General features: G+C 74.3%; 56 protein-coding genes and 1 pseudogene (1 of these 57 cut by a window edge). 25 read left to right on the forward strand and 32 right to left on the reverse strand.

Annotated features, from left to right (window positions below):
• Positions 1-90: 90 nt before the first annotated feature.
• Positions 91-804 carry a peptidyl-tRNA hydrolase gene (locus tag ACFVU3_RS07225; RefSeq protein ID WP_390064453.1) on the reverse strand — a complete coding sequence of 238 codons (714 nt, stop codon included), beginning with the start codon at positions 802-804 and terminating at the stop codon, positions 91-93.
• Between the two features lie 85 nt (positions 805-889).
• Between ACFVU3_RS07225 and ACFVU3_RS07230 the strand changes: the two genes are divergently transcribed.
• From ACFVU3_RS07230 to ACFVU3_RS07245, 4 genes are all read left to right on the forward strand, one after another.
• Complete coding sequence (locus tag ACFVU3_RS07230) at positions 890-1789, forward strand: ATP-binding cassette domain-containing protein (RefSeq protein ID WP_390064455.1); 900 nt, start codon at positions 890-892, stop codon at positions 1787-1789.
• Positions 1786-2433, forward strand: coding sequence for an ABC transporter (locus ACFVU3_RS07235; protein WP_390064457.1), 648 nt, complete (start codon positions 1786-1788; stop codon positions 2431-2433). The genes ACFVU3_RS07230 and ACFVU3_RS07235 overlap by 4 nt, the downstream gene beginning before the upstream one ends.
• 40 nt (positions 2434-2473) lie before the next feature.
• The gene (locus ACFVU3_RS07240; protein ID WP_390064458.1) at positions 2474-2662 is read left to right on the forward strand and encodes a hypothetical protein; all 189 of its coding nucleotides are present in this window, start codon (positions 2474-2476) and stop codon (positions 2660-2662) included.
• 76 nt (positions 2663-2738) lie between these two features.
• Positions 2739-3440: a bleomycin resistance protein gene (locus ACFVU3_RS07245; RefSeq protein WP_390064460.1), complete on the forward strand. Its 702-nt coding sequence runs from the start codon at positions 2739-2741 to the stop codon at positions 3438-3440.
• A gap of 49 nt (positions 3441-3489) precedes the next feature.
• On the opposite strand, the gene ACFVU3_RS07250 is transcribed toward ACFVU3_RS07245, so the two are convergent.
• The 5 genes from ACFVU3_RS07250 to zapE all read right to left on the reverse strand — a co-directional run bounded on the left by ACFVU3_RS07250 (position 3490) and on the right by zapE (position 8509).
• On the reverse strand, positions 3490-4374 hold the full coding sequence (locus tag ACFVU3_RS07250; protein WP_390064462.1) for a polysaccharide deacetylase family protein: 885 nt from the start codon (positions 4372-4374) through the stop codon (positions 3490-3492).
• 78 nt (positions 4375-4452) lie between these two features.
• Entirely contained in the window at positions 4453-5349 is an 897-nt protein-coding gene (locus tag ACFVU3_RS07255) for a PPK2 family polyphosphate kinase (protein ID WP_390064464.1), read from the reverse strand.
• An 87-nt stretch (positions 5350-5436) separates the two neighbouring features.
• Positions 5437-6798 (reverse strand): alkaline phosphatase PhoX, encoded by a 1362-nt coding sequence (locus ACFVU3_RS07260; RefSeq protein ID WP_390064466.1) that lies wholly within the window; start codon positions 6796-6798, stop codon positions 5437-5439.
• A 165-nt stretch (positions 6799-6963) separates the two neighbouring features.
• Positions 6964-7389 carry an OsmC family protein gene (locus ACFVU3_RS07265; RefSeq protein WP_376600629.1) on the reverse strand — a complete coding sequence of 142 codons (426 nt, stop codon included), beginning with the start codon at positions 7387-7389 and terminating at the stop codon, positions 6964-6966.
• 34 nt (positions 7390-7423) lie between these two features.
• On the reverse strand, positions 7424-8509 hold the full coding sequence (gene zapE, locus ACFVU3_RS07270) for a cell division protein ZapE (protein ID WP_390064468.1): 1086 nt from the start codon (positions 8507-8509) through the stop codon (positions 7424-7426).
• A gap of 36 nt (positions 8510-8545) precedes the next feature.
• Here zapE and ACFVU3_RS07275 point away from each other — a divergent pair, with 36 nt between their 5' ends.
• The 4 genes from ACFVU3_RS07275 to msrB all read left to right on the forward strand — a co-directional run bounded on the left by ACFVU3_RS07275 (position 8546) and on the right by msrB (position 11846).
• Positions 8546-9331, forward strand: a complete 786-nt coding sequence (locus ACFVU3_RS07275) for a pyrimidine reductase family protein (RefSeq protein WP_390064470.1) — start codon at positions 8546-8548, stop codon at positions 9329-9331.
• Positions 9332-9437: 106 nt separating this feature from the next.
• Entirely contained in the window at positions 9438-9908 is a 471-nt protein-coding gene (locus ACFVU3_RS07280) for an indole-3-glycerol phosphate synthase (protein ID WP_390064471.1), read from the forward strand.
• Between the two features lie 117 nt (positions 9909-10025).
• The gene (gene murC / locus ACFVU3_RS07285) at positions 10026-11423 is read left to right on the forward strand and encodes a UDP-N-acetylmuramate--L-alanine ligase (protein ID WP_390064473.1); all 1398 of its coding nucleotides are present in this window, start codon (positions 10026-10028) and stop codon (positions 11421-11423) included.
• 15 nt (positions 11424-11438) lie between these two features.
• The gene (msrB, locus tag ACFVU3_RS07290) at positions 11439-11846 is read left to right on the forward strand and encodes a peptide-methionine (R)-S-oxide reductase MsrB (protein WP_390064474.1); all 408 of its coding nucleotides are present in this window, start codon (positions 11439-11441) and stop codon (positions 11844-11846) included.
• 68 nt (positions 11847-11914) lie between these two features.
• On the opposite strand, the gene ACFVU3_RS07295 is transcribed toward msrB, so the two are convergent.
• The gene (locus ACFVU3_RS07295; RefSeq protein WP_390064476.1) at positions 11915-12454 is read right to left on the reverse strand and encodes a GNAT family N-acetyltransferase; all 540 of its coding nucleotides are present in this window, start codon (positions 12452-12454) and stop codon (positions 11915-11917) included.
• A 114-nt stretch (positions 12455-12568) separates the two neighbouring features.
• Between ACFVU3_RS07295 and ACFVU3_RS07300 the strand changes: the two genes are divergently transcribed.
• Complete coding sequence (locus ACFVU3_RS07300; protein WP_390064477.1) at positions 12569-13222, forward strand: DsbA family protein; 654 nt, start codon at positions 12569-12571, stop codon at positions 13220-13222.
• A gap of 118 nt (positions 13223-13340) precedes the next feature.
• On the opposite strand, the gene ACFVU3_RS07305 is transcribed toward ACFVU3_RS07300, so the two are convergent.
• The 3 genes and pseudogenes from ACFVU3_RS07305 to ACFVU3_RS07315 all read right to left on the reverse strand — a co-directional run bounded on the left by ACFVU3_RS07305 (position 13341) and on the right by ACFVU3_RS07315 (position 15278).
• Positions 13341-14126, reverse strand: a complete 786-nt coding sequence (locus ACFVU3_RS07305; protein ID WP_390064478.1) for an SDR family NAD(P)-dependent oxidoreductase — start codon at positions 14124-14126, stop codon at positions 13341-13343.
• A gap of 83 nt (positions 14127-14209) precedes the next feature.
• The gene (locus ACFVU3_RS07310) at positions 14210-14449 is read right to left on the reverse strand and encodes a DUF397 domain-containing protein (RefSeq protein ID WP_390064479.1); all 240 of its coding nucleotides are present in this window, start codon (positions 14447-14449) and stop codon (positions 14210-14212) included.
• Positions 14446-15278 (reverse strand): annotated as a pseudogene (locus ACFVU3_RS07315) (helix-turn-helix domain-containing protein). The gene ACFVU3_RS07310 and the pseudogene ACFVU3_RS07315 overlap by 4 nt, the downstream one beginning before the upstream one ends.
• Positions 15279-15427: 149 nt before the next feature.
• Between ACFVU3_RS07315 and ACFVU3_RS07320 the strand changes: the two are divergent.
• Positions 15428-15865: an ATP-binding protein gene (locus ACFVU3_RS07320; protein ID WP_390064480.1), complete on the forward strand. Its 438-nt coding sequence runs from the start codon at positions 15428-15430 to the stop codon at positions 15863-15865.
• 24 nt (positions 15866-15889) lie between these two features.
• Here the strand turns inward: ACFVU3_RS07320 and fusA are convergent, their stop codons facing one another.
• On the reverse strand, positions 15890-17893 hold the full coding sequence (fusA, locus tag ACFVU3_RS07325) for an elongation factor G (RefSeq protein ID WP_390064482.1): 2004 nt from the start codon (positions 17891-17893) through the stop codon (positions 15890-15892).
• Positions 17894-18384: 491 nt separating this feature from the next.
• Here fusA and ACFVU3_RS07330 point away from each other — a divergent pair, with 491 nt between their 5' ends.
• Positions 18385-19047, forward strand: coding sequence for a DUF6232 family protein (locus ACFVU3_RS07330; RefSeq protein ID WP_390064483.1), 663 nt, complete (start codon positions 18385-18387; stop codon positions 19045-19047).
• Here the strand turns inward: ACFVU3_RS07330 and ACFVU3_RS07335 are convergent.
• Complete coding sequence (locus tag ACFVU3_RS07335) at positions 19034-19456, reverse strand: VOC family protein (protein WP_390064484.1); 423 nt, start codon at positions 19454-19456, stop codon at positions 19034-19036. The two genes, ACFVU3_RS07330 and ACFVU3_RS07335, sit on opposite strands and share 14 nt — an antisense overlap.
• A 214-nt stretch (positions 19457-19670) precedes the next feature.
• On the opposite strand from ACFVU3_RS07335, the gene ACFVU3_RS07340 reads away from it, so the two are divergent.
• The 5 genes from ACFVU3_RS07340 (at position 19671) to ACFVU3_RS07360 (ending at position 24475) form a co-directional block, all read left to right on the forward strand.
• On the forward strand, positions 19671-20306 hold the full coding sequence (locus ACFVU3_RS07340; RefSeq protein WP_390064486.1) for a nucleoside/nucleotide kinase family protein: 636 nt from the start codon (positions 19671-19673) through the stop codon (positions 20304-20306).
• A 65-nt stretch (positions 20307-20371) separates the two neighbouring features.
• Positions 20372-21463 (forward strand): hypothetical protein, encoded by a 1092-nt coding sequence (locus ACFVU3_RS07345; RefSeq protein WP_390064487.1) that lies wholly within the window; start codon positions 20372-20374, stop codon positions 21461-21463.
• A 175-nt stretch (positions 21464-21638) separates the two neighbouring features.
• Positions 21639-22175, forward strand: a complete 537-nt coding sequence (locus tag ACFVU3_RS07350) for a tetratricopeptide repeat protein (RefSeq protein ID WP_390064488.1) — start codon at positions 21639-21641, stop codon at positions 22173-22175.
• Positions 22176-22279: 104 nt separating this feature from the next.
• On the forward strand, positions 22280-23239 hold the full coding sequence (locus tag ACFVU3_RS07355; protein ID WP_390064490.1) for a hypothetical protein: 960 nt from the start codon (positions 22280-22282) through the stop codon (positions 23237-23239).
• A gap of 84 nt (positions 23240-23323) precedes the next feature.
• Positions 23324-24475, forward strand: a complete 1152-nt coding sequence (locus ACFVU3_RS07360) for an aminopeptidase P family protein (protein ID WP_390064491.1) — start codon at positions 23324-23326, stop codon at positions 24473-24475.
• A 20-nt stretch (positions 24476-24495) separates the two neighbouring features.
• On the opposite strand, the gene ACFVU3_RS07365 is transcribed toward ACFVU3_RS07360, so the two are convergent.
• The 3 genes from ACFVU3_RS07365 to ACFVU3_RS07375 form a co-directional block, all read right to left on the reverse strand.
• A complete protein-coding gene (locus ACFVU3_RS07365; protein ID WP_390064492.1) occupies positions 24496-25740 on the reverse strand; it encodes a serine hydrolase domain-containing protein in 1245 nt (414 codons plus the stop codon).
• 112 nt (positions 25741-25852) lie between these two features.
• Positions 25853-27604 (reverse strand): malto-oligosyltrehalose trehalohydrolase, encoded by a 1752-nt coding sequence (gene treZ / locus ACFVU3_RS07370; RefSeq protein WP_390064494.1) that lies wholly within the window; start codon positions 27602-27604, stop codon positions 25853-25855.
• Between the two features lie 80 nt (positions 27605-27684).
• Complete coding sequence (locus ACFVU3_RS07375; RefSeq protein WP_390064495.1) at positions 27685-28653, reverse strand: GNAT family N-acetyltransferase; 969 nt, start codon at positions 28651-28653, stop codon at positions 27685-27687.
• A gap of 151 nt (positions 28654-28804) precedes the next feature.
• Here ACFVU3_RS07375 and ACFVU3_RS07380 point away from each other — a divergent pair, with 151 nt between their 5' ends.
• The 3 genes from ACFVU3_RS07380 (at position 28805) to ACFVU3_RS07390 (ending at position 31268) form a co-directional block, all read left to right on the forward strand.
• Positions 28805-29353 carry an FHA domain-containing protein gene (locus ACFVU3_RS07380; protein ID WP_390064496.1) on the forward strand — a complete coding sequence of 183 codons (549 nt, stop codon included), beginning with the start codon at positions 28805-28807 and terminating at the stop codon, positions 29351-29353.
• A gap of 256 nt (positions 29354-29609) precedes the next feature.
• Positions 29610-30683, forward strand: a complete 1074-nt coding sequence (locus tag ACFVU3_RS07385; protein WP_390064497.1) for a cytochrome P450 — start codon at positions 29610-29612, stop codon at positions 30681-30683.
• An 87-nt stretch (positions 30684-30770) separates the two neighbouring features.
• The gene (locus tag ACFVU3_RS07390; protein ID WP_390064499.1) at positions 30771-31268 is read left to right on the forward strand and encodes a hypothetical protein; all 498 of its coding nucleotides are present in this window, start codon (positions 30771-30773) and stop codon (positions 31266-31268) included.
• A gap of 55 nt (positions 31269-31323) precedes the next feature.
• On the opposite strand, the gene ACFVU3_RS07395 is transcribed toward ACFVU3_RS07390, so the two are convergent.
• Complete coding sequence (locus tag ACFVU3_RS07395) at positions 31324-31542, reverse strand: hypothetical protein (RefSeq protein WP_390064501.1); 219 nt, start codon at positions 31540-31542, stop codon at positions 31324-31326.
• Between the two features lie 41 nt (positions 31543-31583).
• On the reverse strand, positions 31584-34088 hold the full coding sequence (gene treY, locus ACFVU3_RS07400; protein WP_390064502.1) for a malto-oligosyltrehalose synthase: 2505 nt from the start codon (positions 34086-34088) through the stop codon (positions 31584-31586).
• Between the two features lie 90 nt (positions 34089-34178).
• Between treY and ACFVU3_RS07405 the strand changes: the two genes are divergently transcribed.
• Positions 34179-35423 (forward strand): MFS transporter, encoded by a 1245-nt coding sequence (locus ACFVU3_RS07405; RefSeq protein ID WP_390064901.1) that lies wholly within the window; start codon positions 34179-34181, stop codon positions 35421-35423.
• Here the strand turns inward: ACFVU3_RS07405 and glgX are convergent.
• Positions 35377-37497 (reverse strand): glycogen debranching protein GlgX, encoded by a 2121-nt coding sequence (gene glgX, locus ACFVU3_RS07410; protein ID WP_390064503.1) that lies wholly within the window; start codon positions 37495-37497, stop codon positions 35377-35379. The genes ACFVU3_RS07405 and glgX overlap by 47 nt on opposite strands.
• Before the next feature lie 188 nt (positions 37498-37685).
• Here glgX and ACFVU3_RS07415 point away from each other — a divergent pair, with 188 nt between their 5' ends.
• The 4 genes from ACFVU3_RS07415 (at position 37686) to ACFVU3_RS07430 (ending at position 42106) form a co-directional block, all read left to right on the forward strand.
• Positions 37686-38507, forward strand: a complete 822-nt coding sequence (locus tag ACFVU3_RS07415) for a Tat pathway signal sequence domain protein (protein ID WP_390064504.1) — start codon at positions 37686-37688, stop codon at positions 38505-38507.
• A 69-nt stretch (positions 38508-38576) separates the two neighbouring features.
• Positions 38577-39911, forward strand: a complete 1335-nt coding sequence (locus ACFVU3_RS07420) for a copper amine oxidase (RefSeq protein ID WP_390064505.1) — start codon at positions 38577-38579, stop codon at positions 39909-39911.
• A 108-nt stretch (positions 39912-40019) separates the two neighbouring features.
• On the forward strand, positions 40020-41306 hold the full coding sequence (locus ACFVU3_RS07425) for an SAV2148 family HEPN domain-containing protein (RefSeq protein ID WP_390064507.1): 1287 nt from the start codon (positions 40020-40022) through the stop codon (positions 41304-41306).
• 74 nt (positions 41307-41380) lie between these two features.
• The gene (locus tag ACFVU3_RS07430; RefSeq protein WP_390064508.1) at positions 41381-42106 is read left to right on the forward strand and encodes a 3'-5' exonuclease; all 726 of its coding nucleotides are present in this window, start codon (positions 41381-41383) and stop codon (positions 42104-42106) included.
• Positions 42107-42118: 12 nt separating this feature from the next.
• Here ACFVU3_RS07430 and ACFVU3_RS07435 read toward each other — a convergent pair whose 3' ends face one another.
• Together ACFVU3_RS07435 and ACFVU3_RS07440 are read right to left on the reverse strand one after the other, a co-directional pair.
• Positions 42119-42949 carry an alpha/beta fold hydrolase gene (locus ACFVU3_RS07435; RefSeq protein WP_390064510.1) on the reverse strand — a complete coding sequence of 277 codons (831 nt, stop codon included), beginning with the start codon at positions 42947-42949 and terminating at the stop codon, positions 42119-42121.
• Positions 42950-43003: 54 nt separating this feature from the next.
• Entirely contained in the window at positions 43004-43861 is an 858-nt protein-coding gene (locus tag ACFVU3_RS07440) for an aminoglycoside phosphotransferase family protein (protein WP_390064512.1), read from the reverse strand.
• 196 nt (positions 43862-44057) lie between these two features.
• Here ACFVU3_RS07440 and ACFVU3_RS07445 point away from each other — a divergent pair, with 196 nt between their 5' ends.
• Positions 44058-44606 carry a DUF1697 domain-containing protein gene (locus ACFVU3_RS07445; RefSeq protein ID WP_390064514.1) on the forward strand — a complete coding sequence of 183 codons (549 nt, stop codon included), beginning with the start codon at positions 44058-44060 and terminating at the stop codon, positions 44604-44606.
• Between the two features lie 27 nt (positions 44607-44633).
• On the opposite strand, the gene ACFVU3_RS07450 is transcribed toward ACFVU3_RS07445, so the two are convergent.
• The 12 genes from ACFVU3_RS07450 to ACFVU3_RS07505 form a co-directional block, all read right to left on the reverse strand.
• Positions 44634-45380 (reverse strand): sirohydrochlorin chelatase, encoded by a 747-nt coding sequence (locus ACFVU3_RS07450; protein WP_390064515.1) that lies wholly within the window; start codon positions 45378-45380, stop codon positions 44634-44636.
• A 10-nt stretch (positions 45381-45390) separates the two neighbouring features.
• Entirely contained in the window at positions 45391-46278 is an 888-nt protein-coding gene (locus tag ACFVU3_RS07455; RefSeq protein WP_390064517.1) for an ABC transporter permease, read from the reverse strand.
• The gene (locus ACFVU3_RS07460) at positions 46265-47059 is read right to left on the reverse strand and encodes an ABC transporter ATP-binding protein (protein WP_390064518.1); all 795 of its coding nucleotides are present in this window, start codon (positions 47057-47059) and stop codon (positions 46265-46267) included. The genes ACFVU3_RS07455 and ACFVU3_RS07460 overlap by 14 nt, the downstream gene beginning before the upstream one ends.
• 34 nt (positions 47060-47093) lie before the next feature.
• Positions 47094-48215 (reverse strand): aliphatic sulfonate ABC transporter substrate-binding protein, encoded by a 1122-nt coding sequence (locus ACFVU3_RS07465; RefSeq protein ID WP_390064519.1) that lies wholly within the window; start codon positions 48213-48215, stop codon positions 47094-47096.
• Between the two features lie 206 nt (positions 48216-48421).
• The gene (locus ACFVU3_RS07470; RefSeq protein ID WP_390064520.1) at positions 48422-49765 is read right to left on the reverse strand and encodes a sulfate adenylyltransferase subunit 1; all 1344 of its coding nucleotides are present in this window, start codon (positions 49763-49765) and stop codon (positions 48422-48424) included.
• 2 nt (positions 49766-49767) lie between these two features.
• Positions 49768-50700: a sulfate adenylyltransferase subunit CysD gene (gene cysD, locus ACFVU3_RS07475; RefSeq protein ID WP_390064522.1), complete on the reverse strand. Its 933-nt coding sequence runs from the start codon at positions 50698-50700 to the stop codon at positions 49768-49770.
• 272 nt (positions 50701-50972) lie between these two features.
• Positions 50973-51539 carry an adenylyl-sulfate kinase gene (gene cysC, locus ACFVU3_RS07480; RefSeq protein WP_390064523.1) on the reverse strand — a complete coding sequence of 189 codons (567 nt, stop codon included), beginning with the start codon at positions 51537-51539 and terminating at the stop codon, positions 50973-50975.
• Positions 51539-52255: a phosphoadenylyl-sulfate reductase gene (locus ACFVU3_RS07485; RefSeq protein WP_390064524.1), complete on the reverse strand. Its 717-nt coding sequence runs from the start codon at positions 52253-52255 to the stop codon at positions 51539-51541. Before ACFVU3_RS07485 ends, cysC begins: the two co-directional genes overlap by 1 nt.
• Complete coding sequence (locus ACFVU3_RS07490) at positions 52252-52431, reverse strand: hypothetical protein (RefSeq protein WP_390064526.1); 180 nt, start codon at positions 52429-52431, stop codon at positions 52252-52254. Before ACFVU3_RS07490 ends, ACFVU3_RS07485 begins: the two co-directional genes overlap by 4 nt.
• Entirely contained in the window at positions 52428-54125 is a 1698-nt protein-coding gene (locus ACFVU3_RS07495) for a nitrite/sulfite reductase (protein WP_390064527.1), read from the reverse strand. Before ACFVU3_RS07495 ends, ACFVU3_RS07490 begins: the two co-directional genes overlap by 4 nt.
• Positions 54126-54250: 125 nt before the next feature.
• On the reverse strand, positions 54251-54334 hold the full coding sequence (locus ACFVU3_RS07500) for a putative leader peptide (protein ID WP_311136957.1): 84 nt from the start codon (positions 54332-54334) through the stop codon (positions 54251-54253).
• 145 nt (positions 54335-54479) lie between these two features.
• Positions 54480-54642 carry the final stretch of a GNAT family N-acetyltransferase gene (locus ACFVU3_RS07505; protein ID WP_390064529.1) on the reverse strand. The gene runs 407 nt beyond the window's last position, so only the last 163 of its 570 coding nucleotides appear in the window; the start codon falls outside the window, past its right edge; it ends in the stop codon at positions 54480-54482.

Raw genomic sequence — 54642 nt, forward strand, 5'->3', positions numbered from 1 at the left:
TGATGACCCCGGCGATGCCGGTCGAACCCCTGAAGGAGGAGGTTCAGAGCTTCATTTGAGGTTCCCGGCCGCCGGGTGCCGTCCCGCCCGTCAGGCGGGGCTCCCCAGCGCCCCCGGCACCTCCAGCACGCCGGGGAACGCCGACACCACCGTCGCGCTGCCCGGGGCGATCTCCGTGAAGCCCGCGTCCCGGACGACCGGGAGGCCGCTCGCGGCCAGAGCGGGCCACCCGGCCTCCGGGGCCGTGCGGACGGCGAGCGGGAAACCGGCCTCCCGCCAGGCCGCGCGGGCCGCCCCGTCCAGCGCCCACCACAGCAGCTGGGCGCCGTGCCCGGCCTGCGCCATCGCCTTGCCGGCCGACATGGCGAGCCCGGGGTTCATCCAGAGCACCGCGCCGCCCTCCGGGGCGGGACCGGGCTCCGCCGGGTCGTCGAGGTCGGTGCCCGAGACCTGGAGCTTGGCCAGCTCCTTGGGCCAGCCGTCGAGGGGCACCGGCGGGAAGACCCGCACCTCCGCCTCCGCGCCGGTCACGGTGATGCCCGGCAGGCCCTCGGCGCGCCGCCACTCGGCGCCGCGCGCCCGCCGGACGACCTTGCGGATGCGGGCGTCCTCCCAGTCGGCGACCCTGCGGGCCCACTCGCCCTCGCCGAGCGCGCGCTCGTCGGTCAGGAGCCGGAGCACGGCCCGGGCCGCGGTCTCCAGGGCGTCGGTACGGGCCGGGGGCGCGTCCCGCTCGATGCGCACCACCAGGGGCAGGACGTACTGCGGCTTCTCGTCGCGGGGATCGGTGTCGTTGCTGCTCACCCGGCAAGTCTGCCACCGCCGCCGGACACCGCCGCGGACGGCCGGATCTTGTGGCCGGGGCGGTGGCCGGGCGAGGATCGGCGGCATGACGACGTCGGTGCGGGGACGGGAGCCGGTGCGGCTCGCGGGGGTCGGACGCCGGTACGGGCCGCGCGGACCGTGGGTGCTGCGCGACGTCGACCTGGAACTGCCCGCCGGCCGGCTGGTGCGGGCCACCGGACCCAACGGCACCGGCAAGTCGACGCTGCTGCGGCTGGTCGCCGGGGTCGACGCCCCCGCCGAGGGCCGGATCACCGGCCGCCCGGCCCGCACCGCGTACGTCCCCGAGCGCTTCCCGCCCGCCCTGCCGTTCACGGCCCTCGCCTACCTGGTCCACCTCGGCCGCCTCCAGGGCCTCGGCACCGGCGAGGCCCGGGCCCGGGCGGGGGAGTGGCTGGAGCGCTTCGGGGCGGGCGCGTACGCCGGAACCGCCCTCGCCGGTCTCTCCAAGGGCAGCGCGCAGAAGGTGGCCGTCGCGCAGGCGCTGCTCGCCGCACCCGACCTCCTCGTCCTGGACGAGGCGTGGACGGGTCTCGACGCCGAGGCCCGCGCGGAGCTCGACCGGGCGGTACGGGAGCGGCTCGCCGCCGGCGCCACGGTCCTCTTCGTCGACCACGACCCCCACCGCCTCGCGGACGAGCCCGCCACGGTCCTGCACGTCGAGGCCGGCCGGATCAGCACGGAGCCGTACGGGCCGAGCGCGGTGCCCGGCCCCGCCTCCGTCCGGATCGTCGCCTCCGGGAGCGGGCCGCTCCCCGCCGGCCTGCCCGGCGGGGCCGCAGGGGTGCCGCTCGCGGCCGGCGAGGGCGTGCTGTTCCGGGTCGGCGCCGCGCACTCCGACGACCTGCTCCGGGCGCTGCTCGGCGCCGCCTGGCACGTCCACCGGGTCGAGGCCGGCACGGTGGACGCCGCCCGTCGGGCCGGCACGGAGGGGGAGCGGGCGTGACGGCGCTGCTGCGGTATCACTCCGCGTTGTTCCTGCGGTCCCAGCGGTGGACGGCGCCCCTGCTGCTGTACGCGGCGCTGGTCGCCGTCGGGGTGCGGCCGGGGGATCCGGTGCTCGGGTCGCTGGGCATCGCGGCGGCCGGCCTGGTGCCGGTCTCCGCGTGGGCGGTGCGGATCTGCCTGACGCAGGAGCCGGCCGCCGCCCGGGCCGTGACCGCCGCGGCCGGCGGCCCGGCCCGGGCTCATCTGGCCGCGCTGCTCACCGGCGCCGGCTGGCCCGTGTTCGCCGGCGCGGTCGCGGCCGGCGCGGTGACGGCCACGGGCGACCTCGCCGGGACGGGCGGCGGCCCGGCCGCCCTGGCCGCCGGGCTCCTGGCCACCACCGCCTGCGCGCTGACGGGCGGTGCGGTCGGCGCGCTCGTCTCCCGGCCGTTCGTGAAGGCGCCGGGCTGGTCGGTGTCCGCGCTGCTGCTGGGCTCGCTGTCGGCCCTGGTGACCACCGGCTCGCCCGCGAAGCACGCGGTCACCGCCCTGGTGGCCGCCGAGGGCGCGGCACGCCCGCCCTGGGCGGCCTGCGCCGCCGCCGTCGTCCTCGCCGCCGCGGCGGCGACCGCGGCCTGCCGGGCCGGCGCCCGCCTGGAATGAGGCCGGGGGCCGGGCCCGGTACCGGAGTAGCCTCGGTGACATGACCACGGAATCCGGCGCCGTCTGCGCCCCCGAGCCCGCGCCCCGGCCGCCGAAGGCGACGGAGGGGCCGTACGCGCGCTGCGTGCTGTGCCTGGAGCCGACCGAGTACGCGGAGTCGGCCAAGGGCGTCGTGCTGTGCCCGGTCTGCGAGTGGCAGGAGGCCCAGCGGAACGCCTGCTCCGGCTGAGGCGGTCCGCGGCGCACGGAGCGGTGACTCCGGCGGGCCCCTGACGGAGTAGTCAAATTTGAGTAGTCTGAGGGGCATGGCCGAACGAACCATCCCGATCCTGCCCTGCCCGACCCTCCAGCCCGTCCTGGACTTCTACACGGCGCTCGGATTCGAGGTCACCTTCCAGCAGAAGAGCCCCAACCCGTACGCCGCCGTCGCACGCGGCTCCCTGGAGCTCCAGTTCTTCGGGGTGAAGCACCACGACCCGACCACCTCGATGAGCACCTGCTACGTCGTCACCGACGACGTCGACGGGCTGTACGCGGCCTTCCGCGCCGGACTCAAGGGGGCGTACGGGCGGATCCCGACCCGGGGACTGCCCCGCCTCGGGGCGCTGCGGGACACGACGTACGGGATGCGGCAGTTCCTCCTGACCGACCCCGGCGGCAACTGCGTCCGCGTCGGACAGCGGATCCGGGAGGACCTCCGCCACGACCCCGCCCCCGCCGGGACCTTCGCCCGCGCCCTGCACCACGCCGCGCTCCTCGCCGACTCGAAGGAGGACCTCGCCGGCGCCGCGCGGGTGATCGACCGGGCGCTCCGCCCGCAGGACGAGCGGCCCTCCCCGGTCGAGCGGCTGCGCCTCCTGGTGCTGTGCGCGGACGTCGCGCGCCGGCTCGGCGACGAGGACACGGCCGCGACGGCGCTCGCCGAGGCCGCCGCCGTCCCCCTCACCCCCGAGGAGCGCGCGAACGCCCGCGACGACCTCGGGAGACTGGAGGAACTGCGCGGCTGAACCGCCGCCCGCCGCCCCGCCGGGGGGTCGCGCGGCGGCGGGGGTCGCCTCACCCCGCGGTGACCGGTTCCGCCCGCATCAGCTCGGAGACCTTCACGAAGCGGTAGCCGCGGGCGCGGAGTTCGGGGACGACGCGGCGGATCGCGCGCTCCGTCGCGGGGGCGGCGCTGCGGGTGCAGTGGAGGACGACGAGCGAGCCGGGGCGGACGCCGGAGAGGACCTGCTCCGCCACCGCGTCGGGGTCCTTCGCGAACGCGTCGCCGCCGACCACGTCCCACTGCACGGCGGTGACCCGTGCCGGGGCGAGGGCGTGGAGCGCGGTGTCGTCGTAGCAGCCGCCGGGGAAGCGGAAGTACGGCACGACGTTGACGGCCCCGGCGTCCCGGAAGGAGTCGAAGGCGCGCTTCACGTCGGAGGCCATGTCGGGCGCGGCGACCGCCGGCAGGCCGTAGCAGGGCTCGGCGAAGGCGTAGTGGCTGTAGGAGTGGTTGGCGATCTCGAAGCGGGGGTCGCGGCCGATGGAGCGCACCTGGTCGGGGTACTCCTCCGCCCAGCGGCCGGTCATGAAGATCGTCGCGTCCACCTTCAGCCGGCGCAGGGTCGCGATGAGCGCGGGGTTGTCGAAGCGCTCGCCGCGCGCGGCCCGGGGGCCCTGGTCGGCCGTCATGTCGGCGTCGAAGGTGAGGGCGACGACCTTCTCGGCGCTCCGGCCGGTCCGCCGCTCGTACACCGGGGTGCGGCCCTGGGGCCCGGCGGCCATCGTGGGCGGCGCGGCGGGGGCGGGCTTCGCGCCCGGGGCGGCGGTCGGCTTCGCCGTACGGGCGGGGGAGGGCGGGTCCACGGGAGGCGAAGCGGTGTCGGCGCCCCCGCCGCAGCCGACGAGAACGGCGCCCAGCAGACCAAGCGCCGCCACTTTACGTACAGAAATGGTCACGAACGGAAGTTATCCGATCGAATATGAAGCCCCGTCGCCGCACCCCGGGGCACGGCGCGCCGCGTCACCCATCAGGACTCAGGTCGCGAGCAGCCGCCGCCGGCACTCCGCCACGTCGAAGTCGCCCGGCGGGTAGCGCGGGTCCAGCGCCTCCAGATGCTCCAGGAGCAGCCTGCTGACCGCCCAGTTCCGGTACCACTTGCGGTCCGCCGGGACGACGTACCAGGGCGCCTCGGGCGACGAGCAGCGCTCCATGGCCAGCTCGTACGCCTCCTGGTAGTCCGGCCACCGGGTCCGGTCCTCGATGTCGCCGGGAGCGAACTTCCAGTGCTTGTCCGGGTTGTCCAGGCGGGCGAGCAGCCGGGCGCGCTGCTCCTCGTACGACACGTGCAGGAAGACCTTCACCAGCGTCACGCCGTCCTCGGCGAGCGCGCGCTCGAAGCGGCCGATCTCCTCGTACCGCCGCTTCACCTCCGCGCGCGGGACCAGCTCCCGGACCCGGGCGATCAGCACGTCCTCGTAGTGCGAGCGGTCGAAGACGCCGATCTCGCCCGGCACCGGCAGCGCCCGGGTGACCCGCCACAGGAAGGGGTGGGCGCTCTCCTCCGCGGTGGGCGCCTTGAAGGCGCGGATCCGGCAGCCCGACGGGTTGAAGTGGCCGGTGACGTGCTTGACCGTGCCGCCCTTGCCGCTGGTGTCCATGCCCTGGAGGACCAGCAGCAGCCGGCGCCGGTCGCCCGCCGTGCTCGCCGCGTGGAGACGCTCCTGGAGCGCGGCGAGCCGCGGGGCGAGGAGCGCGGTGGCGGCGATCCCGGCCGCCTTGCCGTCCGGGGCGTCCGGGCCGCCGGGCATCGCCCGGGGGTCGTGCGCGGAGAGGTCCACGGACTCGCCCGGGGCCAGCCGCAGCGTCTCGCCGAGGGGCGGCGCGCCCCGTCCGCCGTCCCCGTCGCGCCCGTGGTCCGTCTTCTTCGCCACCGCCCGCGTCCCTTCCGCCGTGCCGCTCGCCTCCCCCGATCCTGCGCCGGATCGGGGCGGCCCGCGAGCGCACCCGGGGGCGTGCGGTCAGCGCCAGGGGCCGGTGACGGCGAACGTGGTGCCGGGGGTGTAGCAGTTCACGTACATCGTGGCGCCGTCGGGGGAGAAGGTGACGCCCGCGAACTCGCCCCACTCCGGGGCCCCGGGGGTGCCGATGTCCTGCGCGCCGCGGGCGACCGCGTACACCTCGCCCGTCCTGCTCACCCCGAAGACGTGCTGCGCGCCGCCGCCGTCCTCGCACACCATCAGGCCGCCGGTGGGTGCCAGGCAGATGTTGTCGGGGGACTCGCCGGGCAGCCGGACGTCGGTGTCCGGGCCGAAGACGACGGCCAGGGTGAGCCGCCGGACGCGCGGCTCGTACTTCCACACCTGCCCGAAGTGGGTGGCGCCGGAGCCGTCGGAGGCCCGGGCGAAGGAGGAGACGAAGTAGACGCAGCGGCCGCCCCAGTAGCAGCCCTCCAGCTTCTGCGCGTGGGTGATCCCGCCGCGCCCGAAGTCCTGGAAGCGCAGCGGCGTCACGGTCGCCTGCGGGTCCGGCACCGGCACCCACTCGACGGCCTCGAAGACCGTCCCGGCCTCCCGCACCACCGACAGGTCGGGGATGCCGGGCACCCGCATCGCCTCCAGGGTGCCGCCCGCGCGCAGGGAGCCGGTGCCGCCCAGCGGCACTTCCGGCAGGAAGCGGTAGAAGAGGCCGAAGGGGTGCTCGAAGGCGTCCTCCGTCTCGTACACGACCCCGCTGTACGGGTCCACGGCGACGGCCTCGTGCGCGAAGCGGCCCAGCGCGGTGAGGGGGACGGCGCCGGTGCGGTGCGGGTCCTCCGGGTCCACCTCGAAGACGAAACCGTGGTCCTTCTCGTACCCCTTGGTCCCGGCCCTGTCCTCGGTCTCCTCGCAGGTCAGCCAGGTGCCCCAGGGGGTCGGCCCGCCGGCGCAGTTGACCGCGGTGCCGGCGACGCCGACGCGCTCGGAGCGGACCTCGCCGCCGGGGCCGAGGCCGAGGACGGTGCAGCCGCCCTTGGCGCCCGGGTCGTGGACGAGGCCGGGGACGAGGGGCACGGGGCGCCGCGCCTCGGGCCGGTTCTCGTGGTTGCGGACGAGCCGGACGCCGCCGTCCGGGGCGGCGAAGGCGCTCATGCCGTCGAAGCAGCCGGGGACCCGCCCCTCGCCGGAGCGCAGCGACGCGCCCTCGCGGGAGAGGACCCGGTAGGAGAAGCCGGCGGGGAGGTCGAGCAGGCCGGCCGGATCGGGGAGGAGCGGGCCGTAGCCGCCGCGCGGTTCGGCGGCGGCGGGCGAGCCGGCGAAGAGGTCGGCCAGCGCGCCGGTGAAGGCGATCCCGGCGACGGACGCGCCGGTACGGGCCAGGATCTGACGTCGTGTCACGGACATGGGACGGCCTTCCCGCCGGAGACAGGTGTGGACCCGCCGTATGTACCACGCACCGGAGTGCGTGATGCCACGACGCGGGTCCACGGCGCCTCGGATGGCGCAATGCCGTCCCCGTCGGCCCCGTCCGGCGGAACGCGGGGCGGGGCCGACAGGGGTGACGGGGCGTCAGGCCAGCTCGGCCGTCAGCGTGATCGTCGTGCCGGTGAGCGCCTGGCTGACCGGGCAGTTCTTCTTGGCGCCCTCGGCGGCCTCCTGGAACTGGCCGGCGTCCAGGCCGGGGACCTCGCCGCGCACGGTGAGGTGGATCCCGGTGATGCCCTCGCCCGGCTGGAAGGTGACGTCCGCCTTGGTCTCCAGGCGGGTGGGCGGGTTGCCCGCGCCGGCCAGGGCGTGCGAGAGGGCCATCGAGAAGCAGGAGGAGTGCGCGGCGGCGATGAGCTCCTCGGGGCTGGTCTTTCCGTTCGGCTCCTCGGAGCGGGCCGGCCAGGAGACGTCGTAGGAGCCGAGACCGGAGGAGTCGAGGGAGACGACGCCGGAGCCCTTGAGGAGGTCGCCCTGCCAGACGGTGTGGGCGTGACGGACGGTGGCCATGGTGGATCCCTTTCGATCGGGTATGGCCCCCAACCTACTGCGCCACGAGCCCCTTTGCGTCCCGCGCCAGAGCGGTGAGCCGGGAGATGGCCCGGAAGTACTTCTTGCGGTAGCCGCCGTTCAGCATCTCGTCGCTGAACAGCTGGTCGAACGGGAGTCCGGAGGCGAGCACGGGTATCTCGCGGTCGTAGAGGCGGTCGGCGAGGACGACGAGCCGCAGCGCGGTCGACTGGTCCGGGACCGGGCCCACGTCGGTGAGGCAGACGGCCGTCAGGTCGTCGGTGAGGGCGCCGTACCGGCTCGGGTGAACCCTGGCCAGGTGTTCGAGCAGGTGCGGGAAGTCGTCGAGGGAGGAGCCGGGGACGCGGTACGCGGTCTCCGTGACGACCTGGTCGGAGTGGGGCGCGGGGGCCTCGGGCAGGCCCCGGTGGCGGTAGTCCTCGCCGTCGATCCGCAGCGGGCGGAAGTGCGCGGAGAGGCCCTGGATCTCGCGGAGGAAGTCGGCGGCGGCGAAGCGGCCTTCGCCGAGCTTGCCCGGGAGCGTGTTGGAGGTGGCCGCGAGGGCCACGCCCGCCTCGACCAGCTTGCCGAGCAGGCTGGAGACGAGGACGGTGTCGCCCGGGTCGTCCAGCTCGAACTCGTCGATGCAGAGGAGGCGGTGCCCGCTCAGCGTCCGCACGGTCTGCTGGAAGCCGAGCGCGCCGACCAGGTTCGTCAGCTCCACGAAGGTGCCGAACGCCTTCAGGGCCGGCTCGGCGGGCGTGGCGTGCCACAGCGAGGCGAGCAGGTGGGTCTTGCCGACGCCGTAGCCGCCGTCGAGGTAGACGCCGCGCGGGCCCGCCGGGGCGGCGGGCTTGCGGGCGAACCAGCGGCGCCGGCCGGCGCCGCTCGCGTGGGCCCCGCCGAGGGTCTCGGCGAAGCCGGAGAGCGCCTTGACCGCCTCGCACTGGCTCGGCTGGTTCGGGTCGGGGAGGTAGGTGTCGAAGCGCACCGAGTCGAAGCGCGGCGGCGGGACCATCTCCGCGACCAGCCGGTCGGCGGGGACGTGGGGCTCGCGCGAGCACAGCGAGAGCGGGGTCGCCGCGGCGGAGGCGGCTTCATTCAGGGCACGGGTCGACACAGTTCCCCACTGTAAGCGCCGTGTCAGACTGCGAGAATGCGACAGCTCTTCCCTGTGACGGACATGACAGCCTCGAAGACCCAGGTCAGCGACGCCGGGGCCGACCGGGAGTGGTCCCTCGACGAGCTGGCCGACGCCTACGCGTACCCGGAGGGGGAGGAGCGCTGGCTGCGGGCCAACATGGTCTCCTCGCTCGACGGCGCCGGTCAGCACGAGGGCCGCTCGCAGCCGCTCTCCTCCGACACCGACATGCGGATCTTCGGCACCCTGCGGGGGCTCGCCGACGTCGTGGTGGTCGGTGCCGAAACGGTACGCCTGGAGGGGTACCGCCCCGCCCGCGCCCGCGAGGTCTTCGCCGCCCGCCGCGCCGCCGCCGGTCAGGGCCCCGCCCCCGCCATCGCGGTCGTCACCGCCTCCCTCGACCTGGACCTGACCCTCCCCCTCTTCACCTCCCCGCTGGTCCCGACCCTCGTCCTGACCGGCGCGGGCGCCCCGGCCGACCGGATCGCCGCCGCGCGGGACGCCGGTGTCGAGGTGCTGCTCGCCGGTGACGGGGCCGCGGTGGACCCGGCCCGCGCGGCCGCCCTCCTCGCGGAGCGCGGGCTGCGCCGCCAGCTCACCGAGGGCGGCCCCCGGATGCTGGGCCAGTTCACCGCCGCCGGGGTGCTCGACGAGCTGTGCCTGACGGTCTCCCCGACGATGACGGCGGGTGATGCCCAGCGGATCGCCCACGGGCCCTCGCTCGTCCGTCCGACACGCTTTGGACTGGCTTCTCTGCTGGAGCAGGACGGCTTCCTCTTCAGCCGCTACCGTCGGATCTGACAATCGGCGGAATTTGTCGTTCCGCTTAGCGTCGGCTGGGCACAATCACAGTCGCAGTCCCCGTGCGGGCACGGGGAAGGATGGTTTCCGCAGAAGGGCTCCTGAGGTGTTCACAAGCGTTCTGATGATCGAGAAGCCCCTGACGTCCGTGGACGTGGAATTCGTCACCACCCTGCACGGCGACGAGGGCGTGTCCTTCATCGTGCTGATGCAGCCGCGAGGTGACCAGGCCGATCTCTTGCTGCGCGCCATCGACGACGTGGCCATGGGCGAGCTCAAGGAGGCGACCCGCGAGGGCGAAGAACCGGAGGGCAAGGAGGCCCGCGAGCCGGCCGAGCTGGCCCTGGAGCACTCGCTCCGGGCCCTGAGAGCGGCGGGCTGCGAGGCGGTCGGACAGGTGGTCGAGGACCACCCCCTCGACAAGATGAGGGCCGTCGTCGAGGAGTCGGAGGCGGACGAGGTGATCGTCCTCACCGCCCCGCACTACGTGGAGGAGTTCTTCCACCGCGACTGGGCCTCCCGCGCCCGCCACAAGGTGGGCGTCCCCGTCCTGAAGCTCTTCGCGCACAGCGAGTAGCGGCACCCGGCCCGGGGGCGCGGCGCGTCCGTGTCCCCGGACCGTTCCCCGGGCCGTCCGCCGCCAGCCACTAGGCTGGGAGCGACACGTCGTACGCACACCCGGGGAGAGAACCGCATGGCACCCGCCATCCCTGCCGCCATGGAACGGCCGCACTTCATCGGCATCGGCGGTGCCGGAATGTCGGGCATCGCGAAGATCCTCGCCCAGCGCGGCGCCAAGGTCGCCGGCAGCGACGCCAAGGACTCCCCGACCGCCGAGGCCCTCCGCGCCCACGGCGTCACCGTGCACATCGGCCACGCCGCCGACCACCTCGCCGACGACGCCTCCGCCGTCGTCGTCTCCAGCGCCATCCGCGCCGACAACCCCGAGCTGGCCCGCGCCGCCGAGCTCGGCATCCCCGTCGTGCACCGCTCCGACGCCCTCGCCTCCCTCATGGACGGGCTGAACGCGATCGCCGTCGCCGGCACCCACGGCAAGACCACCACCACCTCGATGCTGGCCGTCGCCCTCACCGAGCTCGGCGCCGACCCCTCGTACGCCATCGGCGGCGACCTCGCGGGCCCGGGCACCAACGCCCGGCACGGCGCCGGCGAGGTGTTCGTCGCCGAGGCCGACGAGAGCGACCGCAGCTTCCAGAAGTACGACCCCCAGGTCGCGATCGTCCTCAACGTCGAGCTCGACCACCACGCGAACTACGCCTCCATGGACGAGATCTACGAGTCCTTCGAGAAGTTCGCCGCGAAGATCCGCCCCGGCGGCACCCTCGTCGTCGGCGAGCACACCGGCGCCCGCGAGCTGGCCCGCCGCGTCGCCGCCGAGGGCCGCCAGGACCTGGAGATCGTCACCGTCGGCGAGGGCGAGGGCTCCGACGCCCGCATCCTCAAGATCGTCCCGAACGGGATGAAGAGCGAGGTCACCGTCGCCCTCGACGGCGCCGAGCACACCTTCACCGTCTCCGTCCCCGGCCGCCACTACGCGCACAACGCCGCCGCGGCCCTCGCCGCCGGCGCCCGCGCCGGCCTCGACCCGGCCGCCCTCGCCCAGGCGCTCACCGCCTACACCGGCGTCGGCCGCCGCCTCCAGCTCAAGGGCGAGGCCGCGGACGTGCAGGTCATCGACTCGTACGCGCACCACCCCACCGAGATGACCGCCGACCTGGAGGCCATGCGCGGCGCCGCCGGCGGCTCCCGCCTCCTGGTCGTCTTCCAGCCGCACCTCTTCTCCCGCACCCAGGAACTGGGCAAGGAGATGGGCGACGCGCTCGCCCTCGCGGACGCCTCCGTCGTCCTCGACATCTACCCGGCCCGCGAGGACCCGATCCCCGGCATCACCAGCGAGCTGATCCTCGACGCGGCCCGCGCGGCCGGCGCCGACGTCACCGCCGTCCACGACAAGACCGCCGTCCCCGGCGTGATCGCGGGAATGGCACGCCCGGGCGACTTCGTTCTGACCATGGGCGCGGGCGACGTCACGGACCTCGGTCCCGAGATCCTCGCCCGCCTGGCGAAGTAGAGGAGTGGACGGACGATGGCGTACGAGGTCGAGAAGTCGGACGAGGAGTGGCAGGCGCAGCTGACCCCGTCGGAGTACCAGGTGCTCCGGCTGGCCGGCACGGAGCCCGCCTTCCGCGGCGAGTACACGGACACCAGGACCCGAGGTGTCTACTCCTGCCGTGCCTGCGGGTCCGAGCTCTTCACGTCGAACGAGAAGTTCGAGTCGCACTGCGGCTGGCCGTCCTTCTTCGACCCGAAGGACAGCGACGCCGTCGAACTGGTCGCGGACACCTCCCACGGCATGATCCGCACCGAGGTCCGCTGCGCCCGCTGCGGCTCGCACCTGGGCCACGTCTTCGAGGGCGAGGGCTACCCGACCCCCACGGACCAGCGCTACTGCATCAACTCGATCTCCCTCCGGCTGGAGCCGGAGGCCGACTGACACGGTGAGGCGGTCCCCCGCGGGCGTCCGGTGACGGACCAGGGGGACCGCGTCCCCTCCGCCGGAGATCAGGCGGGCCGCGGGGCGGTCGCGGCGTAGCAGTGCACCGCGACCGGGCCGTGCGGGCCCCAGTGCTGCACGACGGTGTCGAGCCGGTGCCAGCCGAGCCGCTCGTACAGGGCCGTCGCCGCGGTGTCGTGGGCGGCCACGTCGAGCACCGGATGCAGGCCGCGCTCCCGGGTCGCCGCGACGGCCGCCGCGAGGAGCAGCGCGCCGATGCCGTGACCGCGGGCCGACGGGGAGACGTACAGGCGGTTGACCATGGCCGTCGCGGCGGCGTCCGCCCCCGTGCGGGCGCTCCACACGCCGGGCGCCCCGTCGTGCTCCCGGGGCCCGGCCACCCCCACGTGCCCGACGATCCGGCCGTCCAGCTCCGCCACCCACGCGCCGAGGTGCGTCGGCGGGGTGATCCAGGCGGCCGGGTGCTCCGGCCAGCTCAGCGGATAGCCGTCGTGCTCGTGGACCTCCCGCAGCAGCCGTACGGAGGCGTCCAGGTCGTCTTCGCCGGCCCGGGGCCGGACGGCCGGGGCGCTGTCGTGGATCTTCATCGCGGTATCGAAGCACAGACCGGACGACGGGCGTCTTCGGCCACGGATTGGCCCAGGAACAGGGGGCGGAAGTTGCCCAGGATCATGGGTCGTTCATCCGGCAGCCTGGACGCCATGACGATCGACGACGCCCCGCGCCCCCTCGCCTCCGGCACCGCTCCCGCCCGCACCCGGGTGGACTTCTGGTTCGACCCCGCCTGCCCGTTCGCGTGGATCACCTCCCGCTGGATCCTGGAGGCCGAGCCGCTCCGGGACCTCGACGTCCGGTTCCGCGTGATGAGCCTGTACCTGCACAACGAGGGCAACGAACTGCCCGGCTGGTACCGGGACCTGGTGGACCGGTCGATCGGCCCGGTGCGGGTCGCCGTGGCCGCGGCCCAGCGGTGCGGCGACGAGGTCCTGCGGGACCTCTACACCGCGTACGGCACCCGCATCCACCAGCGGAAGGACAAGGACTTCGACCGGGTGGTCGCCGAGGCCCTGGAGGAGCTGGGCCTGCCCGCCGGACTGGCCGCCGCCGCGCACACCGACGCGTACGACGCGGACCTCCGGCGCAGCCACGACGCCGGCACGGACCCGGCCTCGGGCCGCTACGTCGGCACCCCCACCCTCCACCTCGACGGCACCCCCTTCTTCGGGCCCGTCCTCGGCGCGGTCCCGCGCGGCGAGGAGGCGGCGGAGCTCTTCGACGCGGTCCGCGTCCTCGCCCGCCAGTCCCGCTTCTTCGAGCTGAAGCGGGAACGCACCGGAAGCCTCGACCTCGCCTAGGAACCCCGCGCGGCACGGGCCGCCGGCGGTCCGGGGGGAGAGGTGATCCGGTGGGCGCCGGACGGTCCCGGACGTCAGGCTGCCCGCCCGGCCCGTCGGCCCGACCATGCCGCACGACCTAGTGGACGGAGAAGCCGCCGTCCACGAAGAGCGACTGGCCCGTGACGTAGGCGGAGGCGGTGCTCGCCAGGAAGACGGCGGCGCCCGCGAAGTCCTCGGCGAGGCCGTTGCGGCCGGTCATCGTGCGGGCGGCGAGCGCGGCGACCTTCTCCGGGTCGGAGGAGAGCCGCCGGTTCAGCGGCGTCATCACGAAGCCGGGGACCAGCGTGTTGGCGGTGACGCCGTACGGGGACCACGCCTCGGCCTGTGAGCGCGCGAGGGACTCCAGGGCGCCCTTGGACACCCCGTACGCCCCGCTCTGCACGAACGCGCGGTGGGCCTGCTGCGAGGTGACGTGGATGATCCGGCCGAAGCCGCGCTCGGCCATCCCGGGGCCGAACCGCTGCCCGAGCAGGAACGGCGCCTCCAGGTTCACGGTCATCGTCGTGTCCCAGACCTCCTCGCCCAGCTCCCCGAAGGGCGGACGGAGGTTGATCCCGGCGGAGTTGACGAGGATGTCCGGCTCCCCGAACACCCCGGCCGCCGCCTCCGCGCCCGCCCGGATGCCGTCCCGGGTGCTCAGGTCGGCGCTCACCCGGGCCGCCCGGCAGCCGTCGGCCGTCAGCTCCCCGACGGTCGCGGCGAGCTCCGCCTCCTTGCGCGCCAGGACCACCACGCTCGCCCCGGCGCGGGCCAGCGCCCCGGCGATGGCCTTTCCGATGCCGGAACTGCCGCCCGTGACGAGGGCGGTGCGGCCTTCGAGGGAGAACAGGCCGGAGAGGTATCCGGCGGGGGTGGTGCTCATGCGGTCACTCCTCAGGACGTGCGGGTACCGGCCCGCCCACGTGCGGTAGGGGGCAGGTACACGCATCCTGGCACAGCCGCCTCTCAGGCGAGCCGGGCGACGAACTCCGTCCAGGCGCCCGGCGCCACGGCGAACTGCGGGCCGTCCGGGACCTTGGAGTCGCGGACGTGGACGGTGGAGGGGCAGGCGGCGACCTCGACGCAGTCGTCGCCACTGCCGCTGCTGTGACTCGACTTGCGCCAGGAGAGGGCGACCTCTACGCAGTCGCCGTCGCCACTGCTGCTGTAGCTGCTCTTGAACCAAGCCAGGTCTGTGGTGCTCATAGTGCTCCTCGGATCTCCCGCAGTAGGCCCACGGATGCCTCGACAGACAGGGCCTGTGTCCGCATCCTGGCATATCGCTTCTGGAGGATGCTGACCTCTTTGCGGTCCGAGATGAGCTGGGATGTGCGCTGGCCCTCGCAGTACGCATACCAGGCGTTCTCCTCGGTTTCCAGGAGTTGCAGAGGGCCGCCGAGGCCCGCGTGATACCCGCGTGACTGCGCCATGACCTGGAGATCGATGGTGCGCTGCTCGCCGATGGCAAGGATGTAGTCGATCTGCTCCCGCGCGACCTCTGGGCCGGCCACTTGGCGGCGCAGTACATGCTCCTCGATGATGAAGCTGTAGATCGTCTGCGGGTGTTCGGTGATGAGCTTCATCCTCTCCGTGCGGGCGACCATCTTCGCCTCGATCTGGGCGTCCTCCAGCGCTGGAATCTGCTTCTCGAAAAGCGTTTTGGCGTAGGCCGGCGTCTGAATCAATCCGGGAACGAACCGGTTCTCGAAGATGTAGAAGGTCACCGCCTGTGGCTCCAGCGCCGCCCACTTCTCGAACCACTTCGCCAACCCCGCCTTGCGCGTCAGGTGCTTTGCTGCCGCTCGGATCACCCCGAACGCGTCCAGCAGCTCCTCCGCCCTCTCCAGGAACTCCTTCGACGGCAGGCGCCTGCCCTGCTCGATCGAGGCGACCATGGTCAGCGAGTAGCCCACCAGCGGTGCGAACTGCTCCTGCGTCAGGCCGGCCCGTCTGCGGAAGCCTTGACCACTTCGCCGAACGCCTTCAGGCTCTCCGACGTCTCCGGTTCGCCGCCCCTCGGGACCTCGTCCGCCACCCCACCACCTCCCGCACCCGTGTGCCCGCGCTGAACTCCTCCAGGTTCACGGACAGTCACCGGTACCGTCCAGAGCGCGCACCCGTACGCTATGCAGCGTACGGGTGGCTGAGCTGGCAACTCGCCCGGGGCCGCGCCACATTGGCCCCATGACCACCCCAGCGACCCGCCGACGGCCCGTCACCGTACGTATGTTCGCGCAGCGTTTCAGCTCCACCCCGCGTGGCGCCCGCCTCGCCCGGCGGCTGGCCCTCCACCAACTCCACCAGTGGGACGTCCCGTACGACTCCGCCCTGGCGGAGGCGGCGGGGCTGATCGTCGCGGAGCTGGCCGCGAACGCCGTGACCCACGGCCGGGTGCCCGGTCGCGACTGCGAGCTGGCGCTGCTGTACGCGCCCGGGCTGCACCTGCGGATCGACGTCTCCGACACCCGGGGCGAGCGGCGGCCGGCGTCCGGCGTGCCGGGGCCGCTGGACGAGGGCGGGCGGGGCCTGCTCCTGGTCGGGGCGCTGGCCTCGCGGTGGACGGTGCTCGACCGCGTACCGGTGGGGAAGACGGTACGGGCCGAGCTGGACCTCAGGGGATGAGGTCCGGCCCGGCCCGTTCGCGGGTCAGCCGCGCAGCGCCTCGTACCCGGCCGGGCGGGTGGTGAAGGTGCCGCGGCCCTGGGTGCGGCCGCGCAGGCGGGTCGCGTAGCCGAAGAGCTCGGCCAGCGGGACCGTCGCCGTCACCACCGACGTGCCGCCCCGCACGGCCGAGTCCGTGACCCGGCCCCGCCGGGCCGCGAGGTCGCCGAGGACCGTGCCCACCGACTCGGCGGGGACGGTCACCGTCACCTCGGCCACCGGCTCCAGGAGCGCCATCACGCCCGCCCGGAGCGCCTCGCGCAGCGCGAAGCGGCCGGCCGTGCGGAACGCCATCTCCGACGAGTCCTTCGGATGGGTCGCCCCGTCCGTCAGCGTGACCCGGACGCCCGTCACCGGATGCCCGCCGAGCGGGCCCTCGGCGAGCGCGTCCCGGCAGCCGGCCTCGACCGCCCGGACGTACTCCTGCGGCACCCGCCCGCCGGTGACCGCCGACGCGAACGCGAACTCCTCCCCGCCCTCCAGGGGCTCGACGTCGAGGACGACATGGGCGAACTGGCCCGCGCCGCCGTCCTGTTTGACGTGCCGGTACAGAAGCCCCGTCACGCCCTTCACCACCGTCTCGCGGTACGCGACCCGCGGTCGTCCCACCGCGACCTCCAGGCCCCGGTCCCGCCGCAGCCGCTCCACCGCGACCTCCAGGTGCAGCTCGCCGAGGCCCGACAGCACGGTCTGGCCCGTCTCCGGGTCGCTCCGCACCACCAGCGACGGGTCCTCCTCGGCGAGCCGGGCGAGGGCCGTCGCCAGCCGGTCCGTGTCGGTGCTCCGGCGCGCCTCCACGGCGACCGAGACCACCGGATCGGCCGTCACCGGCGGTTCGAGGACGACCGGCACGTCCGGAGCGCACAGCGTGGCCCCGGCGCGGACGGCCTTCGGCCCGACGACGGCGACGATCTCGCCGGCGGCGGCCGACGGCACGTCCACCGTCCGGTCCGCCTGCACCCGCAGGATGCGGGAGATCCGCTCCCGCCGGCCGGTCGCGGAGTCCAGCACGGTCGCCCCCGGGGTGAGCACGCCCTCGTAGACGCGGACGTACACCATCCGGCCGGTGGAGGCCGCGCTCACCTTGAACGCCAGCGCGACCAGCGGCGCGCGCGGGTCGGCCGCCCGCTCGCCGCCGGCGACCGGGGGCCGGTCGGGCGGGGCGGGCAGCCAGGCGACGATCGCGTCCAGGAGCGGTTCCATCCCCCGGTCGCGGTACGCCGAACCGCACAGCACCACCACGGCCGCCCCCGCCAGGGTCAGCTCCCGCAGGGCCCGTTCCAGCGTCCCGTCGGCCAGCGCGCCGGCCGCGCAGAACTCCTCCAGGGCGCCCGGATGCAGCTCCGCCACCGCCTCCTCCAGGGCCCGCCTGCGGCGCACCGCCTCGTCCCGCAGCCGCGCGGGCACGTCGGTCTCGGTGCGGCCGTCGTCGTCCCACAGGTGCGCCCGCATCCGGACCAGGTCGACGACGCCGCGGAAGCCGTCCTCCCGCCCGACGGGCAGCTGGACGGGGAGCGGGACGGCGCCCAGGCGCACGCGGATCGAGTCGACGGCCGCGTCGAGGTCGGCGCCCGCCCGGTCCATCTTGTTGACGAACGCGATCCGGGGCACGCCGTGCCGGTCGGCCTGCCGCCACACCGTCTCGCTCTGCGGCTCGACGCCCGCGACCGCGTCGAAGACGGCCACGGCCCCGTCGAGGACGCGGAGCGCCCGCTCGACCTCGTCGGAGAAGTCGACGTGGCCGGGGGTGTCGATGAGGGTGATGCGGTGGTCGGCCCACCCGCAGCTGACGGCGGCGGCGGAGATCGTGATGCCCCGCTCCCGCTCCTGCGGGTCGAAGTCGGTGACGGTGGTGCCGTCGTGGACCTCGCCCTGCTTGTGGACGGCGCCGGTCAGGAAGAGGATCCGCTCGGTGACGGTGGTCTTGCCCGCGTCGACGTGGGCGAGGATGCCGAGGTTGCGGACGCGGGTGTTCGGGGAGACGCGCACGGTGTCGTGCCTTTCGCTGCTGCGTGGAAGAACGGGGCAGCGCGATTCCCGGACGCACGGAGGCGTCGGCGGGCCTGCGATGACGGGCGCGCAGCCGTCACCGGCAGGCGGGAGAGGCGAGGATCACGTCGTACCGGCGGGCGCGGGGGAAGGACGCGACGGCGGCGTACTGGTGACGCACGGTCGGCTCCCCTCGGTCGGTCGGACGGTCTCGCGGCGGCGCGCCGGTCGGTGCGCCGTGACGGGAGTGTAGGGAGCGGGGGAGTGCGGGCGACAGCGGTTTTTCCGGTGCGGGCGGGACGGTGCGGGGGAGACGAGGGCCAGGGCGGGGGACGGGTGTGGTGACGCGTGGCCATTTCTCGACTGTCCCGGGGGGCCCGGCGGGTGCTTAATGGGGGTCCGCCCAGGCGCCCCTTGGGATACGGCTCCATGGGAATCGGCCACGAGGGTGCGGGCACGCCAGTGCGCGACGTCACGACACGGGGGAGACATTGGACGAGACGACCGGCCCCGGCACGCCGCCCGAGCCGCCGCGCGTACCGCCCGGCACGCCGCCGAAGGGCCAGGCGCCGGCGCCGCCGCCCGGCCCGCCCGCCGGCCCGCCGCCCGACGCGCCGCCCGACGCGCCGACCCGGCGGGCCTGGCAGGTGCAGCCCCGGGCCGCGGTGCCGCGCGGCCCGCGCGCGGTCGACCTGAAGGTCAGCCGCGGGGTCCTGTGGATCGGCACGGCCGCGCTCCCGCTGCGCCACCTCACCTCGGTCGAGGTGTCCCGGGCCAAGCCCGACTGGGTGCTGCGCCTGTTCCTCTCCGGCGTCCTGGCCGCCGCCTTCGTCGCCTTCGCCGCCAAGGACACGGGCCCCTCGACGCGCTCCGCGGCCGTCGTCTGCGCGATCGGCGTGGGCGCCCTCCTCCTGAAGGTCGCCTTCACCCCGCCGAAGCCGGTGCTGCTCTTCCAGACCGCGGCGGGTTCCACGGCCGCCGTGACCCTGCCGGACATCGACGAGCTGCGGCACGTCGCGGCCCTGATCGTGCGGGCGATCGACGACGTCCCGACGGAGTTCGGCGTGGTGGTGCAGCGCGTGGGCTCCCCGTCGGGAGGGAACCCGGACCGTTCCGTCGTCCGCGTCAGGGGCGGCGGCCTCAGCTATCGGTAGCGGCGTCGGCGGGCTGGAGGAGGTCCCAGCGGTTGCCGTAGAGGTCCTCGAAGACGGCGACGGAGCCGTACGGCTCGTGCCGCGGCTCCTCCAGGAACTTCACCCCCGCCTCCGTCATCCGCGCGTGGTCGCGGGCGAAGTCCTCGGTGTGCAGGAAGAAGGCGACCCGTCCGCCGGTCTGGTTGCCGACGGCCGCCTCCTCCTCCTCGTTCTTGGCGCGGGCCAGCAGCAGCCCCGCGTTCCCGATCCCGCCGACGCCGCCGGCGCCGTGCGGCCGGACGACGACCCAGCGGGTGCCGTTGCCCCGGTCGGTGTCCTCGACGAGGTCGAAGCCGAGGGCGTCGGTGTAGAAGGCGATGGCCTCGTCGTAATCACGGACGACGAGAGTGACGAGTGCGATGGACGGCATCACCCCAACGTAATACGCGGACGGGACCGGCCCCACCCGCGTAGACCCGCGTCGCGCCCGGGCCGACCCTCGACACGGCGAGGGTCGGTACGAGGGTCGGGGGAGGGGCGGAGGCGGGTCCGGACAAGGGCGGGACAGGGGTCGGTACGAGGGGAGGCGGTGGCGTCCCCGGTGCGCGGGGCGGGCCGGCCGGGCGGGCGCGGCCGGTGCGAGAATGCCCCGTATGGACGCACAGGGCCTCGACCGCCTCGCCGCCCGCGCACGGCGCCTCGCCCGCCCCGGCCACCGCCGCGTCCTCGGCCTCGCCGGACCGCCCGGCGCCGGGAAGTCCACCCTCGCCGCCCGGCTCGTGGACCGTCTCGACGGGCTCGCCGTCCTCGTCCCCATGGACGGATTCCACCTGGCCGGCGCCGAACTGGACCGGCTCGGCCGGGCCGCGCGCAAGGGCGCCCCCGACACCTTCGACGCCGCCGGGTACGCGGCCCTCCTCGCCCGCCTCCGCACCCCGGAGCCCGGCACCGTCGTCTACGCCCCCGCCTTCGACCGCGCCCTGGAGGAACCGGTCGCCGGCTCGATCCCCGTCCCGCCGGAGATCCCGCTCGTCGTCACCGAGGGCAACTACCTCCTCCACCGGGCGGGCGCCTGGGCGGCGGTCCGCCCCCTCCTCGACGAGGTCTGGTACCTCGACCTCCCCGACGCCGTCCGCGTCCCCCGCCTCGTCGCCCGTCACGTCCGCTTCGGCCGGAGCCGCCCCGAGGCCGAGGAGTGGGTGGCCCGCTCCGACGAGGCCAACGCCCGCCTGGTCGCGGAGGGCCGCGACCGCGCCGACCTGGTGGTGACGACGGGCTGACGCCCGGGCCCCTACCGCCCGCTCGCGCCCGTCCGTCACCATGTACCTGACGACAGGGGGAAAGAGTGACGGAGATCCTTTACGCCGAGCGGTCGAGGAATCCGCTGGCCAGGACGGTCGAACTGACCGAGGCCGGCATCCGCAGGGGCGGCCGGTCCACGCCGCTGGGCGAGCTGAACCTCGCCGCCATGGCGGAGGCGTACCAGCGTGGGCAGTGGCTCGGCGGCGGCGGTTCCGAGCGCCCGCTGGCAGGGCTGGACGAGGGGCCCGGCGTGGTGCCGGTCATCCGCCTCTCCGGCACCAGCACACCGCTGAAGGTGCGCCGGGCGCGCGAGTTCGCGGACGCGCTCGGCGGGCTCGCGGTCCGGCTCAGCGGCGGTCCCGGGTGGGTCGGGGAGCTGGGGCGGCGGGCCACGGCCGAGGGCGTGCCGCTGTGGCTGGCCCGGCGGACCGCTCCGGGACCCGCCGGGGACGTGACCGTCGCCGTGGACCGGCGGCTGGTGCGCGTCGACGCCTGGGGCCCGCAGGCCCCCGCCGTCCGGATCCGGGCGCCGTACGGCTTCCACGCGGACGAGCCCGACCCGTCCCGGGGCCTCACGCTCACCGTCGGCGACACCCCCGCCGTGCTCCGCCTGACCTACCGGAAGCTGCGCAGGTCCAAGAGCGCGGTGGAGGCCGAAGTAGGCGGACAGCGCTGGGAGTTGAAGCGGGAGAGTTCGACCGGCTCCTGGCTGCTCCGCGACGGCGAGCGGGTCGCCCTGCTGGCCAGGCCCCCGCGCCGCCGGGGGACCGTCCGCCCCGATGCGCCCCTGCTGCCGCTGGGTCCGGTCGGCCACCAGACGTCCGACCCGCTGGACGCGGTCATGGCGCACGCCTTCGCCGCCGCCTTCGGCCTCGGCGACACCACGGGCCTCGCCCGCTTCCCCTCCCAGTGGCGCCCGAGGGAGGGCTACGAGCCCGCCGCCGTGGACACCGACTGGGGCCGCCCCTGGTTCACCAACATCGGCACCGGCGGCGACGACAACGAGTCCGGCGGCGGCGACGGCTGGGGCTCGGACGGCGGCGCCGCCGGCGACTCCTCCGGCGCCGACGGCGGCGGGGACAGCGGCGGTGGCGGTGGCGGTGGCGACGGCGGTGGCGGCGGGGGCGGTGACTGAGCACGGGCGCCCGGCCCGGCCGGTGACCGGACCGGTGACCGGACGTGCCCCCGGCCCCCCGCCGACGGCGGTGCGGGCCCGGGGCACGTCCGGTGCGGGGCGGCCGGCGGCCGGGCGCCGTCACCGCCCCGCCCGGCGCGCTCCCGGGCCGGGGGCCCCCGAGTAGGGTGACGCCATGAGTGACGAGCGCGCCGGGGACGCCGGGTGGGAGGAGCGGGTCGCCGCCCTCTGGGAGAAGATCGACGCGTACGGACCCGAGGAGTTCCGGGCCCGGATCGCGGAGCTGGCCGCCGAACGGGGCGACGACGACGCCCTCGCCCTCTTCGAGCTCGGCGCCGCCCACGACTCCACCGGGCTGCCCGCCGAGGCCGTCACGTACTACCGGCGGGCGCTCGAAGGCGGGCTCACCGGGCTGCGCCGGCGGCGGGCCGTCATCCAGCTCGCCAGCAGCCTGCGGAACCTCGGCCGCCCCGACCGGAGCGTCGAACTGCTCACCGTCGAACGGGACCTGCCCGCCGAGCGGCTCGACGCCGACGAGCGGGCACTCGCCCCCGCCGTCGACGCCTTCCTCGCCCTCGCCCTCGCCGACACCGGCCGCGACCGGGAGGCCGCCTCGCTCGCCCTCGGCGCGCTCGCCCCGCTGCTGCCCCGCTACAACCGCTCCCTCGCGCACTACGCCCGCGCCCTCCTCACCGCCCCCGACGGCTCCTGACCCGCTCCGCGCCTCCGCCCCCCGCGGCGACTTCGCCGGGGGGCCGGTGCGCGCGGCACCCCACTCGCTAGGCTGAACGCAACGGCGACGGAAGGCGGGCTGACGTGGGGTGGCTGCGCAGGAGACCCAAGCGGGACGGCGAGGAAGCGCCGCGGGATCCGGAGTTCGCGTACTTCTCCGAGCGCGAGGCCGCGCTCTTCCGGGCCACCGTCCGCGAGGCGTTCGCCGAACTCGGCCTGGAGGTCACCGTCTACGCGTCCTCCGTCCAGGACGACAAGCAGCGCCGCTTCGGCCTCGGCAACCTCGCCGCCGTCTGCCACCGCGACCGGCGCGGGCCGCGCGCCTGGCCGGACCTGATCCGCCGTCATGTCACGCTCGTGGTGAGGACCCTGGACGGTCCCTCGGCCCTCGACACGCTGCCGCCCGAGCAGATCCGCGCCCAGCTCTACCCCCGGGTCGTCAACGGCGAGGGGATCGACCCCGGCGCCTTCGGCTACGCCCGGACGCTCGCCCCCGGCCTGTACGAGGTGCTCGCGCTCGACCTGCCGGAGAGCGTCATGATGCTCACCGACGACGCCCTCGACCGGCTCGGCGACCCCGCGCAGTTGCGCGACCGCGCGCTGAAGAACCTGCGCGGGCTCCCCGTCGAGGAGCACGAGACCGTACGGGACGCCGACGGCATGTCCTTCGAGGTCGTCGTCGGCGACTCCTTCTACACCGCGAGCCGTGTGCTCGACCTCGACGCCCTGGCCCAGCGGGTCACCGGGCTGCCGCTGGGGGAGCACGGCGCCCTGGTCGCGGTGCCCTTCCGGCACCAGATCGCCTTCCACCCCATCCGGGACACCTCGATCATCCCGGCGCTCGGCGCGATGGCCTCCTTCGCCGCCTCCGAGTACGAGGACACGCCGGGCGCGATCAGCCCGTACGTCTTCTGGTGGCGCGGCGGCACCCTCACCCAGCTCAGCGAGCACGACGAGGAGGGCGGCGAGCTGCGGATCGTCGTCGGCGACGACTTCCAGGACCTGCTCGAACGGCTGATCGCGCAGGGACCGGGGCCCCGCTGACGCGCCGGCGAGCGGTCGCGGCGGCCGGGACCTGCGGGCAGGATGCTGGAGGACGACCGCCCGCGCCGCCGCGAAGGAGACCCCATGCCGAGCACCCCCGCCGAAGCCGCCGGTGACGCCCCGGCGCCCTTCACCGCCGACGACTACCGGGCCCGGATGGACCGGGCGGCCGCCTCGGCCGCCGACGCCGGACTCGCCGGGGTGCTCGTCGCCCCCGGCCCCGACCTCGTCTACCTGACCGGCTACCGGCCGACCGCGATCACCGAACGGCTCACCGTCCTGGTGATCGCCCCCGGCCAGGACCCGGTCCTCGTCGTCCCCACCCTGGAGGCCCCCGACGCGCAGCGGGCCGCCGGCGCCCCCGCGCTGGCCCTCCGCGACTGGACCGACGGCAAGGACCCGTACGCGGTCACCGCCCCGCTCCTCGACGCCGCCGGGCGCTTCGGCGTCAGCGACAACGCCTGGGCCATGCACCTCCTCGGCCTCCAGCAGGCCCTGCCGGGGACCTCGTACGTCTCCCTCACCGAGGCGCTGCCGATGCTGCGGGCCGTCAAGGACGCCCATGAGCTGGACCGGATCGCGGCCGCGGGGGCCGCCGCCGACCGGGCGTACGAGGAGATCCTGAAGGTGCGGTTCGAGGGCCGCCGCGAGACCGAGGTCGCCGCCGACCTGGCCCGGCTGCTCAGGGAGTTCGGCCACTCCCAGGTCGACTTCACCGTCGTCGGCTCGGGCCCCAACGGCGCCAACCCGCACCACGAGGCTGGCGAGCGGGTCATCGAGCGCGGCGACATGGTCGTCCTCGACTTCGGCGGGCTCAAGCACGGCTACGGCTCCGACACCACGCGGACCGTCCACGTCGGCGAACCCACCGACGAGGAGCGCCGGGTCCACGACGTCGTCCGCGAGGCCCAGCAGGCCGGCTTCGAGGCGGTCAGGCCCGGCATCGCCTGCCAGGACGTGGACCGCGCGGCCCGCCAGGTCATCACGGACGCCGGGTACGGCGAGTACTTCATCCACCGCACCGGCCACGGCATCGGCGTCACCACCCACGAACCGCCCTACATGATCGAGGGCGAGGAGCGGCCCGTCGTCCCCGGCATGTGCTTCTCCGTCGAGCCGGGGATCTACCTGCCCGGCCGCTTCGGCGTCCGCATCGAGGACATCGTGACGATGACCGAGGACGGCACCGGCCGCCGCTTCAACGCCACCCCGCACGAGATGGCGATCGTCGGGTAGCGGCGGCCGGGCGGGCCGGGTCACGGCACCAGCGGGTCCTCCGGGGCGAGCGCGGCGGCGATCCGGCCGGCGACCTCCTGCGCCATGTTCCCGTCGGCGGTCGTCGCCGTCTTCGTCGCCGAGACCGCGATGGCCAGCCTCTTCGACGGCAGGTACGCCTGGAGGGCCGCGTAGCCGGAGAAGGACGGGTTCTGGAGCAGCCACCCGCCGGAGACGATCACGCCCAGCCCGAAGTGCCGCTCCTCGGTCTGCTTCAGGCAGATCGTGGCCGGGCACGTGCGCGTCGGCGTGCCGAGGCCGACCGTGCCGGGGTCGAGCAGGACGCGGTACGAACGCGGGCCGATCAGCTCGCCGCTGCCGATGCCCTGGGCCGAGCGGGCCATGTCGCAGACGGTGCTGGTGATGACGGCGCCGGGACCGGTGGTCCACGAGGGGTTCCAGAAGGTGGACTCCTCGTAGAGGCCCCGGTCCGAGGTGAAGGCGTGCAGCACCGGGGCCGGGATCTCGGGCGTGAAGGAGTTCCTGGTCTCCCGCAGCCCCAGCGGGCCGGTCACCAGCTCACGGACCAGGCGGTCGATGCGGGTGCCGGTGATCCGCTCCAGGGCCCGGCTCAGCAGCAGGTAGTTGGCGTGCGAGTAGCTCCAGTTGGTGCCCGGGTCGTACCAGAGGTCGTGGGAGAACGGGAAGGCGAGCAGCTCCTCGGGAGTCCACTGCTTGAAGGGGTGCGGGGTGAGCTCGGCGCCGAACGCCGGGTCGGTGACGTAGTCGTGCAGGCCCGAGGTGTTGTTCGCCAGCATCCGCAGGGTGATCTCGCCGGCCCTCGGGACCTCCGGCAGCCAGCGCTCCACCGTGTCGTCGAGCCGCACCCGGCGCTGCTCGACCAGCCGCAGCAGGGCCGTCCCGATGTGGGCGAAGGCGACGGAACCGGCCCGGAAGTGCATGTCCGGCTCGGCCGGCACGCCCGTCATGGACTCGCCCAGCGCCCCCGTGACGACCTCGCGCCCGTCCACCGTCACCCGCAGCAGCACGGCGTTGAGCCTCAGGTCCTTCCTGGCCTTCCGCGCGACCTCCAGGACGCGCCGGGCGTCCCCGGAGAGCGGCCCGGGCGTGCGCGCGCACGTCTCGGACCCGTGCGGCGCGGCGCCCGCGGGGGCCGGGACGGCGGGGGCGGCCGACGGCGCGACGAGCGCGAGGAGGGCGGCGCCCAGGACCGCCGCGCGGACCCGGCCGCGGGCGCGGCGGCGAGGGGGAGTGGAGGGTGTCATGCGGGGCACTATGGCCGCCCGCCGCCCCGGCCCGCCCGGAACACTCCGGCCGTGCCCCCGAGCGGCGCCCGCCCGGCCCAGCGCGCCCGCCCGCCCCGCGCGCCGCCCCGCTTCAGCCGTCCGCCAGGACCACCGCCGACTCGGCGCCGAGGCGCAGCAGCCCGTCGCGGGCGGGGGCCTCGGCCGGCTCCCAGGCGGCGAGGACCCGGTCCCGGCCGTTCGAGCCCAGCGGGATCGCGGCCGGCTCCGGGCCCAGATTGACCGCCACCCGGACGTCGCCGCGCCGGAAGACCAGCCAGCGGGCGTCCTCGTCGAAGGCGACCTTCACCCCGCCCAGGTCCGGATCGGTCAGGTCGGGCAGGGTGCGGCGGAGGGCGATCAGCTCGCGGTGCCAGGCCAGGAGCCGCCGGTGCGGGTCGCGCTCGCGCTCGGCGCGGTCGAGGACCGAGCGGTCCCGGGTCGCCGGGTCCTGCGGGTCGGGCACCTCGCCCTCGTCCCAGCCGTGCGCCGCGAACTCCCGCCGTCTGCCCCGCCGTACGGCCTCCGCGAGCTCCGGGTCGGTGTGGTCGGTGAAGTACTGCCAGGGGGTGCGGGCACCCCACTCCTCGCCCATGAACAGCATCGGCACGGACGGGCCGGTGAGCACGAGCGCCGCCGCGCAGGCCAGCAGGCCGGGGGAGAGGGAGGCCGAAAGGCGGTCCCCCAGCGCCCGGTTGCCGATCTGGTCGTGGGTCTGGGCATAACCCAGGAAGCGGTGGGCGGGGGTGCGCTCCCGGTCGACCGGGCGGCCGTGGTGCCGGCCGCGGAAGGACGACCAGGTGCCGTCGTGGAAGAAGACGCGGGTGAGGGTCTTGGCCAGCGCGGCCATCGGGGCGCGCGCGAAGTCGGCGTAGTAGCCCTGTGCCTCTCCGGTCAGCGCGGTGTGCAGGGCGTGGTGGAAGTCGTCGTTCCACTGGGCGTGCAGACCGAGGCCGCCGTGGGTGCGCGGCGTGGTGGTGCGCGGGTCGGCGAGGTCGGACTCGCCGATCAGGAAGTGCTGGCGGCCCTGTTCCCTCGCCAGCTCGTCGACCGAGGCCGACAGTTCCTCCAGGAAGGTGAGGGCGCGGTCGTCGGCGAGCGCGTGCACCGCGTCGAGCCGCAGTCCGTCGATCCGGTAGTCGCGCAGCCAGGCGAGCGCGCTGCCGAGGAAGTACGCCCGCACCTCGTCCGAGCCGGCCGCGTCCAGGTTCACCGCCGCGCCCCACGGGGTGTGGTGGGTGTCGGTGAAGTACGGCCCGAAGGACGGGAGGTGGTTGCCGGAGGGGCCCAGGTGGTTGTGGACCACGTCGAGGACCACGCCCATGCCCAGGCCGTGCGCCGTGTCGGTGAACCGCTTCAGCGCCTCGGGCCCGCCGTACGGCTCGTGCACCGCCCACGGCGCCACCCCGTCGTACCCCCAGCCGCGCACGCCGGGGAACGGGCAGAGCGGCATCAGCTCCACATGGGTGATGCCGAGCCCGGCGAGCTCCCCGAGCCGGGCCGCGGCCGCGTCGAGGGTGCCCTCCGGGGTGAAGGTGCCGACGTGCAGCTCGTAGAGGACCGCGCCGCGCAGCCGCAGCCGGGGCGGCTCGTGGCGCCATGCGTAGGCCGCGTGGTCGACGACGGCGCTGAGCCCGTCCGGCCCGTCCGGCAGCCTGCGGCCGCGCGGATCGGGGCGGACGGGTCCGTCGTCGAGGCGGAAGCCGTACCGGTCGCCGTCGGAGGCCGGTACGGTGCCGGTCCACCAGCCCTCCCGCGGCGGGTCCCGGTCCAGCGGGTGCCCGGCGCCGTTCAGCTCCAGGGTCACCCGGTCGCGGGCGTGCGGCGCCCAGACCTCGAAGAGCACGGCGGTTCTCCTCGCAGACGTCGGTACCGGTACGGACGGCCCCGCCGCTCAGGGAGCGGCGTCCCACCCCATCCTGGCAGTCAGGACGGCGACGCGCCCGGCGCGTCCCACACGTAGTCCACCTGGCGCTGGAAGTTCACGTATCCGGCGCGGGCGAACGCCGCCGCCATCGGCACGTTCCCCAGGTCGGTCGCGGCGCGGACGCGCTCCATGCCGGCCTCGGCGAGGATCCGGGTGCCCTCGGCGAGGATGTCGTCGATGTACCCGTGGCCCCGGTGGGCGGGGAGCACACCGATGTAGGCGATGATCGGGTTGTAGTTGTTGCGGGCGGGGACGACGAAGCCGACCGGCTCGCCGGTGCCCGGCAGTTCGGCCACCTGCCACCACTCGCGCGGCGAGCTGTAGTGCGGGAACTCGTCGTCGTAGTGACGCTCGGCGGCCTCCCGGAGGGTCAGCCCCTCGCCCAGGTCGGCCTGGCCGTGCGCGTCGAGCGTGCCCTCCATCACCGGCGTCATCAGGGCGAGCAGGTCCTCGCGGTCCCGCACCGGGCGGAACACCAGCCGGCCCGTGGGCTCCGCCACCGGCGTCCCGGGCAGCCACTCCAGGCGCAGCCGCTCGACCAGCGGCCGGGCGCCCGTCTCCGCCAGGAGGGAGAGCAGCAGCTCCACGCGGTCGCGGGTCCCGGGGACCTCGCGCCAGTCGGCGGGCAGGTAGCGGTTGTACTCCGGCGGCACGGTGCCGGCCGGTACGACGGCGGCCATGGCGGTCCGCAGCAGCCGGCGGCCCACCTCCGCCGCCTCCCCCGCCGGCAGCTCCGGGTCGAGGTCGAAGAAGTCGAGGGCGAGCGGCTCGCCCCCGTCCTTGTTGGTCCACCAGGCGATGCGGCCGAGCAGCCGGCCGTCGCGGAGGGCCACCCAGAGCCACTCCGGGCGGCGGCGGCCGGTGCCGAGGTCGTCGGCGAGTTCGTGGTCGAGCGTGTAGGTGAGGCCGAGGAAAAGGTCCAGTTCCTCGGGCCCGGCGAGCGGGCGGACGACGAGGTCGTCGGTCATACGGTGGTTCCCCCAGGGGTACGGTTGATCGAGCCCGCAGACCGTAGCAGTGATCTTGCCGGGCGGGTACGGGAATTTGTGGCGGAGCCGGTACGGCCCCGGGACGGGACGCTTCTGGACAGTCCGGCCCGGACACGCGGACAATCACGGTGTGACGACCCCTTACGAGCCTCCGGCGCACGCCCCCCGGCTGACCGATGCCGAGCGGGACCGTGCGCTGGTCCTGCTCCGGGAGGGCGCGGCACAGGGCCGTCTCTCGCACGACACCTTCCTCTTCCGGATGGAGCGGGCGCTGGAGGCCCGCCGTCCCGACGAACTCGCCGTGCTCACCGCCGACCTGCGCGGCGAGGGAGGCTGGACCCGGCGGGTGGTCGGCGCGGTCGAGCGGATGTCGGCGTTCACCGCCCGCATAGGCCGCGCCTGGCACTCCGAGCGGCTGCCGAAGCTGCTGCTGCCGCAGCCGGGGCCGTACCCGCTGCGGATCGGCCGCGACCCGGTGAACGGGCTGCGGCTCAGCCACGAGACGGCCTCCCGGCTGCACGCCGAGCTCTCCCTCCAGGGCGGGCTGTGGGTGCTGCGCGACCTCGGCTCCACCAACGGCACGACCGTCAACGGGCGCCGGGTCGTCGGCGCCGTCGTGGTGCGGGCCGGCGACGTCGTCGGGTTCGGGGAGATGACCTTCCGCCTCTCCGTCGACTGACCCGGGTACGGCGGCACGGCGGCCGGGGCCCTGTCCCCGGCCGGCCCTCTGCCCGGTCGGCCTGCTGCCTGCTGCCCGCTGCCCGCCGCCCCCGTCCCGAAGGCCCCCGGCCCGTCGGGTCCTTCGAGGTCAGGACGGTGCCCCCTCACCCGATCGGCCGTACGTGGCGGGCGGGGGCGGGCCGGCGGTGATGGGCTGGGGGGACGCGCGCCACGATCCCGGCCGCGGCAGGCACCGCCGGACGACAGGGGGCGCGATGCGCGACGAGCCGAACCGCGGGACGGGACACCGCGAGGACGACGACCCCTGGCGGCGGCTGCCCGCCATGGCACCCGCGGGGCGCACCGCCGCGGCGGCGCCCGGACGGGTCCGCTCCGTCGCCGACCCGGCCGCCGGACCGCCCGCGCCGCCCGGCGGACGGACCGTGCCCCCCAGCCCGCTGGACCCCGGGGCCGCCCTCGACCCGCACCCCGTCCACCGCCGGCTGCGCGAGGAGTTCCCGCTCACGTACGACCCGCTGCTGCGCGCCTGGGTCCTCAGCCGGTACGCGGACGTGGCCACCGCCCTCACCGACCCCCGCTTCACCCACGGGCACCGGCCCGGCGACCCGGCGTGCGCCCGGGCCCACGTCGACGTGGACCTCGCCGAGCTGCGGGCCGTCGTGGAACGCACCGCGTACGTCCTGGCCCGGCGGATCGCCGGCCGCGACCGGGCCGACCTGGTGGCCGACTTCTGCCACTGGCTCCCGGCCGGCACCGTCGCCGCCGCCGTCGGCGTCCCGTACCGGGACATGATGCGGCTGGTGCGGGGCCGGGCCGCGACGGCGCTCGCCGGCGAGTGCGGCGGGCAGATCGCGGTACGGGAGAAGGCGCTGGCCTCCTTCCTCGGCAACGTCCTCGCCGACCCCGACCAGACCGCCGCCCTGCGCGGCGCCCCGGCGGGCCTGGTGGCCCGGGCGTGGGCGGAGTCGCTGCGCCGCGACCCGCCGGTGCAGATCGCCGTCCGCCGCACCCGCGAGGACGTGCGGGTGAGCGGCGGGATCCTGCCGGGCGGGTCCTCGGTCGCGCTGCTGATCGGCGCGGCGGGCCGGGACCCGGAGCGGTTCCGCGAGCCGGACCGCTTCGATCCGCTCCGCGACGACGCGGACCAGCTCACCTACGGGCCCGGGTTCTGCCCGGCCGTGATCCTGGCCGGGCTGGAGGCGGAGTACGCGGTCCGCGCGCTCTTCGGGGCGATGCCCCGGCTGAGGCTGGACGACGGCTTCCGCCCGGCCCCGGCCGGGCTGATCACCCGTGCCCCGAGGACGCTGGTGGTGCGGCCGAACGGCTGATCCGGGGGCCGCCGCCCCGCTGCTAGGGTGACGTGTGCTCGTCAAGCGAGCCTTTCTGACGCACCACTTCCAACGGGGAATGAACACGTGAAGCTTCGTCATGTCCGTGCGGTCGCCGTCTTCGGCATCGCCGTCCTCGCCCTCACCGGCGCCCGCGGTTCGAACGGCGGCGGCTGCGACAACAGCAGCGGCTCCGGCTCCAGTTCCAGCTCCAGCTCCGGCGGCAGCCACAACGGCGACGACGACGCCGGCAGCGGCGGCTCCGGCGGCTCGGTGTCCGGCGGCGGCAGCGGCAGCGCCGACAAGGCCGCCCGCGACGTCACCATCGACACGTGCGCCTACGACCCGGCGACCAAGAACCTGACCGCCCGGGTCACCATCAAGAACGACGGCGCGCTCGACTACGACTACAGCGTCACCATGAAGTTCACCGGCGGAAGCGCGACCCCCGCGACCGCCGTGAAGACCGGCATCGCGGTCGCCGCCGGCGCCACCGCCAAGGCCGAACTGGCCACCCCCTACCCGGGTACCGGCGACGGCTCCGAGTACACCAAGTGCGAGGTCACGCGCGCCAACCGCCTCTGACCGGCCGGCGGCACGCGGGTGGCGCGGTCCCGCGGACCGGCGCCACCCGCTCCCGTCAGCGGCGCCGCTGGTAGGCGTCGCTCTGGTTCGGCGGGGCGTTGTGCACCGCCCAGGAGTTGTACGAGACGCGGTCCTGCGACGCCTGGAACCGGGCCCGCTCCTCGATGCGCAGGCCCTCCGCGTTCTCCGTCCTGGACCCGCCGCGGCGCGTCAGCACCACCGTCAGCACCGCGACGAGGCCCCCCAGCCCCCCGAACAGCACCCACAGCGCCATGTCCTCCCCCTCTCGTCGAGCACGGTCCCGTCAGTATGCGGTCACGCGGTGACCCGCGCGAGGAGTGCGACGGGCCGGTCCGCGAACAGCTCCGCCAGCTTCAGCTCGCTCTCCGGTCCACCGCTGAACTCCCGCACGCCGTCGAGGACATCGGCCCAGCGGCCCTCCGGGAGCACCAGCTCCGTGTCGCGCCAGCCGCCCGCCTCCGCGAGCCGCAGCGACAGCCGGGTCACCGCGGTGACCACCTCGCCCGAGCGGGCGAAGGCGAGGCAGTGCGCGGCCGCCGGACCCTCGGCGGCGAGCGGCGCGTGGGTGGAGCCGGGACCGAAGGCCGCCGGACGCTCCCGGCGCAGCCGCAGCGCCGCCCGCACGAGCGCGGTCCGCCCGTCGTCCGGACCCGGCGCGAACGGGGCCCGGTTGTCCGGGTCGACCAGCGCCCGGTACTCCCGCTCGGTGTTCTGGTACAGCTCCGGCACGCCCGGCATGGTCAGCTGGACCAGGGCCGCGGCGTCCGCGTGCGCCCGGATGTGCGGCTCCAGGGCGAAGGCCGCCTCGGACGCCGTCCGCAGCGGTACGCGGCCGGGCCCGGCCGCCACGAAGTCGGCCACCGCCCGCTCGTACGCGGCGTCCTGCTCGGTCCAGGAGGTCCGCAGCCCCTCCTCCCGTACGGCCTTGAGCACCGCGGGGCCGATCCGCTCCGGGTCCGGGGTGCCGAAGCCGAAGGCGGTCTGCCAGGCCGTCCAGGCGAGGTGCGGGTCGGGCGCCGGGACGCCGGCGACCTCGGCCAGCAGACCGGCCCACACGTCCGGGCACTGGGCGAGGACCGCGATCGCCGCCCGCACGTCGGCGCTGCGCTTGGTGTCGTGGGTGGTGAGGACCGTGCCGCCGGCCGGCCAGTCGCGGGCCAGCCGGGCGCAGGCGGCGTGGAACTCCGCGACGCCGACGCCGGGCCGGCCCGGGTCGCCGCCGACCTCGTTGGCCGAGAGCAGCGGGGCGTACCGGTAGAAGGCGGTGTCCTCGGTCGACTTGGCCCGCAGCGCCGAGGACGTCTGCGCGAACCGGGCCCGGAACACCCGGTGTCCGGGGGAGTCGCCCCGTCCGCCGAGGAGGAGTCCCCGCACGGTGTCCACGGCGGCGGCCTCCTCCGGCACGGCGAACGCGGCCCGCGCGCCCCGGGCGGCCTCGGGCGTGAGCACCTCCTCGGCGCCGGTCCGGTAGGGCCGGTAGACCGGCATGCGGACGAGGAGTTCCTCGACCGCGGTCCGCAGCGCCCAGGGCGCGTGGTCCTGGAGTTCGGGGTCGGCGGCGCAGAGCCGGACCGCCGCCCGGGTCAGGACGGCCGTCTCGGCCGCCAGGTCGTGCCGCACCACCTCGTACCCGGCGCGCCGGGCGGTCGCCTCCCACTCCCCGCCCCGGTCCGCCGAGCGTCCGGCGAACCGCCGGTAGAGGTCGGTGAGCCCGGCGGCCCCCTCGGCGTCGGTGAGCACGCCGTCGACCAGGCGGAGCGCGTCGTATCCGGTCGTCCCGGACACCGGCCAGGCGTCCGGCAGGGTCTCGGGCCCGGTGAGGATCTTCTCGACCACCGTCCAGCACCGCCCGCCGGTCGCCTCCGCCAGCCGCTCCAAGTAGCCCTGGGGATCGGCGAGTCCGTCCGGATGGTCGATGCGCAGCCCCTCCACCACCCCGTCGGCGACCAGCTCCAGGATCTTGGCGTGGGTCGCCGCGAAGACCTCCGGGTCCTCCACCCGCACCCCGATGAGGTCAGAGACGGTGAAGAAGCGCCGGTAGCCGAGCTCGGTGCGGGCCAGCCGCCACCAGCCGAGCCGGTACCACTGGGCGGCGAGCAGCGCGTCCAGCGGCAGGCCCTCGGTGCCCTCGCGGAGCGGGAACTCCTGCCCGTCCAGGCGGAGCGCGCCGTCCTCGACCCGGAGCCGGTCCCGCACCTCCGACAGGCGGGCGGGCAGCACCGGCAGCAGCAGCCGCCCGTCGCCGGCCGACCGGTCCACGTCGAACCAGCGCCCGTACGGAGAGTCCGGCCCGTGCCGCAGCACCTCCCGCAGCGCGTGGTTGTGGGCGGGCGAGGCCGCCATGTGGTTGGGCACCAGGTCCACCACCAGGCCGAGGCCGTGGGCGCGGGCGGTGGCGGCGAGCGACCGCAGCCCCGCCTCGCCGCCGAGTTCCGCCCGGACCGCGCGGTGGTCGGTGACGTCGTACCCGTGGAGCGAGCCGGGCACCGCCTCCAGGACGGGGGAGAGGTGCAGGTGCGAGACGCCGAGCCCGGCGAGGTGCGGCACGGCCCGCTCCGCCGCGGCGAACGGGAACGCGGGCTGGAGCTGGAGCCGGTAGGTGGCGGTGGGCACGACGGCGGGCGCGTAGGGGACCGCGGGGCCCGGCCCGCGGCCGGCGGAGTCCGGGGCGTGGCGGGGGGAGTCCGGAGAGGGGGAGTCCGGGGCGGAGGCGGACGGGACCGGGCCGGGGGAGGGCGAGGCCGGGGCGGAGGCGGAGGAGGCCGGAGGGGGCGCGGACGAGGCCGGGTTGGGCGTCATGCGAACGTACGTACCCCGTACGGCAGCTTCCGTGTCATCGCCCGATGCACCCGTTCGGGTGCATCGCGTTAGTTTCGGCCGATGCTCCGGATGTACCGCGACACCTTCTCGCTGCTGGGCCCCGCCCTGCCGGTCCTCTCCTTCCTGGGCCGGCTGCCGACCGCGATGTGCCAGCTCGGCAGCGTGCTGCTGGTCGCGCAGACGAGCGGTTCCCTGGCCACGGCGGGTCTCGCCGGAGGCGCGCTGGCCGCCGGGCAGACCGTCGCCGGGCCGCTTCTCGGCCGGCTCGCCGACCGGCGCGGCCAGCGCGGCCCCGTCCTCGCCGCCTCCCTCGCCAACGCGCTCGCGGTCGCCGCCCTCGTCCTCGCCGCCGTCGCCCGCGCCCCCACCGGCCTGCTGGTCCCGCTCGCCCTGCTCGCCGGGGCGACCGTCCCGCAGATCGGACCGCTCGCCCGGACCCGCTCGGTGGCGCTCGCCCGCCGGGCCGGAGCCGACGACCGGACGGTGGGCGCCGTCCTCTCCTTCGAGGGCACCCTCGACGAGGTGTCCTTCGTCCTCGGCCCGGCGCTCGTCGGCCTCGCCGCCGCCCTCGCCCACCCGGGCGCCGCCCTGCTCGGCGCGGCCCTGCTGCTCGCCCTCTGCGGCACCGGCTTCGCCCTCCACCCCACCGCCCGCGCCACCGCCACCGGAGCCGGGGCGACCGCCACCCGCACGGGCGCCGCCGAACGGACGCGGCTGCCCGGAACCGCCTACGCCCTCCGGGTGACGATGGTCCTCCAGGGCGCCATGTTCGGCGCCTCCCAGGCCGGGATCACCGCCCTCACCGCCGCCCTCGGCGCCCCCGCCCAGGCGGGTCTCGTCTACGCGGCGATGGGCGTGATGAGCGCCGCCGTCGGCCTCTCGCTCGCCGCCCTGCCCGCCCGGATCGGCCTCACCCTCCGCTGGCGGACCGCGACCGCCGGCCTCGTGCTGCTCTCCCTCCCGCTGCTCGCGGCCGACTCGCTCATCGCCCTCTACGCGGTGGTGACCGTCCTCGGCGCCGCCTACGCCCCGCACCTCATCACGGTCTTCGCGCTGACCGAGCGGGCCGTTCCGGCCGCCCGGCTCGCCGAGTCCATGGCCTTCCTGACCAGCGGGATCGTCGGCGGCCAGGCGCTCGCCCTGGCCCTGTCCGGCCGGCTCGCCGAACAGCACGGCGCCCCCGCCGCCTTCGGGGTGGCGGTGGGGGCGGCCGCGGCCTGCGCGGCGCTCTCCTGGACCGTACGGACCGGAGCGCCGCGCGGATCACTCACGCCGGACGGCGCAGCACCGTCAGACTCAGCGGCGCGAGGGTGACGCGCTCGCCCGCGACGATCTCCGGTCCTTCCTGCGGCGGCATCCCCTCCGGGTCCGAGGTGTCCACCACCGTCCGCCAGCACCGCCCGTGGCTGTCCGGCACGGCGAACTCCAGCTCCTGCGAGGAGGCGTTGAACATCAGCAGGAAGGAGTCGTCGGCGATCCGCTCGCCCTGCGTGCCCGGTTCGGAGATGGCGTTGCCGTTGAGGAAGACGGTGAGCGCCCGGGCGTGCGCCGCCTGCCAGTCGCGGGCCGTCATCTCCTCGCCCTCCGGCGTGAACCAGGCGATGTCGGTGAGCTCGTCGTGGGTGCCCTCCACCGGCCGGCCGTGGAAGAAGCGGCGCCGCCGGAAGACCGGGTGCTCGCGGCGGAGCCGCACCATCGCCCGGGTGAAGCGCAGCAGGACCGCCTCGGCCTCGCTGTTCTCCTTCGGCCACCGCACCCAGGAGACCTCGCCGTCCTGGCAGTAGGCGTTGTTGTTGCCGCCCTGGGTGCGCCCGAACTCGTCGCCGTGGCTGAGCATCGGCACGCCCTGCGACAGCATCAGGGTGGCGAGGAAGTTGCGCATCTGCCGCGCCCGCAGCTCGATGATCCCGACGTCGTCGGTCTCGCCCTCCTGCCCGCAGTTCCAGGACCGGTTGTGGCTCTCGCCGTCCCGGTTGCCCTCCCCGTTCGCCTCGTTGTGCTTCTCGTCGTACGAGACGAGGTCGCGGAGGGTGAAACCGTCGTGGCAGGTAACGAAGTTGACCGAGGCGAGGGGGCGCCGCCCGTCGTCCTGGTACAGGTCGGAGGAGCCGGTCAGCCGGGAGGCGAACTCGGCGAGCGTGCGCGGCTCGCCCCGCCACAGGTCCCGCACGCAGTCCCGGTACTTGCCGTTCCACTCGGTCCACAGCGGCGGGAAGTTGCCCACCTGGTAGCCGCCCTCGCCGACGTCCCACGGCTCCGCGATGAGCTTCACCTGGCTGACCACCGGGTCCTGCTGCACCAGGTCGAAGAAGGACGACAGCCGGTCCACCTCGTGGAACTGGCGGGCCAGGGTGGCCGCCAGGTCGAAGCGGAAGCCGTCCACGTGCATCTCGGTCACCCAGTACCGCAGGCTGTCCATGATCATCTGGAGGACGTGCGGGGACCGCATGAGCAGCGAGTTCCCGGTGCCGGTGGTGTCCATGTAGTACCGCGGGTCGTCCGCGAGCCGGTAGTACGAGGGGTTGTCCAGGCCGCGGAAGGAGAGCGTCGGGCCCAGGTGGTTGCCCTCCGCCGTGTGGTTGTAGACGACGTCGAGGATGACCTCGATGCCGGCCTGGTGCAGGGCGCGCACCGCCGACTTGAACTCCAGCACCTGCTGCCCGCGGTCGCCCCAGGAGGCGTACGCGTTGTGCGGGGCGAAGAAGCCGATGGTGTTGTAGCCCCAGTAGTTCGACAGGCCCGCGTCGACCAGCCGGTGGTCGTTGACGAACTGGTGCACCGGCATCAGTTCCAGCGCGGTGACGCCGAGTTCCTTCAGATGGTTGATCACCGCCGGGTGCGCGAGCCCCGCGTAGGTGCCGCGCAGCTCCTCCGGAAGGTCCGGGTGGAGCATCGTCAGGCCCTTCACATGGGCCTCGTAGATCACCGTGTGGTGGTACTCGGTGCGCGGCCGCCGGTCGTCGCCCCAGTCGAAGTACGGGTTCACCACCACCGAGGTCATGGTGTGCGGGGCCGAGTCCAGGTCGTTGCGCGCGTCGGGCCGCCCGAAGGGGTACCCGTACACCGCCTCGCCCCAGGCGATCGAGCCCGACATCGCCCGCGCGTACGGGTCGAGGAGGAGCTTCGCCGGGTTGCAGCGCAGCCCGCGCTCCGGCGCGTACGGCCCGTGCACCCGGAAGCCGTACCGCTGTCCGGGCATCACGCCCGGCAGGTACGCGTGCCGGACGAAGGCGTCCGTCTCGCGCAGTTCGACGGACGTCTCCGTGCCGTCGTCGTCGATGAGACACAGTTCGATGCGGTGCGCCGCCTCCGAGAAGACCGCGAAGTTGGTGCCCGCTCCGTCATAGGTGGCGCCCAGGGGGTACGCCTGTCCCGGCCAGACCTGCATGGATACGAATCTTCCTCTTCTGTCCGGGTTCATGCGTGCTCTTCGGCCAGATCCTGCCCGAAAGATGAGCAACCTCCGGGGAACTCGCCCCGTCCTCCTGGGTGTCCGCAGGCCAAGCGGGGGATTGAGGGGGAAACGTGTACGAAATAGTGCGCCGCCACCTGGGGAAGGTGGTAGCGGGAGCGGCGATGGCGGTGACGGGGACCGCCGCCGCGGTCGCGATCAGCCTGCCGGGCACCGCCGGAGCGGAGGACACTCCCGCCGGCCGCGCCGCGGCCCCCGGCGGGACGCCCGGCGCGGCCGCCACCGCCGGCGGCACGGACGCCCCGCGGGCCACCGGGGGCGCCCCGGGCGCGGAGGGAACGGGCGGCCGGGGGGCCGCCGCGCTCGCCCCCGCCACCGTCGCCCCGGCCGCCGCCGAGGGCCCGAAGGGCACCGGAACCGACCCGCTCACCGACGCCGAACTGGACCGGGCCCGGAGCCTCGCCCTCGCCCCGGCCGACACCGCGGCCCGGCAGGACGTCGACGGCGGCCGCGGCCGACCGCAGCACCTCGGCACCGAACTCGCCGACCCCGTCCCCGGCCGGGAGGGCGCCCGCCGCGCCCAGGTCCGCTTCTACGACTACGCCCGCGACGAACTCGTCACCCGCACCGTCGACCTGGCCACCGGCAAGGTCGAGGCCACCGGCACCCGGCGCGGGATCCAGCCCTCCGCACACCCCGAGGAACTCCGCGCCGCCCTCGGCCTCATCCTCGCGAGCCCCCTCGGCCAGGGGGTGAAGGAGGACTACCGGGACGCCACCGGCAAGGAACTGCGGAGCGCCGACCAGCTCTGGTTCAACGGCGACATCTACCGGACCTACCGCGAGAGGAACGTCCCCGAGGCGCTCTCCCGCTGCGGCGAGCACCGCTGCGTCCGGCTCGTCACCAAGGTCCGCAACGGCGCCTGGATCGACACCAGGAACCTGATCGTCGACCTCTCCGCGAGGAACGTCGTCCGCGTCGGCTGACCACCGCCGCCCGCCGTTCCCCTTCCCGCCCCCGGCCGTCCGGGGGCCCGCACGAAGGAGCACGCCCGCATGACCGACCGGCACCACCGGCGCACCAGGGGGATCCTCGCCGCCTTCGCGGCCACCGCCTTCCTCGGCACCGCCACCGCCGCCGCTGCCCCCGCCTCCGGGGCGCCCGCCTACCCGAACCCGCCGGGACCCGGCACCACCGCCGCGCCCCGCCCGCCCGCCACGCCCCCGCCGGTGTGCTCGGCCGCGTACCGCATCACCAAGAAGCTCGACGGCGGCGCCACCTGGGAGATGTGCTGGCGCTACAGCACCGACGCCGGCCTGATCCTCGACGGGGTCACCTACCGGCCGCCCGGCGGCGCACCCGTCCGCGTCCTGTCCACCGCCCGGCTCGCCCAGATCCACGTGCCGTACGACGACGGCGGCGCCGAGTACGACGACCTCACCGGCGCCGGCTTCGGCTGGGGCCTCCAGGACCTCAAGCCCGCCGAGTGCCCCGGCGGCACCCTCTCCACCGTCAAGGTGCCCGAGGTCGGCACCGTCAAGGGCCTGTGCGCCACCACCCGGGCCCGCGGCCACGCCTACCGCATGGCGAGCGACTCCGGCGCCGGCGTCTATCAGGCCCAGGCCAAGGACCTGCTCGTCTACACCGTGAACAAGGTCGGCTGGTACGAGTACATCTCCGAATGGCGCTTCTCCTCCGACGGCACCATCGGCGCCAACGTGGGCGCCACCGGCAGCCTCTCGCCCGTCGACTACAACGCCACCGACGGACGCGGCTGGCCCATCGGCAAGGGCGCCCGCGGCTACGCCACGAGCCACGCCCACAACGTCTTCTGGAAGCTCGACTTCGGCCTCGACGGCGGCAGGGACCGCATCGAGCAGTACGACTCCACCGTCACCCCGCCCACCGGCGACGGCAGCCCCACCGTGAAGACGAAGCGGACCGCCGTCACCAAGGAGCTCGCCGGCGACGCGAAGAACATGCGCTGGTGGCGGGTGGTCAGCGGCACCGGCAAGAACGCCGACGGCCACGCCCGCAGCTACGAGATCGTCCCCGGCCACACCGACACCCACGCCGGCCGCGGCTTCACCAAGCACGACGTCTACTTCACCCAGTCCCGCGCCTGCGAGCAGTACGCCAGCAACAACATCGGCAGCTGCGCGCCCGGCGCAGGCGACAGCGTGGACAAATGGGTCAACGGGGAGACTCTGGCCAAACCGACCGTGTGGGTCAACATCGGGTTCCACCACGTCGCCCGGGACGAGGACCAGCAGCCCATGCCCGTCCACTGGCAGGGCTTCCAGCTCGCGCCCAGGGACGTAACCGCTATGAATCCCCTCACTCCGCCCGATCTCGCCTCCCAGAACGGACAGCCTCCCACGCAGAGTTGAGCAAGCGGCCGACGGATCCTGCTGCACCGCCTCCCGCTCGCGGAGTACCCTTCCTTGATCTTGTCGGAAGAATCGGGACGGGCGTCCAGAGCAGAAGGCGGTGCGCGGGTGAGCTCGGGAGGTCGTGAGCTGCCCCCAGGTGACGCGGGTCACGAGGGGGGACCGGCCGACCCCGGGGAGGCGCCGCCGCCCGGAGCGGTCCTGCCCCCCGGGACCGTCACCCCCGGCACGCTCCCCGTGGTGCGCCCGGTGGAGATCGGCGCCGAACTCGACTGGGGCGCGGAGGCGTGGAGCGAGGTCCGCACCCGCGCCCAGCGCGCCGGCCGCGCCTACATCTGGCTCAACCTCGTCGAACAGCGGATGCGGGCCGTCGTCGCCGCCGTCCTCAGGCCCGTCTACGAGCCCGTCCACGGCGACGAATGGGTCGTCGCCGCCGCCGGCCCGGCCGGCCAGGAATGGGTCCGCCGGGCCGTCGCCGTCCGCGAGGTCTCCCGTCGCAAGGGCTACCTCCTCGACCCCGCCGACGACAACGTCCTCTCCTTCCTCACCCTGCCCCAGCTCCGCGAGCTGATGGTCCAGCACTGGCCCTGCTTCGAGCCCTACTTCGACGACCGGCGCGAGGTCGAGCTCGCCCTCGACGAGCTGGAGGTCACCCGCAACGTCGTCTCCCGCAACCGGGCCCTCTCGCCCACCGTCCTCGCCCAGGCCGAACGGGCCTCCTCCCGCCTCCTGGAGATCCTCGGCAGCGGCGCCGGCGTCCCCTCCGCCGACCGGCTGCCCGTCGACGCCGTCGAGGACCTCGTCGGCGACCGGTACGCCGACGTCGTCTCCGTCCACCCCGACCGCGTCCGGCTCCAGCGCCAGCTGCCCGCCGAGGACCTCTTCGGCGGCGCGCGCCGCCTCGACGCCACCGGCATAGGCCTGAACCTGCTCGTGCAGAACTTCTCCGGCCGCCGCATGGTCCGCCTCGCCGAGTCCGGCTGCCGGATACGGCTCCTCTTCCTCAACCCCGCCAGCAGCGCCGTCAAGCGCCGCGAGCGCGAGCTCGGCATCCGCAAGGGCGAGCTGAGCCGGTCCGTCGAGATGAACATCCTGCACATGCGCCGGGTCCGCTCCAAGCTCCGCGACCCCGACGCCTTCCAGATCCACGTCTTCGACGAGACCCCCCGCTTCACCGCCTACCTCGTCGACGGCGACGGCCCCGACGGCGTCGGCGTCGTCCAGTCCTACCTCCGCAGGGCCCGCGGCATGGAGGCGCCCGTCCTCGTGCTGCGCGGCGGCGGCCGGACGGTCGTCCGGCACGACGCCCCCGGACGTGACGCGGACCACGGCCTCTTCGAGACCTACCGGGAGGAGTTCGAGTCCGTCTGGCTCGACTCCCGGCCCGTCTCCTGAACCCCGCGACCGCGTTGTCAGAGGCGCGTGCGAGGGTGTGAGCACCACGGGGGAGATCACGTAAGGAGGACCCGATGGCCTGGCATGGGGAACCACTGGTCGGCTTCGACCTGGAGACGACCGGCACCGATCCGCTGGAGTCCCGCATCGTCACCGCGTCGGTGATCGGCGTCCACCGCGGAGCGGTGGTCCGCCAGCGGGACTGGCTCGCCGACCCCGGTGTCCGCATCCCCGAGCAGGCGTCGGCCATCCACGGCATCAGCAGCGAGCGCGCCGCCGCCGAGGGCCGCCCGGTCCGCGAGGTCGCCGACGAGGTCGCCGAGACCCTGGCCGGCTACTGGTCCCAGGGCGTCCCCGTCGTCGCCTACAACGCCTCCTTCGACCTCACCCTGCTCTCCGCCGAGCTGCGCCGGCACGGACTGCCCTCGCTCGCCGAGCGGATGGGCGGCGCCGGCATCGGCCCCGTCCTCGACCCGTACACCATCGACCGGGCCGTCGACCGCTACCGGCGCGGCAAGCGCACCCTGGAAGCGGTCTGCGGCGAGTACGGCGTCGAGCTCACCCGCGCCCACCAGGCGTCCGCCGACGCCCTCGCCGCCGTCCGGGTCGCCCTCGCGATAGCCGAGCGGCACCCGCAGGTCGCCGCCCTCGACCCGGCCGCACTGCACGAGCGGCAGATCGGCTGGTACCGCGCCTGGGCCGAGAACTTCCAGGACTTCCTGCGCCGCAAGGGCGACCCGGACGCCGTCGTCGACCCGGTGTGGCCGCTGCGCGGCGAGCCCGCCGCCGTCACCTCCTGACGGAGGCGCCGGTCAGGCGTTCTCCTTGAGGAAGGAGAGCAGCAGGTCGTTCACGGTCTCCGGCCGGTCCAGCTGCAGCCAGTGCCCCGCCTCCTCCACCCGCTCGTACCGCCAGGGGCCGGCGACGTGGTCGCCCGTCCGCTCCATCGAGTACTCGGTGAGGAACCGGTCCCCGGTCGACCAGACGCCCAGCACCGGAACCCTCTCCGGCAGCGGCGCCACCGGCTCGTGCGGAGCGAACTGGGCCTCCGGCGGGAGGCCCGCCCGGTAGATGTTCAGCGCCGCCGTCAGCGCCCCGGGGGCACGCAGCGGCTCGATCACGGACTCCGCGTCCGGGTGCTCGGCCAGCATCTCCCGCAGCATGGCGAAGTCGTCCCGCGCCAGCCAGTCCTCCGCGAGCCCGGCCAGCTGGAAGAGCAGCATGTACCAGGAGCGCTGCTTCTGCTCCCAGCCCGCGTCCCGGACCGCCCCGATGTGACCGACCGAGAGCAGGCTCAGGCTCTGCACCCGGTGCGGCACCACCGAGGCGATCCCCTGCGCCACGCCCGAACCCCAGTCGTGGCCGACCACGTGGAAGCGGCCCACCTTCAGCCGGGTCAGCAGCTCCATGACGTCCCCGACGTGCTTGGCCGGGTGGTACGCCTCCGGGCCGCCCTCCGGACGGTCCGAACCGCCGAAGCCCCGCAGGGTCGGCGCGATCGTCCGGAAGCCGGCCGCGTTCAGCGCCGGGACCTGATGGCGCCAGAGGAGATGGCTGTCGGGAAAGCCGTGGAGCAGCAGGACCACCGGTCCCTCACCGCTCACCTCGACGTCCAGAGCCACCTCGGTCAACTCGATCCGCATCACAACACCCCGTTTCTGTCGGTCGGTTCGCCAGGGATCATGATGTCAGGCCGGTCAGAACGGATACCAGCGAACCTCGGGATCGCCGTCCCGCAGCGAGCCCACCCGCCGCTCGAACTCGGCCAGCGCCTTCGGGTTGTGCGGCGCGTGCTGGGCCACCCAGGCGCAGCTCGCGGTCTCCCGCGCCCCGCGCAGCACCGCGCACCCCTCCCACTCCCGCACGTCCCAGCCGTACGCGGCGGTGAAGGCGTCGTAGGCCGCCGGGTCCAGGCCGTACCGGTCGCGGGAGAGCGCCAGCACCACCAGGTCGTGCTCGCGCAGGTCGGAGGAGAAGGTCTCCAGGTCCATCAGGACCGGCCCGTCCGGACCCACCTGCACGTTGCGCGGCAGGGCGTCGCCATGGATCGGGCCGGGGGCCAGGTGCGGGGTGAGCGCGGCCGCGGCCGGCGCGAAGGAGTCCCGGCGCTCCCGCAGGAAGGCCGCGTCCACCGGGTCGATCGCCTCGCCGGCGAGCCGCAGCCAGCGCTCCACCCCGCCCAGGAGTTCCCGCCGGGGCAGCGTGAACTCCGTCGGCACGGGCAGCGCGTGCACCGCCGTGAGCAACGGCGCCAGATCCCGCGGCTCGGCCGGCCGGACGGCCTCCGGCAGCGGATGCCAGAAGGTGAGGGGGTGCCCCTCGACCAGCCGCGGCTTCCGCTCCGCGGCCCGCACCGCCGGCACCCCGGCCGAGGCGAGCCAGCCGGCCAGCGCCACCTCCCGCTCCGCCCGCTCGAACAGCTCGGCGGACCGGCCCACCTTGACCACCAGGCCGTCCACGGCGAAGACCGCGTTCTCGCCCAGCGCGAGCAGCCGCGCCCCGCCGGCCGGCAGCCCCGCCGCGGCCAGGATCTCCCGGGCCCTCGCCTCGTCCATCACTCTCTCCCTACCCGGTGGTACGTGTGCGCGAGCAGTCTCCCATCCCTGGCAGCACCCCTCGTCATTACGAAACCTTGTTCAATAAGTCACAGATGAGTGACGGGTCTTCCCCTGCCCGCCGTCGATCGGGAAGGGTTCGGACCAGCCACCGCGCCACCCCCCACGAGGCGCGGTGGCCTTCTACGCTGGCCGCATGACGACGACGTACGCGCTCCTCCTCCGCGGGATCAACGTGAGCGGCCGGCGCAAGCTCCCCATGGCGGAGCTGCGCACCCTCCTCGAAGAGCTCGGCCACGGCGACGTGCGGACCTATCTCCAGAGCGGGAACGCGGTCTTCACCACCGCGGGGGACGCCTCCGAGGACGCCCTCGCCACCGTGATCGAGGAGGCCGTCGAGAAGCGGTTCGGCTTCCGCTGCGACTGCCTCGTCCGCGACGGCGCCTACCTCGCGGCCGTCGCCGAGGCGTGCCCCTTCCCCGCCGGCGAACTGGAGGGGAAGCAGCTGCACGCCGTGTACTACTCCGAGCAGGTCACCCCGGACCGCTTCGCCTCGATCGACGCCGAGGCCCTTCTGCCCGAGGCGTTCGCCCTCGGCGACCGGGTGATGTACCTCCACACGCCGGACGGCCTCGGCCGCTCCAAGCTCGCCGAGGCCGTGCTGCGCCCGTCCCTGAACAAGGGCGTGGTGGCCACCGCCCGCAACTGGAACACGGTCCGCAAGCTGGTGGAGATGACCGCCTAGCCGACCGGACCGGTCCCGGGGCGGGACCTAGCCGGCCGCGGCCGCCACCCGCTCCGGGGCGCCAGCCGCCTCCGCGTACCGCTCCACGAGCAGCCGGGCCAGTTCGGGGGAGGGGCCGAGGACGCCGGCCAGCACGTCCGCCTCGGCGGCCCCGGCCGCGATCCGGTCCGGCAGGCGGCCCGGCGCGATCACGTACGGGGCCACCGCCACCCGGCGGACGCCCGGTTCGGCGCGCAGCGCCCGTACCGCGTCCTCGGTCCGGGGAAGAGATGCGGAGGCGAACGCGGGCCGCACGGAGCACCAACCGGTGCGCCGCAGCTCCCGCGCCGTTTCTGCGATCGCCGCGATCGCCTCCGGGTCCGTGGAGCCCGCCGAGGCCAGGACGACCCCGGTGGTGCTCCGGTCGCCGGGCGTGAGCCCGGCCTCGTACAGGCGCCGTTCCACCGTCGCGAGCAGCAGCGGGGACGGGCCGAGGACCTCCGCCTGCCGGATCCGCAGCCCCGCCGGCGCCCCGCGCAGCACGGCCGGGATGTCGGCCTTGGCGTGGAAGGCTCGGGTCAGCAGCAGCGGCAGCGCCACCACGTCCCGTACCCCCTCGGCGGCGAGCCGGTCCAGGACGCCCGCCACCGACGGCAGGGTGAAGTCCAGGAACGCGGTCTCGACCCGCAGCCCCGGCCGCAGCGCGCCGGCCCGGCGCACCAGCGCCTGGACGGTCGCCGCGTGCCGCGGATCGCGGCTGCCGTGGGCGATGACGAGGAGAACGGGGCGGTTCATGGCGGGTCGCTCACTTCACCAGCAGGCCGCGGCTGCGGAGCACCCAGCGCTCCAGCGGGCTGAAGATCAGCAGGTCGATGGCGATGCCGACGATCAGGATCAGCAGGATCGCCAGGAAGACGCCGGGCAGGTCGATGTTGTTGCGGCCGTTCTCCAGGAGCTGGCCCAGGCCGAGCCCCAGGTCGGGGGAGGAGGCGATGATCTCCGCGGCCATCAGCGAGCGCCAGGAGAAGGCCCAGCCCTGCTTCAGCCCTGCCAGGTAGCCGGGCAGCGCGGCCGGGAGGACCACGTGCCAGGTGCCCTTGAGGCCGGTGGCGCCCAGGGTGCGGCCGGCCCGCAGGAAGAGCGGCGGCACCTGGTCCACGCCGGAGACCAGGCCGTTGGCGATGGACGGCACGGCGCCGAGCAGGATCACCGTGTACATCATGGCGTCGTTCAGGCCGAACCAGAGCACGGCCGGCGGCACCCACGCCACCGACGGCAGCGACTGGAGACCGGACAGGATCGGGCCGATCGCGGCGCGGACGAACTTCACCCGGGCCACCAGCAGACCCAGCGGGGTGCCGATGGCGAGGGCGAGGAGGAAGCCGGCCAGGCCCCGGGACACGCTGGTCCAGATGACCTCCAGGAGGGTGCCCTGGAGCCACATGTCGGACAGGCCGTCCCACACCGCGGACGGCGCGGGGAGCTTGGTCTCCTCGGTGATCTTCGCGGAGACCAGGACCTGCCAGACGACCAGGACGAGGGCGACGGCGAGGGTGGGCGGGAGGACCTTCTTGACGAGGACCTCGCGGACCGGCGTGCGGCGGACCTCGACCGCGTCCAGCGCGTCGAGCCCGGCCTCCAGACCGGCGAGGTCGTCGTTCTTGACCTTCGCGGCGGTGTCAGTGCTGGCCATGGCGGCGGATCTCCCCACGCAGGTGTTCAGTGATCTCGACGGACAGCTCCGCCACGTCGGCGTCCTCGATGCGGCGCGGCTGCGGGATGTCCACGGTCCACTCCTTGGCCACCCGGCCGGGCCGGGAGGAGAGCAGGACGACGCGCTCGGCGAGGCGGACGGCCTCGCGCACGTTGTGCGTGACGAAGAGGACGGAGAGGTTCGTCTCCTCCCAGATGCGGGTGAGCTCGCCGTGCAGCACGTCGCGGGTGATGGCGTCGAGCGCCGCGAACGGCTCGTCCATCAGCAGCAGCTGGCTGTCCTGGGCGAGCGCCCGGGCGAGCGCCACGCGCTGGCGCATGCCGCCGGACAGCTCGTGCACCCGCTTGCCGTACGCGCCGCCGAGCCGGACGAGTTCGAGCAGCCGCTCGGCCTCCGGCCTGCGCTCGGCCCGCGGCAGCCCGCGCAGCCGCAGCGCGAGCTCGATGTTCTTGCCCGCGGTCAGCCACGGGAAGAGGGCGTGCTCCTGGAACATCAGGGCCGGCCGGCCGCCCGGGGTCGCGATGGACCCCAGGGTCGGCCGGTCCAGTCCGGCGACCAGGTTCAGCAGCGTGGACTTGCCACACCCCGAGGCCCCCAGGATGGTGACGAACTCGCCGGGCGCGACGTCGAGACTGACGTCGTCCAGGACGAGCTGGGTACCGGCCGGGCCGGAGAAGGACTTCGAGACGTGCTCGATCCGGGCGGCGTGCGTCTGCTCCGCTACGGTGCCCTCGGCAGCCTTGGCGAGCGTCGTGGCCATGGTCGTCACCTCCTGGGTATCAGCTGCGGACTGCTTACTTGACGCCGAGACCGGCGTCGGAGACCTCGGCCTGGCCCTCGGCCTTCAGCACCTTGTTGAGGAGCTTCAGGTCGTAGATGCCGGCCAGGTCGGGCTGGTCGATGAGCTTCGCCTTGACCGCCCACTCGGACTGCGTCTTCAGCGTCGCGGCCAGCGGGTCGTTCGTGATCGCGATGCTCGGCCACGCCGGGTCGATGACCTTGGCGTCCAGGGCCTTGCCCGACTCCGCCTTCAGCGCCGCGTTGGCGGACTCCTTGGCCTTGTCCGGGTTGGCGTTGATCCACGCGTTGGTCTTCACCGTGCCCCGCAGGACGGCCTCGACGACGTCCGGGTGCTCCGTGAGGAACTTCTGCGACACGATGATGTTCGTGATCACGAACTTCTTGTCGGGCCACAGGGAGGTCTCGTCGAGGAGCACCGACGCGCCCTGGGAGACCAGCTTGGAAGCCGTCGGCTCCGGCACCCAGGCACCGTCGATGGAGCCCGACTTGTAGGCGTCCGGGGTCACCTTGTTGTCCGTGCGCACCACGGAGACGTCACCCTTGCCGGACTCGGCGTCGACCGTCCAGCCCTTCTCCGCGATCCAGTTGAGGAGCGCGACGTCCTGCGTGTTCCCCTTCTGCGGGGTGGCGATCTTCTTGCCCTTCAGGTCGTCCAGGGTCTTGATCCTGTCCGGGTTCACGACCAGCTTCACGCCGCCGGAGGCGGAGCCGGAGATGATCCGCAGGTTCTTGCCCTTGGACTTGACGTAGGCGTTGATGGACGGCGAGGGGCCGATGAAGCCGATGTCGAGAGAGCCGCCGTTGAGGGCCTCGATCTCGGACGGGCCGGCGTTGAAGGTCTGGGGCTTGAGGACCGTGCCGCCCAGCTCCTTCTGGATGTGGCCGTCCTGGACGCCGATCAGCGCGGTGGCGTGCGTCAGGTTGGGGAAGAAGCCGACCCGGACCTCGGGGGCGGAGAGCTTCTTCGCGTCGGCCGCGATCGGGGCCTTCTCCGCGGACGTGTCCTTCTTCGCGTCGGAGCCGTAGCCGCACGAGGCGAGGGCGCCGATCAGCAGAGGCAGGGCGGCGGTGGCGGCCAGGCTGCGGCGCAGGGTGGTACGGGTGGTGGCAGGCACGGGAGGTGTTCCCCTCGATTCAGCGTCTTCGAAGTCTGTGTCTGTGTCGTTCGGGGTGGAGCGGGTGGAGCCGTGTCGCACCGCTCACGCGGTGCACCGAGGTCAGCACGCACATCGCGCGACACCTCCTCTGCCCGCGCCGAGCGCGCCGGAGCCGACCCGGCCGCCTTCCTTCGCGAAGGTCCCGTAGAAGTCCTGAGTCATCGTCAGAAGTCCCATCCCTCTTCGTCGTCGGTGGTCTGCGCGGCCTTGGCGGTGGCGAAGGACTCGCCCGCCATGCCCGCCGCGAGGGTGGTGCCGTCGGCCGGGTCGATCAGCAGGAACGAACCGGTGCGGCGGGAGTCCGCGTACGCGTCGAGCGCGAGCGGCTCCGCCGTGCGGACCTTCACCCGGCCGATGTCGTTGGCGACGAGCTGCCCGGGCTCCGGGTGCTGGGAGAGGTCGTCCAGGGTGAGCCGGGACGGGATCTCCTTGACGATCGCCTTGACCGTGCGGGTGGTGTGCTTGAGCAGCACCCGCTGGCCGACGGTGAGCGGCTGGTCCGCCACGTGGCAGACGGTCGCCTCGACGTCCTGGCTGGTGGCCGGGGCGTCGCCGCTCGGGGCGAGCAGGTCGCCGCGCGAGATGTCGATGTCGTCGGCGAGCCGGATCGTGACCGACTGCGGGGCCCAGGCGATGTCCACCGGCTCGCCCAGCGCGTCGATCGCGGTGATCGTCGAGGTCCTCCCGGACGGCAGCACGGTGACCTGCTCGCCGACCCGGAAGGCGCCGGCCGCGATCTGGCCCGCGTAGCCGCGGTAGTCGGGGTGCTCGGCGGTCTGCGGACGGATCACGTACTGGACCGGGAAGCGGGCGTGGCACGCCGTCAGGTCGTGGCTGACCGGGACCGTCTCCAGGTGCTCCAGGACGGTCGGGCCGCCGTACCAGTCCATGTTCGCGGACGGCTCCACGACGTTGTCGCCGGCGAGCGCCGAGATCGGGATCGCGGTGATCTCCGGGACGCCCAGCTCGGAGGCGTACGTGGTGAACTCCTCGGCGATCGCGGCGAAGACGGACTCCCGGTACTCGACGAGGTCCATCTTGTTCACGGCCAGCACCACGTGCGGGACGCGGAGCAGCGCGGCGACGGCGGCGTGCCGGCGGGTCTGCTCCACGACGCCGTTGCGGGCGTCGACCAGGACCACGGCCAGCTCGGCCGTGGAGGCGCCGGTCACCATGTTCCGGGTGTACTGCACGTGCCCCGGGGTGTCGGCGAGGATGAACCGCCGGCGCGGGGTCGCGAAGTAGCGGTACGCCACGTCGATCGTGATGCCCTGCTCCCGCTCGGCCCGCAGGCCGTCCGTGAGCAGCGCCAGGTCGGGGGCCTCCTGGCCGCGCGAACGCGAGGCGTGCTCCACGGCCTCCAGCTGGTCGGCGAGGACCGACTTGGAGTCGTGCAGGAGCCGGCCCACCAGGGTGGACTTGCCGTCGTCGACGGAGCCGGCGGTGGCGAAGCGCAGCAGGGTGGTGGCGGCCAGCTCGGCGGCCGGCTGCTCGATGGACGTGCTCATGGTTAGAAGTACCCTTCGCGCTTGCGGTCTTCCATCGCGGCCTCGGACAGCTTGTCGTCGGCCCGGGTGGCGCCCCGCTCGGTGAGACGGGAGGCGGCGATCTCGGCGATGACGGCGTCGAGCGTGGTGGCGTCGGAGTCGACGGCGCCGGTGCAGGACATGTCGCCGACCGTGCGGTAGCGGATCAGCCGCGTCTCGACCCGCTCGGTCTCCTTCGGGCCGCCCCACGCGCCGGCGGTGAGCCACATGCCGCTGCGGGCGAACACCTCGCGCTCGTGGGCGAAGTAGATCTGGGGAAGCTCGATCTTCTCGCGCTGGATGTACTGCCAGACGTCCAGCTCGGTCCAGTTGGAGAGCGGGAAGACCCGGACGTGCTCGCCGGGGGCGTGCCGGCCGTTGTACAGCTGCCACAGCTCGGGGCGCTGGCGGCGCGGGTCCCACTGGGAGAACTCGTCGCGGAGGGAGAACACCCGCTCCTTGGCGCGGGCCTTCTCCTCGTCGCGCCGGCCGCCGCCGAACACGGCGTCGAAACGGTGCTGCTGGATGGCCTCGGTCAGCGGCACCGTCTGGAGCGGGTTGCGGGTGCCGTCCGGGCGCTCCTTGAGGGCGCCGCGGTCGATGTACTCCTGCACGGAGGCGACGTGCAGCCGCAGCCCGTGCTCGGCGACCACGCGGTCGCGGTACTCGATGACCTCGGGGAAGTTGTGGCCCGTGTCGACGTGCAGCAGCGTGAAGGGGACCGGCGCGGGGGCGAACGCCTTGAGCGCCAGGTGCAGCATGACGATGGAGTCCTTGCCGCCGGAGAAGAGGATCACCGGCCGCTCGAACTCGCCCGCCACCTCACGGAAGATGTGGACGGCCTCGGACTCCAGGGAGTCGAGGTGCGACAGCGCGAACGGGCTGTCGGTCTCGTGGACATGGGCGACGGTGGTCACAGTGCCTCCTCGTGAGCTTCTCCGCCCGCGCGGCGCACCGGTGCGGCTTTCGTCGTGGTCTGCGGGCCGGTGGCCGCGCGCACGTCGCTCACCGTGCCTCCTCGTGAGCTTCTCCGCCCGCGCGGCGCACCGGTGCGGCTTTCGTCGTCGTCTGCGGGCCGGTGGCCGCGCGCACGTCGCTCACCGTGCCTCCTCGTGAGCTTCTCCGCCCGCGCGGCGCACCGGTGCGGCTTTCGTCGTGGTCTGCGGGCCGGTGGCCGCGCGCACGTCGCTCACAGCAGACCCCTCTCGGTGAGCAGCGCGTGGAGCTGCGCCGCGGACTCCTGCACGGTCTGGTTCTGGGACTCGATCCGCAGATCGGGGGCCTCGGGGGCCTCGTACGGGTCGTCGACGCCGGTCAGGCCGGAGAGCTCGCCCGCGGCCTGCTTGGCGTAGAGCCCCTTGACGTCGCGGACCGAGCAGACCTCGACCGGGGTGGCCACGTGGACCTCGACGAAGGCGGTGCCCTCGGCCTGGTGCCGCTTGCGGACCGCCTCGCGGCTGTCGGCGTACGGGGCGATGACCGGGACCAGCGCGGTCACGCCGTGCGAGGCGAGCAGCTCGGCGACGAAGCCGATCCGCTGCACGTTGGTGAACCGGTCCTCGCGGGAGAAGCCGAGGCCCGCGGAGAGGAACTCGCGGATCTCGTCGCCGTCGAGGATCTCGACGCGGTGGCCCTCCTCGCGCAGCCGGCCGGCCAGCTCGTAGGCGATCGTGGTCTTGCCGGCGCTCGGCAGTCCGGTGAGCCAGACGGTGGCACCGGTCACGTGGGTCTCCAGGGGGGTGTCGGGGGTGGTCATCAGCCGTGCAGTCCGCATTCGGTCTTGGCGCGGCCGGCCCAGCGGCCGGCCCGGGCGTCCTCGCCGGCCTCGACCCGGCGGGTGCAGGGCGCGCAGCCGACGGAGGCGTACCCGTCCATGAGCAGCGGGTTGGTGAGGACCCCGTACTCGGTGACGTAGGCGTCGACGTCGTCCTGGGTCCAGCGGGCGATGGGGGAGACCTTCACCTTGCGCCGCTTCTCGTCCCAGCCGACGACCGGGGTGTTCGCCCGGGTCGGGGACTCGTCGCGGCGCAGTCCGGTCGCCCACGCGGTGTACCCGGTCAGCCCCTCCTGGAGCGGCTTGATCTTGCGCAGCGCGCAGCACAGGTCGGGGTCGCGGTCGTGCAGCTTCGGCCCGTGCTCGGCGTCCTGCTCGGCCACCGTCTGGCGCGGGGTCAGGGTGATGACCTTGACGTCCATGACGGCCTCGACGGCGTCACGGGTGCCGATGGTCTCCTCGAAGTGGTAGCCGGTGTCGAGGAAGACGACGTCCACGCCGGGCATGGCGCGGGAGGCGAGGTGGGCGACGACCGCGTCCTCCATGGAGGAGGTGACGCAGAACCGGTTGCCGAAGGTGGCGGCGGCCCACTGGAGGACCTCCAGCGCGGAGGCGTCCTCCAGCTCCCGCCCGGCCTGCTCGGCGAGCGCCTTCAGCTCGGCGTCGGTGGTCGCCTCGGTGACCTGAGTCGCCGTCATATCGATTCCCCTCCAGTGGAGTTGCCGGAAGTTCCGGGGGCGAGGAGCCCCAGGAACTTCAGCTGGAAGGCTCGACTGCACGCTGCGCATTCCCAGGAGCCGTGGCCCTGCTCGCTCGGACGCAGGTCCTCGTCCCCGCAGTAGGGGCAGAAGAAGGGGGCGGCGCGCTCGCTCACGAGAGGGCCTCCTCGGACGCCCTGGCCGCCCAGGTGGCGAAGCGCTCGCCGTCCTCGCGCTCGGCCTGGTAGCGGCTGAGGATCCGCTCGACGTAGTCGGGCAGCTCGGCCGAGGTGACCTTGAGGCCGCGGACCTTGCGGCCGAAGCCGGCCTCCAGGCCGAGGGCGCCGCCCAGGTGGACCTGGTAGCCCTCGACGCGGTTGCCCTCGTCGTCCAGGACCAGCTGGCCCTTGAGACCGATGTCCGCGACCTGGATGCGGGCGCAGGCGTTCGGGCAGCCGTTGATGTTGATGGTGAGCGGCTCGTCGAACTCCGGGAGGCGGCGCTCCAGTTCGTCGATGAGCGAGGAGCCGCGGCCCTTCGTCTCGACGATGGCGAGCTTGCAGAACTCGATGCCAGTGCAGGCCATCGTGCCGCGCCGGAAGGGCGACGGGGTGACCCGCAGGTCCAGCGCCTCCAGGGCGGCGACCAGCGACTCGACCTGCGACTCGACGACGTCGAGGACGAGCATCTTCTGCTCGGCGGTGGTGCGGACCCGGCCGGAGCCGTGGGCCTCGGCGATCTCGGCGATCTTGGTGAGGGTGGGGCCGTCCACGCGGCCGACGCGCGGGGCGAAGCCGACGTAGAAGTTGCCGTCCTTCTGCTTGTGCACGCCGACGTGGTCGCGCCAGCGGCCGGCCGGCTGCTCGGGCGCGGGGCCGTCGGTGAGCTTCCGCTTCAGGTACTCGTCCTCCAGGACCTGGCGGAACTTCTCCGCGCCCCAGTCGGCGACGAGGAACTTCAGGCGGGCGCGGTTGCGCAGCCGGCGGTAGCCGTAGTCGCGGAAGATCGAGATGACGCCCTCGTAGACGTCGGGGACCTCGTCCAGGGAGACCCAGGTGCCCAGGCGGACGCCGAGCTTGGGGTTGGTGGAGAGGCCGCCGCCGACCCAGACGTCGAAGCCCGGACCGTGCTCGGGGTGCACGACGCCGACGAAGGAGATGTCGTTGATCTCGTGCGCCACGTCGAGCAGCGGCGAACCGGAGACGGCGGACTTGAACTTGCGGGGCAGGTTGGAGAAGTCCTTGTTGCCGACGATCCGGCGCTGGATCTCGTCGATGGCGGGGGTGCCGTCGATGATCTCCTCCTCGGCGATGCCGGCGACCGGCGAGCCGAGGATGACGCGCGGGGTGTCGCCGCACGCCTCGGTGGTGGAGAGGCCGACCGCCTCCAGGCGGTTCCAGATCTCGGGGACGTCCTCGATGCGGATCCAGTGGTACTGGACGTTCTGCCGGTCCGTGATGTCGGCGGTGCCGCGCGCGAACTCCTCGGAGATCTCGCCGATCACCCGCAGCTGCCGGGTGGTCAGCCGGCCGCCGTCGATGCGGACGCGGAGCATGAAGTACTCGTCGTCCAGCTCCTCCGGCTCCAGGACACCGGTCTTGGTGCCGTCCAGGCCCTGCTTGCGCTGGGTGTACAGGCCCCACCAGCGCATGCGCCCGCGCAGGTCGTTGGGGTCGATCGAGTCGAAACCGCGCTTCGAGTAGACCGTCTCAATACGTGTCCGCACATTGAGACCGTCGTCATCCTTCTTGAACTGCTCATTGCCGTTCAGCGGGGTGAAGTGCCCCACGGCCCACTGACCCTCGCCACGGTGGCGCCCGGTCTTGCGGCGGGCGGCGGCGGGGGTGGGGTTTTCCGGGGTGGCGGCCATGGCGTCTTGTCCTTCGGGACTGCGGGAGGGCGGCTCTGACCTGCACACTCGCGCGCAGAACAGAGAGTGGCGCGGCGGTGCGCAGCAGGGTCGGGCAGAGAGGGATTGCGGCAGTGCTGGTGTGCTCAGCGCGCCGGACAGATGGCGCTGGACATGCGGCCGAGGTCGACGTGCCGCCGACTCACCAAGGCAGTTCCAGTTCCAGGCATGGCGGAAGCGTGTCACGGGACTTTGGACCCAGTCCAGCATCGTCCGTTATGTGGACATGAACGTCTCACTGTGCGAGACGGTGTGGTCTGGGTCACGCGAAAGGGGCCCTGATCAGGGCCCCTTTCGCGGCGAACTGTCGGAGACTCAGGCGTGCGCGCCGGGCCACGGGCCGGGCGTCACGGTCTCCTCGGCCTGCTCCACCTTGGTGTCGAAGAGGCGGAAGCCGCGGCGCTCGTAGTTGGCCATGGCGTGCGGCCCGTCCAGCGAGCAGGTGTGCAGCCACACCCGCTTCGTCGGCTCCCGGTCC

It is taken from the genome of Streptomyces sp. NPDC058052 (assembly GCF_042885515.1).
Taxonomy (GTDB): Bacteria; Actinomycetota; Actinomycetes; order Streptomycetales; family Streptomycetaceae; genus Streptomyces.

Coding starts and splice junctions, on each gene's coding strand:
- ACFVU3_RS07395 (WP_390064501.1), bottom strand. CDS start 31,542: ATGGCGCTGTGGGTGCTGTTCGGGGGGCTGGGGGGCCTCGTCGCGGTG.
- ACFVU3_RS07500 (WP_311136957.1), bottom strand. CDS start 54,334: ATGCCTGGAACTGGAACTGCCTTGGTGAGTCGGCGGCACGTCGACCTC.
- ACFVU3_RS07385 (WP_390064497.1), top strand. CDS start 29,610: ATGCGCGACGAGCCGAACCGCGGGACGGGACACCGCGAGGACGACGAC.
- ACFVU3_RS07430 (WP_390064508.1), top strand. CDS start 41,381: ATGGCCTGGCATGGGGAACCACTGGTCGGCTTCGACCTGGAGACGACC.
- ACFVU3_RS07335 (WP_390064484.1), bottom strand. CDS start 19,456: ATGCCGTCCATCGCACTCGTCACTCTCGTCGTCCGTGATTACGACGAG.
- glgX (WP_390064503.1), bottom strand. CDS start 37,497: ATGCAGGTCTGGCCGGGACAGGCGTACCCCCTGGGCGCCACCTATGAC.
- ACFVU3_RS07440 (WP_390064512.1), bottom strand. CDS start 43,861: ATGGACGAGGCGAGGGCCCGGGAGATCCTGGCCGCGGCGGGGCTGCCG.
- ACFVU3_RS07415 (WP_390064504.1), top strand. CDS start 37,686: ATGGCGGTGACGGGGACCGCCGCCGCGGTCGCGATCAGCCTGCCGGGC.
- ACFVU3_RS07275 (WP_390064470.1), top strand. CDS start 8,546: ATGCGACAGCTCTTCCCTGTGACGGACATGACAGCCTCGAAGACCCAG.
- ACFVU3_RS07265 (WP_376600629.1), bottom strand. CDS start 7,389: ATGGCCACCGTCCGTCACGCCCACACCGTCTGGCAGGGCGACCTCCTC.
- ACFVU3_RS07350 (WP_390064488.1), top strand. CDS start 21,639: ATGAGTGACGAGCGCGCCGGGGACGCCGGGTGGGAGGAGCGGGTCGCC.
- ACFVU3_RS07375 (WP_390064495.1), bottom strand. CDS start 28,653: ATGACCGACGACCTCGTCGTCCGCCCGCTCGCCGGGCCCGAGGAACTG.
- cysC (WP_390064523.1), bottom strand. CDS start 51,539: ATGACCACCCCCGACACCCCCCTGGAGACCCACGTGACCGGTGCCACC.
- ACFVU3_RS07240 (WP_390064458.1), top strand. CDS start 2,474: ATGACCACGGAATCCGGCGCCGTCTGCGCCCCCGAGCCCGCGCCCCGG.
- ACFVU3_RS07445 (WP_390064514.1), top strand. CDS start 44,058: ATGACGACGACGTACGCGCTCCTCCTCCGCGGGATCAACGTGAGCGGC.
- ACFVU3_RS07450 (WP_390064515.1), bottom strand. CDS start 45,380: ATGAACCGCCCCGTTCTCCTCGTCATCGCCCACGGCAGCCGCGATCCG.
- ACFVU3_RS07230 (WP_390064455.1), top strand. CDS start 890: ATGACGACGTCGGTGCGGGGACGGGAGCCGGTGCGGCTCGCGGGGGTC.
- murC (WP_390064473.1), top strand. CDS start 10,026: ATGGCACCCGCCATCCCTGCCGCCATGGAACGGCCGCACTTCATCGGC.
- ACFVU3_RS07405 (WP_390064901.1), top strand. CDS start 34,179: ATGTACCGCGACACCTTCTCGCTGCTGGGCCCCGCCCTGCCGGTCCTC.
- ACFVU3_RS07340 (WP_390064486.1), top strand. CDS start 19,671: ATGCCCCGTATGGACGCACAGGGCCTCGACCGCCTCGCCGCCCGCGCA.
- ACFVU3_RS07420 (WP_390064505.1), top strand. CDS start 38,577: ATGACCGACCGGCACCACCGGCGCACCAGGGGGATCCTCGCCGCCTTC.
- ACFVU3_RS07310 (WP_390064479.1), bottom strand. CDS start 14,449: ATGAGCACCACAGACCTGGCTTGGTTCAAGAGCAGCTACAGCAGCAGT.
- msrB (WP_390064474.1), top strand. CDS start 11,439: ATGGCGTACGAGGTCGAGAAGTCGGACGAGGAGTGGCAGGCGCAGCTG.
- ACFVU3_RS07485 (WP_390064524.1), bottom strand. CDS start 52,255: ATGACGGCGACTCAGGTCACCGAGGCGACCACCGACGCCGAGCTGAAG.
- treY (WP_390064502.1), bottom strand. CDS start 34,088: ATGACGCCCAACCCGGCCTCGTCCGCGCCCCCTCCGGCCTCCTCCGCC.
- ACFVU3_RS07455 (WP_390064517.1), bottom strand. CDS start 46,278: ATGGCCAGCACTGACACCGCCGCGAAGGTCAAGAACGACGACCTCGCC.
- ACFVU3_RS07300 (WP_390064477.1), top strand. CDS start 12,569: ATGACGATCGACGACGCCCCGCGCCCCCTCGCCTCCGGCACCGCTCCC.
- ACFVU3_RS07260 (WP_390064466.1), bottom strand. CDS start 6,798: ATGTCCGTGACACGACGTCAGATCCTGGCCCGTACCGGCGCGTCCGTC.
- ACFVU3_RS07305 (WP_390064478.1), bottom strand. CDS start 14,126: ATGAGCACCACCCCCGCCGGATACCTCTCCGGCCTGTTCTCCCTCGAA.
- ACFVU3_RS07365 (WP_390064492.1), bottom strand. CDS start 25,740: ATGACACCCTCCACTCCCCCTCGCCGCCGCGCCCGCGGCCGGGTCCGC.
- ACFVU3_RS07360 (WP_390064491.1), top strand. CDS start 23,324: ATGCCGAGCACCCCCGCCGAAGCCGCCGGTGACGCCCCGGCGCCCTTC.
- ACFVU3_RS07245 (WP_390064460.1), top strand. CDS start 2,739: ATGGCCGAACGAACCATCCCGATCCTGCCCTGCCCGACCCTCCAGCCC.
- ACFVU3_RS07295 (WP_390064476.1), bottom strand. CDS start 12,454: ATGAAGATCCACGACAGCGCCCCGGCCGTCCGGCCCCGGGCCGGCGAA.
- ACFVU3_RS07460 (WP_390064518.1), bottom strand. CDS start 47,059: ATGGCCACGACGCTCGCCAAGGCTGCCGAGGGCACCGTAGCGGAGCAG.
- ACFVU3_RS07470 (WP_390064520.1), bottom strand. CDS start 49,765: ATGAGCACGTCCATCGAGCAGCCGGCCGCCGAGCTGGCCGCCACCACC.
- ACFVU3_RS07435 (WP_390064510.1), bottom strand. CDS start 42,949: ATGCGGATCGAGTTGACCGAGGTGGCTCTGGACGTCGAGGTGAGCGGT.
- ACFVU3_RS07495 (WP_390064527.1), bottom strand. CDS start 54,125: ATGGCCGCCACCCCGGAAAACCCCACCCCCGCCGCCGCCCGCCGCAAG.
- ACFVU3_RS07320 (WP_390064480.1), top strand. CDS start 15,428: ATGACCACCCCAGCGACCCGCCGACGGCCCGTCACCGTACGTATGTTC.